Raw genomic sequence first — 57,671 nt, forward strand, 5'->3', positions numbered from 1 at the left:
CCCACACTTTTATTAAAGAGATAAGCTGGTCTGGATCAATGGGTTTAACGATGTAATCTGATGCCCCAACCTCCATGCACTTTTCCCTGTCTTCTTTCATGGCCTTTGCAGTTAAAGCGATGATAGGCAAATGATTGAGTTGAGGCTGTTCTCTAATTCTCCTGATGGCTTCATATCCATCCATCTCAGGCATCATGATATCCATCAAAACCAAATCAAACCCATCGTCTTTCTCTAATACTTCTAAGCCTTCTCTACCATTCTCTGCAAAGGTAATGTCGATTCCTTGAATCTCAAGAATACTCGATAAGGCATAGACATTTCGGACATCATCATCCACGAGTAGAATCCTTTTTCCTTCAAGACCAGATGCCTTCTTTACTTGTTCTTCAATTTGACCATATTTTTCTATCTCTTCATTACTTAGTTTTAAGTACATGTCCAGCTCATCTTTTAACCGTTCTGGTGATTGGGCATCTTTAATAATAATAGTGTGAGCATATCTATTTAATATGATTTCTTCTTTGGTGGTTAAGCTTCTGCCAGTGTAAATAAAGACCTTTAAATTCTCAAAATCACGCTGTAATTTAATTTTTTCAAGTAATTCAAACCCAGTCATATCCATTAATCCTAAATCCAGGACCATGCAATCATAGGGGTTAACTTTTATCTCTTCGATTGCTTCAGTGCCGGAAGAAACAGCTTTAATTATGACATTTTTTTCTCCAATCAATTCCATTAAACTATTGCGTTGTTTGATGTCATCGTCAACAATTATAAGCCTCTTAATGTAACTGTTTGGATGATCAATTGGGTACTCAGGCAGATTTGAAGGTGCGGATTGAATAACAGGATGCCCTTTAAATTCTTGTACATCACTTGAAGTGTCTTTGGTTACAGCTTTTTTTATTTGGCTCAAATCTCTTTCTTCATAGTTATGATTACCAACTTCAAAAGTAAACGTGCTTCCCCTGCCCTCTTCACTCTCTACTCGTACATTTCCGTCTAAAAGTGTTGCTATTTCGCGACAGATGGATAAGCCTAGACCCGTTCCTCCATATCTTCGACTCATGGTTCCATCTGCTTGTTGAAAGGCCTGAAAAATAAGGTCCTGCTTATCCTTAGCAATACCTATACCTGTGTCTATAACAGAAAATTGGTATCGATCATTAAACTCTATTTTTAAGGTCACGTCTCCGGCATGTGTAAACTTAAAAGCGTTTGATAAAAGATTCCTTAAGACCTGTTGCAACCTTTGGAAATCACTGATGATATATTTTGGGAGATTATCAGCTAACACAATATTAAGAGTAAGTCTTTTTTCATTCGCTACCGGCCTAAACGTACTTTCTACAAAGTCTACTAGATCTTTAATAAAAACTTTACTTGGATTGACATCCATCTTGCCAGACTCTATTTTGGCAAGGTCAAGGATATCGTTAATAAGAGTTAAGAGATCGATCCCAGATGAATATATCGTTTTGGTAAACTCAATCTGCCTGTCAGATAGATTTCCCTCTTGATTTTCTGAAAGTAGTTTAGAAAGAATTAATAAACTATTTAATGGCGTACGGAGTTCATGAGACATGTTAGCCAGGAATTCGGACTTATATTTAGAACTCAGCATAAGCTGTTTGGCCTTTTCTTCAAGTTCAGCACGGGCTTTCTCAACTTCGCGATTGGTTAATTCGAACTTCCGATTCTGTTCTTCTAATCCTACTGCTTTTTCTTTTAACTCAGCGTTGATTTGCTCTAATTCTTCCTGTTGAACCTGAAGTTTCTCTTCTGATTGCCTAAGGGCTTGTGTTTGCTCTTCCAGCTCTTCATTTGTAGCTCTTAGTTCCTCCTGCTGTGTTTGTAATTCTTCCGATTGTGCCTGTACTTCCTCCATTAAAGTTTGAGATTCCTCAAGTAATCTTGCTAATCGTATTCTGCCCATAGTACTTTCAAAGATGATGCCTAGACCATTGATTAATTCTTCTAAAAACGACTGCTGAGTAAAATTGAAAGGCTTAAATGTGGCGATTTCTAATACAGCTTTTACATCCTCTTCAAAACAAATCGGAAAAACATAAATAGTATGAGGCGAAGCTTCCCCTAAACCAGATCTAACCTGAATATAGTCCGATGGTACATTTGTTAATACGATCGGTTTTTTCTCAAGGGCTGCTTGTCCAATTAGACCTTCCCCAATTTGAAAGACATTCGTCTGTAGTTGACGATCTTTTAGAGCATAAGATGCTGAAAGTCTAAAGACTGGTTTGGTATCCCTATCATCCATCTCCTTCACATATAATACTGCATGAGAGGATTCTACTAGTGGAGCTATTTTGGATAGGACAGTTTTAGATAAGGATCCTAGATCGTGCTTTCCGTTTAATTCTGTTGTAATCTCTGCAATATTTGATTTGCTCCAAATGAGGTTTTGTTCCTTCTCCATCTGCTCTTCTAGTGATTGCACCATTTTATTAAACGAAATAGCCACTTGATCAATCTCATCATTGGAGGTAACGGCAACTCTAGTGTTTAGGCCAGTGCTACCATTTGCTACACCACTCATAGTTGTTGAAACTTTATTTATTCGGGTGAGAATGGACCATAGACTTTTAAAAATAAAGATAATAACAAAAAGAATAGCTGCAAAAGAAATAACACTGCCTATTGCAATTTGCATTTCAAAGTCATGTGAAAGGCGATCTAAGGACGTTGCCGTTTCATTATCTAGATAACTCGTAAGATTCGAGATAATTTGAAAATAGCTATTTTGAATAGAGCTGCTTTTGTTGTTGATTAATTGAATGGCCTCAGCCTTTTTACCCTTGCTAATTAGACTTAAGACTTGTGCTTTATAAGCGTTATATTTTACATTAGTTTCTTTAAGACTCTTTACCATTTTTTTTTGTTTAGTTGATTGAACGTTTGAATCTAGTAAAGCGATATTCTTATTAATAAGATCGGCTTCTTTTTTTATGTTTAATAATTCTTTATTTCGAGCATCTGCATTGGTTAATATCACGAGATTTCTTAAACTTACGGCTTCATTTTTTACCTCAATATAAGTTTTTTCAGCTAATAGAGAGGTTTGGTATTTATTTTGGATCATATCGCTTATTTTATTTAGATTCGCAGATTGTAACCATCCAATCCCAAGTAAAAGTAGTATAAGTACAGGTAACATACTCAGTACAAGTAAAAACCTTGTTTTAATTGTCATAGTTGGAACTCCTCGGGAGATATATATAGTTATAAGAACTTTAATACCTATTTAGGCTTTTTCCTGTTTCAATAATCGTCTGATAGACTTTGGCCATAGCCTGAAGGCGATCGTTAACAGTTAATTTCCGAAAAATGTTTGTAACATGATTTTTCACTGTATGCTCACTAATAAATAACTCATTAGCAATCTCTTTATTGTTTAATCCATTTACAATTAATTTAAAGACATCAATTTCTCTTGAAGAAATGGAATAGTCTCTTTGGATAAGGATTAATGCTTTATCTAAAACCTCTTTATTTTGCTCCAACCCTTCATTGTTTAAATTATTTTCAATTTTAGTAACTTTTTTTAGATAATTATTTCCATCCGCTAAACCATTAACTTTTGGTACATCTGATGTATCCTCTTGGTTGATTACTAAAAGAGCCTTAAAGTCATTAGGTGCTATAGGCGGGCTAAATAAGTAACCTTGAAATTCTTCACACTTATAATTTCGTAATATCGTCAATTGTTCTTCTTTTTCTACACCTTCTGCAATAACGGTCATTTCCAAACTATGAGCCAATGAAATAATGGTGGAAACCAAATTACAGTCAGAAACAGAATCAGACATGTTTTTAACAAATGATTTATCAATTTTAAGCGCATCCACTCGAAACCTGCTTAAGTAATTAAGTGAGGAGTAGCCGGTTCCAAAATCATCAATACTTATATGAACCCCTGTTCTTCTTATGTCATTTAAGGTTTTTATAACCGTCTTTTCATTCCCCATAATCACTGATTCAGTTATCTCGATTTCTAATAAGTGAGGTTTCACCTTCGCTTGAAGAAGAATACGCTGGATCTTATCGATAAGATCTTTTTGTAAAAACTGCTGTGCTGAGAAATTTACAGCCATTCGAACGGGCAATAAACCAGCTTCTTGCCAGCTCTTACTCTGTTTGAGTGCTGTCATAAGTACCCATTCCCCTATTGTACTAATCAGTCCAATTTCTTCTGCCAAAGGAATAAATTCAGATGGTAATATAAGCCCCCAGATTGGATGATGCCAACGTATCAATGCCTCTGCGCTTTTGACTTCTCCAGTTTTGATATCTATTCGCGGTTGATATACAAGCGAAAATTCTTCGTTGTCTATTGCCTTACGCAAATCATTCTTGATTACGAAAGTCTTATAAGATTGAATATTCATTCCTGAATGGTACACTTTGCAATTGTTTTTACCTTGCTCTTTTGCACGATACAAAGCTGCATCTGCATTCTTGATTAATGAAAGTGAATCCTCGCCATCATACGGAAAAATACTAATTCCTATACAAGTTGTAATAAACAATTCATAGCTATCAATATATATAGGTTCTTTAAATGCCTCGACAAGCCTCTCTGCAATCTCCAGTGCCTCTTCCCTGTCCGTATCAGGTAAGAGAATATTAAATTCATCTCCGCCTATTCGTGCCAAGAAATCACCATTACGCAAGCAGTCTTTTAACCTATTAGAAATTTTCTGAAGGAGATGATCGCCAACAATATGACCAAGAGAATCATTAACATATTTAAAATGATCTATATCTAAATACATCATAGCTAATAATTGATTAGAGTGTTTGGCTTGATTCAGTTTTGTAACCAATTGATCATTAAAAAATCGCCGATTAGGTAAATGGGTTAACCCATCGTGGTAGGCCATATGCGTGATTTTTTGTTCATAATCTTTCCTCTTTGTTATATCACGTATCGTACAAGCCATAATGCAGTCTTCCTGGACAAACCTCATTCCAATTTGGATCTCTGCCGGAAATGTCGTGCCATCCCTCCGAATAGCTGTCACTTCCTTTAAATTCTCATCACCCACCATTATTTCTAAGTTAGAAATGGCTTTTAAAACAGTCTTGATGTAAGCTAATGAATCTCCACTTTTAAATAATGCATTAATTGTTTTTCCGAGGATTGATTCATCTCTATATTGAAACATCTTCTGAACGGCAGGATTGACCTTTAGAATGACACCATCTTTATCAAATATGATCATAGAATCCATTGAAGTGTCACTAATAACGTTAGATAAGGCCTCTGAAATTTGTAGTTGGGAGGTGGTCTTGGATAACTCTATATTGGTTCTTTTTAATTCCTCAGTCTTTGCAGTCAGGCTTTCTGCTTGTTTAATCAGTCTTTGATTCATTTTATAGATGTCGATAAAACCTTCAACCTTAGACTTTAGAATAAAAGGATCAACTGGTTTAAGTATGTAATCAATAGCCCCAATGGCATATCCGGTAAATATATGTTCTGAATCCATGTTATTTGCTGTAATAAATATAATAGGGACATTCTTTGTTTTTTCACGGGCCTTAATTATTTTGGCAGTCCCAAAGCCGTCGATTCCTGGCATTTGAACATCTAATAAAATAGTAGCAAAATCATATTTAAGTAGATACTTTAGTCCCTCTTCTCCAGAATAAGCTTTTACAATATTGTAGTCCTCACAATCAATAATCGCTTCTAAAGCGAGAAGATTCTCGGGGCGATCATCTATCATTAATATATTTATTTTATCTTCATCTACATAAGAATTGTTCATTCGGTCCACCTCATCGTGTCGATTCTCAAAATTAGAAATTTGCAACGATCTATTAAAATACAGAGTGGATTACGTAAAACTTATATTTTTGTGTAAATTCAATCCATTACTCTGACCGTGATCAATAAAGTATAAAATGAAAGGAAGGCATAAAGCCTATCGGTTTAAAAGATTCTCTATTCGAGAACCTATTGTCAAAAAAGATCCTTATCCATTTTATCAATTAATTAAACTTGTGAGACTTACGCCATATTATATCATGGAGATTCTCATTACGAGAACTAAATTCGGCAAAAAATCGATTACTATAAGAGAAACGACTTAGTCTAAAGGACGACTGATGAAGGTGTCCCAAGGTCTAACTATTAAGGGCATCTGCTCTTATTCACTTGGGTTAAAGTGTTTTTGTATATAAAAAACGAATCTGCTCGCTGATCCCACAAAAGTCTCCCAGATTCCCTTTGGATTATTCGAGAGCTATTTAACAAAATCCCAAAATAAAAAATCGCTCCTTTGTGGTAAAATTAAGTCACACAACCTACCTGCCAAAGGATCGATTTTTGTATTATTTTGTTATAAAGCGTTGTAGACCAACGAAATAGGCCTGGTATTTTTTATATTAAAAGGAATGTTAATTCATATGCTATTTACATCGATTCTCCACGAATATGGAACTACTTGTCATTAGATTTGGGTTCTTTTTCGTTATTTTATTAATTTTTTATTTTGTCCATGGCGCTGCGCAGTATTCTCAAGCAATTCTCTTATGGACATAAGTTCTTCTTCACTTAGCGGTATCCCGTCCCAATGCAAATTAGTGCTATTTAGCATTTCTTTTACATTTCGAGTCATTGGATCGGATGACTCTTCCTTTTCCTCACTAGCCTTCAAACCTAATAAATAATCCAAAGACACGTTGTAATAATTGGCGAATAAGGTCAATTTTTCAAGTGAAGGCTGTCTAAATTCTGTTTCATATCCAGCATAAGTTGATTTAGCAACACCCACAATTTTGGCGGCTTGTTCCAATGTCATTTTCCTTTGAATACGTAAACATCTTAGTTTCTCACCATACCCTAACATATAAAACACCCTTACAACCTATTTTCATTCTTAAAAACACGAATCAATTGCTCTTTCTTTAATAGTAAATTTTCAACAATTAATTGATTACACATATTATATTGCACCAAATCTTTATCGGAAAAGTCACGCTTCATTTTTGAGAACATGGCGGTATGACCAATTACACTTCCATTACAGGACAGTGGGGCCGAGCAATAGGCATAAATACCATTTTTCATTAAGTCTTTTTTATGGTTTAAGGAAGTTAAATCCTCTGCTCGATCAACATCCGGTACAGCGAGGATGCTTTTCATTTGCTCAGGAACATGTTCTCCAATTTGAATGTCCTCTTCTACCGATGCACCATTTGAGTATTCATTATAACCTGTTGGGATATTCGGGACCGACGCATTCCATACTTTATTTGTCTTATGATCATAAAGATAAACACCATGCATCAAGCCATTAAATTTTTGCTCCATTAATAAACAAAAACGCTTTAATACTATCTTTGTTTCTAAGGCCAGATATTCCGATTCTCCTATTAAATCCTTGTCATAATACCCTCTTAATACGGCCGATAGATCGGTAGACTTGTTTGCAGGATCAATGGAAGAAATCATGTTTTTTATGTCATTAGTTAATTTAAATTCTCTTAAAGATGTGACAATCTTATCCATAATACCCTCCGGATGGGATGTCTAAAAAGAGTAGAACTATATTTAGTATACTCGATCATTTACTTAAAACAATGGAATCAGAATCCATTTATTAGTTTATCTTGTTTTAATTCAACCGATATCCTTGCCTATTGATAGAAATAAAATACCTCAAACATCAGCTACACTGCGAAAACCCGCATTACCAGATGTTCGTGCCGCTACTCGGTACCGATCGCAATACGACTTATGGCATAAATAGGATCCACCGCGTAGCAAATTTCCATTCTGCTTCAGAAGGTAATCGTTTCCCAGCCCACTCACAATAGGCCTGTGCATCATCCCATGAAACATGAACAACAGGATGATCTAGCCTTTCTTCAATATCAGATCCCTGTCCTTCAGGATGCTCCCAATAAGCACCTTCGACAAAGTCCCCATTTTTCCCTTCACCTCTTAGGTAACGCTTTAATTTCCAATTAGATAGATAACGATTTAGCCCCTTCTTGTGCTTAAAGACTAACCAGATACGGGTGGATGAGAAAATCTTTTAGTCAAGCATTCTGGAAACTCCGACTAACCATTTTTTTTCATTCTACCTTTTCTTATTATCGCATAGACTAATTAATAGTTTAGACCTTCAGGAGTGACTTGACTTGAATAATCTCCCTCTCATCTTCGAACATTTCTTTAAACGGTTATTTATAATGATATTAATCCTGGCGATCGGCATCGTTGGCCTCCCAACGATGGTAATCTTATCTCAACCGCAAAATTTTAAGAATGCGATGTACACCCTTTCTCACCCAAATGCACTTAAATCATCCGTTCATCTCTCTAATCAATCCATCAATCCGAAAACCCAGAACAAAGCTTCCTCTAATAAAACGTCTGACCAACTGCTTGCCATGGGTTGGTTGACAGGGGAAAACGCTCAACTCACGACCTATCAAGAGCTCAAAACCGTTTCTCCACTCTTTGCCACAATCGGTGCTGATACTCAAATTCATATGGACTTATCGGCTTCATCCATTAAAACACTTCATGATGAAGGTAAAAAAGTTTGGGGCAGAGTGACTTTATCCACACAGTCCGATGCAACCACGCAACACTTTTTAGAAAACACCGGCAAAATGACCCCCTTAATTCACGGACTCATAGCAAGAGCGCTTCAAACTAAACTCGATGGGATTAATTTAGATATTGAACAGATTCCAGCAGTCGATCGGAGCGCGTATAGTCAATTTGTCGAGAAGCTCTCCAAAGCAACCAAACAAACTCATCTGACTTTATCGATCGATTTGCAGCCGGAAGACTCGACGATCCCTCACCTAGCCACTTATAATCAGCAGCTTGGAAAAGACAGTGATTACATCATTTACATGGGTTATGATCAACATTGGTCGACAGATGCAAAGCCAGGACCCGTTACCTCGCTTGAGTGGCTTGAGGACAATATTAAACAATTCATAAACACGGGAATACCGCCGCAAAAATTAGTATTAGGGCTTCCCTCCTACTCGAGAATCTGGCAAGTTGATAAAAATGGGGAGACAATCAGCAGTTCCGCTCTTTCAAATGAATATATCAATACCTTAATGCAGGAAGAACACAATAAGGAAACCTGGAACCCTCAATTAGCGGATTACTATACGTCCTATAATAAAAATGGAAAGCATTATGAGGTGTGGCTATCAAATAATCGCTCTCTACTTGCCTACTTAGAGCTTATTAATAAGTACCATCTGGGCGGTGTTGGATTTTGGAATTTAAACATGATCTCATCGAATGACTGGAACCAGCTTATGAAACAATTTAACTCAACTCATAAATCGACCTTCTAACTAAAAAAGGAGAGGCACAATGCCTCTCCTTTTCTCGCGATCAATTACTTTTACTTGCTAATGCTTTTGTCGCCTCGTTTTTCACCTTTCGAATGGCTTTAAAAATAGAATAGCCCCCAACACCACCTACTATAAAAATAGTTAATAATAAGGCCAGATTAATGGAATCAAGATTGAAAATAGGCAGTCCTGTCGAAACACCCCAATCCGATATCTTTGGATCCGTCAATTCTAGAAATCCTAAAACCACAAACAAAATCCCCCCGTAAAGGAGCGTATTGGCAGATACAAATCGACCTATATAAGATTTCGCAAGGTGATCAAGGTTTTGCCGTTCAATCCATCTGCCAAACAAACCTCCAATTAACATCTGCATGATCATCGTTCCAATGCCATAGAAAAGACCTGGCAAAAAAGCCACCCATGCATTTGGCATATTGGGAGAAATGACCGTATAGATAATGGTTGCAAACGCACCTGTTCCCCATCCCGCAATAAACCCGTGGATCAAAGCCAGTTTAGCCGGGACGGGCTCTCCTTCTTTTTTCACAGCAGGCGCGAGTTTCTCAATCCAGGGAAAGAGATGCAGTGTTTTATGTCTGAACCTAATATAATAGCCGGATAAGAGCATCACTAATCCAACAATCATATAGACAATTTGTTCAGCTCCAGATTGTGTAAAAAATCGAACGAGTGCAAAATACGCAAGTTCTGAAGCGATCGCCCGTTGGAGGGTAAAAGCTAAGGAAAAATAAAGACCTGATCGGATCCCGCCTTTTGTACTGTAGCTGCCAATAGAATAACTAAACGTAATTGGCCATGTATGTTCATCGGGTGTTATGCCATGTACCATTCCCATTAAAAGAACGGTAAGCAAATCGATCGTCCAGTAGATATGGTGTGGATCGTACCAGAAATTCAATGGGACTCTCCCCCTTCGATTGAGTGCTGACAAGCCGAGCATTTACCGTAAAGATCTAACCGGTGATGCTCCACTCGGAAATCCTCTGGCACTTCAACTGTAGGACAGGATTGATGAGTTTCTAATACTTGATGACAGGAGAGGCAGACCAAATGATGATGGTGATTACAGCCACAAAATGTATAATAAATCACACCCTCTATAAGAAAGGGGGTGGCTAATTCTGTTTTAGTCAACACTTCAAGCAATCTATAAACGGTTGTAAGACCGATTTTTACCTGATGTTCTAACGCTAACTCATGAAGTTGAGCAGGCGTCAACATCCTGGATGATTCCGAAAATAACTTTAAAAGGAGATGCCGTTCGTTTGTTAACCGAAATTTTTGTTCATTAAGTAAAACTTTTATTTGAGATTCATTCTGCACGTCTAGTCCTTCTTCCGCTTTATAGAAAATCATTTTCCATAACAGACTTTACATTCTTATTGGCCTATCGTCAAGTCAACCCCCTCAATCACTCACGGCATCGCGTGTAATCGGAGCTAAATCTCAGCATGGCGGGCTCCCATTTCGCGTGATGAACCTCCAATATAAACATTAAACGAGGCTTTGACAAAACTAAACTAACAGACTTAAATTCCGAACACTAAATGCTTATAAGGACAGAAACAAATAGGAAGCACAGTCAAAATTCGGAGACTCCTGCGGGAACCGCACGTGTCTGAAGACCCCGCAAGCAAGCGTTTTCCTTGCTAAAGAGGCTTAGGCCGTGCCCGCGGAAAGCGACGTATTTTGAAGGAGCGTTTCATAAAGGACTTAACTTATAAATGAAAAACCGAACCCATCACGTTAAAATCTGTGAATAAGTTCGGTTTGTTTTATTCGTCAACTACTTCTGTGCCCGCCTCGTTCTAAATAATTGATTTATTTGCGCACAAGGGCAAGAATACCCGATATGATGATTAATAAACCACTTAGAATGCCGAAATAACTTACAAATACAATATTAAGGATTCCACAAATTAAGACAATGATGCCGAATAAGACACGTTTCTTATTTATGAGACAGCTAAATATAATAGCAATAACGGAAACAAGAATACACCAAAAGCCAAGGCTTCCCACTCCACCCCCGCTTCCAGTAAGAGCCTCACCAATGCCGCCAACGGCAAGCGCAATAATACCAGCTATAATTCCCAAGACACCGCCAATTATTCCGAGCACCATTTCAGGCACTCTTGATGTTGGCTTTTTGTAATCATCTGTTGCCATAAAAGATCCCCCCAAATAATGAATTTAAAAGGTGAAAAAACATTATTAGGATAACCATCCACCCCCTATTTTATTTTAAAATGTGTAAAAAAATCAACAATTTAAATTGTGTCAAAATAAAGCTAAGAACTCTCTGGCGGCTTTAGAAAGATAACTATTTTTCCTCCAAATCACGGCCGGTTCAGAGATTAACGCTTTATCTTGAAGTTCAATAATGCGGAGCCCTCCTAAAGAATGAAGGGATAATAACGAGAAAGGCAGAATGGTCGCACCAAACCCTGAAGAAACGAGCCCGAGCAGCATAATTAAATCCTGACATTCACATAAAATATTCGGTTCTAGTCCTAACCGCTGAAATTCATTAACGATTTGTCCATAGGCTCCCAATCCATAGTTCGGCCGCAAGAGGATTAAGGGGAGATCCACTATATTTTCTAATTTAGCCTGCTGTGAACCCTTCCACTCCCATTTCTCAGGCAAAACAAGGACGTAAGGATCGCTTTCTAATTTCATTTGCGACATATTTTTTTCAGAAATAGGACTATTGGATAGCGCAATCTCAATTTGTCGCCTCGAGAGCATTTTAATCAAATGAATGGTTTCCCCTTCCCATACCTTGAAGGTTAGTTCTGGGTTCTTTTCACGAATGGCAACCACTTTTGAAAGAATTAATGCCGCACAATAAAGATTGGAGCCAACCGATAAAGTCCCGCTTGCTCCTTTCCTTAATTCTTGAACCTCTACCATCGTTTCATCGAACTTATTCAAAATTTCTTTTGCCCGCAGAAGCAATTTCTCTCCTTCCAAGGTCAAATTGATACTTTTATTATCCCGGTCAAAAAGAACCACTCCTAACTCTTCCTCCATTTGTTTGAGTTGTTTACTAAGCGGGGGTTGAGCAATATTTAATTTCTTTGCAGCCGTCGTAATTTTTCCTTCTTCAGCGATCGTTACAAAGTATCTTAACTGTCGAATATCCAAGTAAAAGCCTCCATCATACCCAAAAGATATAGTAAATAGATTGAACAGATATTTTAAGTATCAATGAAGAAAGTATACACTAAGAGAGTGCTAACTTCATTCGATAAGCGACTAGGAGTGTGACTTTTTTTGTTGAAAAGAAATGTTGTTCAATTTCCGCGATTATTATCTGTTGGAAATGTATCCAATGGGTTCGTTGCCTGGCTTTTTGGTTCAGCTGGCCCATTATTGATCGTGTTACAAGCTGCCACCAAAGGGCATTTATCTGATTCGACGACGAGTTCTTGGATTTTTGCTATTTATGGGATCGGCGGCCTGCTCACCCTTCTCATGTCCCTCTATTACGGGCAGCCAATTGGTTATGCCTTTTCCATTCCAGGCGCGATTCTCGTCGGATCTGCTTTAACTCATTATGCGCTCAATCTAGTTGTCGGTGCCTACATTATAACGGGAATCATCATTTTCCTATTGGGTATTTCAGGGCTTGTGACGAAATTAATGAAAGTCTTGCCCATGCCGGTAATGATGGGGATGGTGTCAGGGGTGTTGCTGCCTTTTGGAACAGATATGGTTCATTCTGTCATGAAGAATCCCCTTCTTAACGGAATCCCTTTACTCGTCTTTCTTGCTCTGTCTTTTTTCTTAAGATTTTCGAAAAAATTCCCACCTATCTTAGGTGCCATCATCGCTGCTATTCTTTGTATTAAGTTTTTACCAGGAGTGACCGTTCAACCCATTCATGTCTCGATAGGCATTCCTCAATTTATAACACCTTCTTTTAGTTTTTCTGTTATAGGTGAGCTAGTGATCCCATTAATATTAACCGTCATCGCCATTCAAAATGCTCAAGGAATTGCGATGTTAGAGAGCAGCGGCTATCGTCCGCCAATTAACTCTATGACCAACTGGAGCGGAATCGGTTCCATTGTCAATGCTTTTTTCGGAGGCCATCCGGCTTGTATTGCGGGTCCTATGACTGCCTTATTAGCCAATAAGGATTCAGGAAAACACGAGCATCGATACGTCGCTGCCATTGTTTTAGGCATATTGTCTTGTTTACTTGCCTTATTTTCGCCAATGGCATCGGAAATTCCTCATGTCATTCCGGCTTCATTAATTCAATTATTAGGCGGTGTCGCCATGATTAGCGTGCTCGTCGATTCTTTAAAGATGAGTTTTTCCGGCCCGTTCAAATCAGGTGCCTTATTCTCCTTTTTAATTACCATCTCGGGTATTTCAATTTTTCATATTGGCGCTCCATTTTGGGGATTAATTGGCGGCACCTTGGCAACCCTTTTCTTAGATAAACAAGATTTGAAGAAGCCAGTTGCACCTTCTCAACCCATTCAAGAGACGGCTGCAGCCATTGAACTAAAGTAAAACATAAAGCCAGTCAAGCATTCTTAAAAGCTTAACCTTTTAAGGATGCTTTTTTTACGCTGAAATTAAGCTTCATCATTTAAAATCCATTTAAATAATTTAACCATAAAATAAACATATTTAATTTTATCTATTATCATTTTAAATATTTTTAATTTCATGGTTTATTTTTTTAAAATAATTGTTGTATATTGGATTTAAGAAAAGGAAAGGAGACAGTTATGGCATACCCTCTTATTTCAGATTGTCCTGTTTGTGGGCAGCAGTTGAAAATTACAAAGCTCGCCTGTACACACTGTCACACGGTCATTGAAAATGAATTTGAGCTCTCGAATTTTGCAAGTCTAGGCAAAGAACAGCTGGATTTTATCGAGATCTTCCTAAAATGCCGTGGAAATATTAAGGAAGTTGAGAAAGAACTCGGCATATCCTACCCTACTGTTCGCGGGAAATTAGATGATATCATCTCGTCCCTTGGCTATTCCACCAATAAGAAAACCGACATTGACCGAAACAAAGTGATCTCAATGCTGGAAAAAGACGAAATTACACCCGATGAAGCCATCAAACTATTAAATAAGGAGGAGTCTTAAAATGAATGAAGAAATTTCAAGAGTCTTAACAATGGTAGAGGAAGGAAAGCTTGACAAAGAGAAAGCCGTTGATTTAATCGATGCCCTTCAAGGAAAGAGCAAATCCATTGATCTAAATAAACGCGCCTCATCACCTTACTTAGAAAAGATACTGAAAGTTCGTGTAACATCAGTAGATGGCGACAATGTGAATGTTAATTTGCCAATTAAATTAGTTAAGGCTTTTTTAAAGGTTGGAACGAATGTAGCCGAAAAAATTCCGCAATCAGAAAAATACGTTAAGGATATCGACATTGATCTTTTAATCGAAGCCATCGAAAATGAATTAGATGGGCAGATTGTGGATATTACATCAGCCAAAGGTGATAAAGTATTGGTGGTCATTGAATAGACGATGATGAAGATTGGTATTAAGGCAAAAGGCAGAGCGTTCAGTATTCCCGTCCCGTATGCTTTGGTCAACCTATCGATTGGCATCTTAACTTCAAGAGGACTCAGGGCCATAGCTAATCGCGCTATTGAAAAACACGGAAAGACGACCTTTCAAATACCCAATATAAACAAGAAAGATTTTACACCAATCCTTAGCGAGCTCTCCAAACAAAAAGGCTTAGTTCTTGTTGAAACCAGCATGAAAAACGGCACAAAGGTTTCGATCAAACTATAAAGCACATTCCCCTGTCTAAGGAGTGTGCTTTTTTCTTTCGCTTAATTTCCGTTTTTTAATACGAGATCCTTTTCGCTTAGTTTCATGACCAGCCACAATTGAAGTCTTAATAATAGAAACAAAAAAGGATACGCGATCGCGGAATCATATAATTTCCACTTATTATGATAAAAAATGCCTAATTGACTGGCCAGCCACTCATAAGCCGTTGAAAATAAGGACCATCCTATCATATACAATATCTGTCTTTTCATCCCTTTTTTATAAGGGTAGAAATTCAAGAAGATCGGATCAATCGAAAAATAAATAGGAACTAGCCATAAGGTCTGCCATTCTGACCTCGGCACAGGGTTAAAATAGCCGTACCAATTCAATTCGATATGTAAAAAAACGTCTGTTAACAGTTGGAAATAGGTTGCCACTCCAGTTGTTGCATACAGGTAAAGTCTGGGTATTTTTTTTGGCATTAACCATACAATTCCAGGTAGCAAAAAGGCACTTATGACCAATAACCACATAAAAATCCCTTCTTAGATCGAGTTAGAGGAATGAAAAAGAAAGTCTTACAAGTAAGCTATAAGTCGAGGTGATTAGCAATCGCGGTTAATGGTCATTTATAATAAACAACAGCCGATTGGTTCACCTAAATCCTTTTATCTCATAAATTTGGTTGAGATAGTGACCTTGAGCCTTTTTGACACTATAACCTACTAAAATATCCCCAGAAGGCAGAATGACCATTCCTTCGCTTTCACCCGGTTCATTTATTTTTAAATGTCGCAGTATCTTTCCATCTGTTGACATAACCGTAATCCGATTATTTGTATACAGATAGATCCGATTATGACTAAAATCGAGGCCTTGCGGAACGCCTTGATTAGGTATCGTGAATTGCTCCAATACATGGCCATTGAAATCACAATAAGTGAAAGTCTGTCTGCCATGATCATTGGGTGAGGTTTCAATCCATAAGCGAGAATGGGCGACATCCACTGTCGATAGACCGGAATGTCCTAGTTTGCTGAGATTTAAGCGCTTTATTATCTGTTTTTGAGGAAACTGAACTTCATAAACTTGTGTCGGGTTCATTCCACCCCCATTCGTAATATAGAGATGATGGTTGGCAGAATCCGCTGATATAGAAGCACCGTGAATGATAGGCAGCGTCTGAGTGTGCCCCAACTCTTCTCCCTCTTCATCATACTTATAGACTATGATCTGATCATTTGGTGAATCAAAGCCCGCATAAAAGGCATGATTAAGATAGGCGATGCTTTGTAATTTCAAAGGAGTGGATAATTCAAAGCGCTTAGTGATGGTTGGACCGTCCGGATTTTTGTAAGCATTTGAATCGGAGAATAACTCGATTGTTGGAACAACGGTGTGGTTAGCCTCCGTGACTGGAACCAGCTCCTTTGGACTTCCCCCGCTAATCAAAAAGAACATGGACATGATTAAAAGTAGTTTCTTGTGCATCTTTTCAAAACAACTCCACTTAATTAACTTTCATTTCTTAGATGTCTTTTTAGAGGCAGCTAAGATGTTCAGGTACTAGTTAAATGATTGTTGTAATATTTCCGTTTTATCATGAAACTATGCAGCATTCTCTTAGAAGGCCTCGTCTTTTTTATGGAACCCGATTCCTTTTAAGCCGCAAAATACTCATTATATAATTAGTTTACACTTAAATACCTGATGAAAGGTAATGAATTGTTCAAAATCTCTTTCTTTTTTTCAAATCTCTAAAAATCAATGGGGACAGACCTCTTCACTCAGTTATTCATTCAGTAGAGGTCTGTCCCCCCATACACTCAGTTATTCTTTCAGTAGAGGTCTGTCCACCATAGTTAAAAGAGGATCGGACAGAAGTAGTTGACGAATAGAAAAAACCGAACTTATTCACGCCTTTTAACGTGATGGGTTCGGTTTTTCATTTATAAGTTAGATCAATTATGAAACGATCCGTCAAAATTCGTCGCTTTCCGCGGGCACCGCCTCAGCCTCCTTTTCTGAGTGTGAGTTAATCTTTTCCTTTTAGCTTCATTACAAGTGAGCATGCAGCTAATTCTCGGGAGAACTCAAGATCCTTTTCAAGTACTAGACTTGGTCTAATTTTGGCTCATTTGTTTCTGAATTTCGTTAACTAGTTGAGTGCCGTTCGGAGTCCCTAATCCTGTGCAAGCATCCCAGCCAGCTTTTGCAGGATAAGCCTTTCTTACGCGTACATTATCATTGGTTCCTTGAGTAATGTCATGAAAGGCGGTCGTTTGAATTTGTGTATTATAGATAGTTGGATTCAAATAGCCAACCGGTTTACCCAGTTTCTGATTCATGATCGCAATAAGACCTGCCCACAATGGCGCAACCGCACTCGTCCCGCCAACGGTGATGGTTTGACCGTCAACCAGAACATTATAACCGGTTGCGGGATCCGCATCACCTGCCACATCTGGTACTCCGCGGCCAATTTTACCGCCTTTATTGGCAGAAGGCGGCACATTAAACGACTTTTGCCAATCCGGAAGAGCAAATACCTCACTAATGCCTCCGCCTGTAGCACTCGTACTGCTCTCATCCCAAACGACTTCTTCTGTTATTCTATTATTTGAAGCCACTAGTTTCGTTCCACCGCAAGCTAAGACATGCGGGCTTGATGCTGGGAAATCGACATGAACGTTACCATCATTTGCCCCATCTGAAGATCCTTGGTCACCCGCTGCACAACAAATGGTGACGCCAAGTGTGGCAGCATCCTGAAAGGCTTGATCCATAGCTTTCATCGCTTGCTCTGTCCAATTAGCTTCAGCACTGCCCCAGCTGATTGAAAGAACAGACGGTTTATTCTCTGTATCGTGGATCGCTGTTTTGATCACATTTAAGAAACCGGCATCCGTGTTTGGAGCAAAATAAACGGCAATTTTGACTCCTGGGGCTACAGCACCTGCCACCTCAATATCTAACACGACTTCTCCGTCTGCACTATTTGGATTGCCTGATGGACTGTTCGTTGCCCCATCCACTGAAACCGAAGTGACAGTCGGTGCTTGAATACCGAGAGAGGAAAAATAGTCTTGTAAATCCTGTTCCTTATAGCCGCCACCTAATTCAATGATTCCGATACACACCTCATTAAGATTCGAGGCTTCTGGAAAATTATAAAGCGAGGCAACGGTATTCGGATTAAAGGATTGCCCTTGGGCATTAGCACGGGAAAGTCCATGCTCTTCCTTAAAAATTTGAAAATGCGGTTTAAGCTGTGGACGGTTGTCCAATCCAAAAACCGCCTCAACAATGTCCTCTAAATGTGTTGGTATGGTTATCGAAGTCTTATGGCTGCGAAATTTAAACTGAGGATGTTCAAAGTGTTCAAGTTGAATATTAAAAGCTTGATTCAGGTCAGTGGCTTTTCCTGAAAGTTTAATAGTCCCTGCCTCTGGTCGTACATCTTTTATGACTAAATGATTCGTGTTAGCAAACTCTTTTACAACATTCAAATCATCCTGATGAGTGCTATAGGAGGCTGCAAAGGCTTCTCTACTTAGCGGCGTTGAATCAAGGCTGCGAGGCGTGATGAATTTCTCAAATTCTTGTTTAATAGATGGACGGCGAATGAGAAGAGTCACCTCAATGTCTTCCTTGGGATCAACCGGACCCAAGTTTTTGGCTTGATTTAATAGCTCATACCTGCGGGCACCTAAAGTTTCAAAGCGACTTTGGTCTTTCCGTTGACTAGATGTGTCCATTCAAATCCTCCTTAAGTCCATATATTAGTTAATACCCCTCTATTTTCGCACAATTCAGCAAGTTGCACATCGTCCAAACGTCATATTTTTATAAAGAAGACAGAATATAGGTTTAGACCCAGTTAATCAACTCATACTTAGGTTAAAAAACTTGCCTCTTTCTTAAATACAAAATACAAAAAATCACTTATACTCATTTATAAAAGGATGGTTTTTGTTTTTACTGACGTGTGCCAGGAGATTGAACTGGTTTTAGTTCAATAAGATGGTGAACCGCATATAAAATGAGTGCCAATTGGGGGGAAAGATGGAACCTATTAATCGATTCAATAAAAAATCCTTGCTCTACTCAAAGTTTCGCCCAGACTATCCTGATCAATTAGTCATAGACCTAAAAAATGACAATCATTTGACTTCTCAGTCCTACATAGCGGACATTGGGTCAGGCACTGGCATTTTGACAAAGAAATTGTTAGATAGCGGCTTCAAGGTCTACGCTGTTGAGCCCAATGACGAAATGCGCCGCACTGCAGAAGTTGACCTGCAACACTATGAACAGTTCACTTCAGTTAATGGTTCTGCCGAGCACACAACATTGGCTGACAGAAGTGTTGATCTCATTACCGTTGCACAGGCCTTCCACTGGTTTGATCTAGAACAATTTCGTAAAGAAGCCCAAAGAATCATAAAGCCTAGCGGTAAAGTGGCGGTTATTTCAAATGAACGAATCATCCATACAGCCATTAATCAAGACATAGCCGCTGTTTACAAGCGTTACTGTCCCAATTTCATAGGATTTTCAAATGGATTACTTGGTGCTGAAGACATTTATGATTCATTCTTTGCTGAAGATTATTCGGTAATGTCTTATGAAAATCCGCTTATCTTTAACAAGGAACAGTTTATCGGCCGGCATTTATCCTCTTCTTTTGCTCTAACTGTAGAAGACGAATTTTACCCCATGCTGGTTGAAGCCTTAAACGCCTTATTTGACAAGTACAGTCAGAACGGGGAAATCAAAGTGCCAAATGTTGCGAGATGTCGAAACGGGTCGGTCAGAAACGATTGAACACTTATGAAGACTCCTTTATTTGACAGACACTCCGTCTTTTGGTAGCAATTAGACACGCCTTCGCCTAATCTTAACTTGAGATCGTTTAAAGCATTAGGAAATTGTCGGATATTGCGCTTGCCTGGGAAATGATTAAACATTTAAGCTTCCTCCCCTTTTCTTAATATCTAGGACTTTTTTTAAAAAATTTTTTTTGAAAATGATAACTCTATTGCTCTCCTGAAATCATGTTATAATAATCGCATTGATTTCTAAAAACAACAGAGAAGGTTAAGTCATGAATAAAACACATGTGCAGGTTCGGCATAAGACTGTTTTCTTTTTGGAGAAGTACTTTTCCGGTGAAACGATCGGATACAAGGAATTTTTTGCTATTATTCTTCCGATTTTTGTTGATCAATCCTTCCTTGTTATCATGAGCTTATTGAATACCGCCATGATCAGTTCGGCAGGAGTGGCAGCGGTTAGTGCTGTCAGTATGGTGGACTCCTTAAACATCTTTTTGATCAATGTGTTTATTGCCGTTGCAACAGGCGGAACGGTCATCGTTGCCCAGTATAAAGGAAGTGGGAATCGGACGATGGTTTCCAAAACCGCTAACCAGGCCATTAGCGCTGTAACAGTTATTTCGATTTTGCTTTGCGCCCTAATCATCTGCCTTCACTTGCCCACTTTAAATCTCCTGTTTGGTCATGCTGAGTCAGATGTTTTTCACAACGCTAAGATCTATCTCATTGGCAGTTGTTTGTCCTACCCGTTTATTGCTGTATTTGAAGCCGTTTGCGGGGCTCTGCGCGGGGTGGGCGAAACGAAGCCGTGTTTATTCCTATCATTATTAATGAACCTAACGAATACCATTCTTAATGTCCTTCTCATTACCGTTTTACATATGGGGATTATTGGGCTCGTTATTTCTGTCCTGCTTGCCAGGTTTTTAGGGATGGTCGCGTCCTTAATTTATATCATTAAAATAAACGAGACTTTAAGGCTTCGAATTAGAAGTGCCTTAAAAATAGAATGGTCTATTTTGAAAAAAATCCTGTACATTGGCATTCCGTTTGCGGCTGAACAAATGTTCTTTAATGGAGGAAAGCTGTTAACCCAGACCTTTATTGTCCAGTTAGGTACCCTTTCCATAACCGTCTATGCCATCACCAACTCCCTTGCATGGGTCTTTCAAATTGGTCCAAATGCCTTAGGGATTGCCACTGTTACGATTGTTGGACAGTGTATTGGGAGAAAAAATATAGGGGAAGCCAAGAAATTCGTAAAAGCCATCCTTGGTCTTGCAACTGCTGTCTTTATTGCAGCAGATGCGCTCATTATCCCTTTATATCCATTGCTTATTAAAATGTTTCACCCGCCGCATGCGATTATCCCAACCATTTTTACACTGCTTGTCATCTCTGCAGTTGCCCAGCCGCTTTTTTGGTCGATCAGCTTCATTTTACCATCCGCTTTGCGGGCGGCAGGTGACTCTACTTTTACATCCGTGACCTCTTTGCTCTCCATGTGGCTGTTAAGAGTGGTGCTCGGTTATATTCTTGGAATCACGTTGAAATATGGGATTACAGGGGTTTGGTTAGCCATGTGTATTGAATGGAGTGTACGAGGAGTTGTCTTTATATGGCGGTTTCGAGGAAAGAAGTGGTATGCGCATAAGCTGATTGATTAACCTGGACTTTTATCTTTATCATTTGCCTTTTATCTTCACTCATTTAAAGCGTTCGTGTGATAAATAAAACATGGGGAGGTTCGTAAAATGAATAAATTAGTCTTTGTAGGTGCGGGTTCAATGGCCGAGGCGATGATTTCAGGAGTCATAGAGAATCGGTTAATTGAGACTGAAAAGATATGGGTGACAAATAGAACCAATAAAGAAAAGCTTACTCAGCTGCAACAAAAATATGGTGTGACAGGGAGCTATGATCTCCCCCAATTGTTTGCGGGAGCGGAAGCAGTCATCTTAGCTATGAAGCCAAAAGATGCGGCTTCAGCTATTACTCAGATTGCCGGGTTTCTAACAGAGGATACGCTCATCATCTCCTTTCTTGCGGGCGTCTCTATTCAAACGATTGAAGTCTTATCCGGCAAATCTCTAGCAATTGCAAGAGCAATGCCTAATACATCTGCTGCCGTCGGAAAATCCGCAACCGCCATTGCAGTGAATGATTTGGTTAAGGCCCAGCAAATAGAAACGATAAAACAACTTTTTGAAACGATTGGTTTTGCAGCATTCGTGACCGAAGATAAGCTCGATGCTGTAACCGGATTATCCGGAAGCGGCCCTGCTTATATCTATTATTTGGTGGAAGCCATGGAAAAAGCCGCCTTTGCCATTGGGCTTGAAGAAGAGATGGCAAAAAAACTGATTATTAATACCTTTATAGGGGCTGCCGAAATGGTGAAATCTTCATCAAAGCCTTCTCAACAGCTGCGTAAAGAAGTGACAAGCCCTGGCGGAACAACAGAAGCAGGCATTAAAATCCTTGAAGAAAACCATGTCCAACAGGCTTTTATCGACTGTATCCAAGCCGCCGCTGCTCAATCAAAAAAATTAGGCGATGCACTTAGTAAAGAACTTCATGCCTTAAAGCACCAATGATTCAGTTCGCCTAATCAAAGAAAGAGGAAGACTTCATTTTCTGACGATGAAGCGCCCCTTACCTCTTTACCAAGAACCGTTCAAACTAGCCTGACCTAATTAAGAAGTTGATGACCAAGAAGCCCTGGCATGCTGCCGAGGGCTTCTAAATATAGCCTTCCACCCCATTTTTAAAAGCTTTTTGTCCAACACCCCTTTCCTCACTGACCTTGGTTTGCTTCGGTATACTTTACAATGTCCGTTAGAACTAAACATCCTAGCCATCGCGCCATTCTAAACCTTTCTCTCACCATGTGCTTTTATTAGATAATAAAAGGCGATCCAACTACTTTCAACCAACAAATAAATGATAAATGAGAAGAAAATGTGGTACCCATTTTGATAATGAAAGACCCCTAAAAGTGAACTGATTTTCTCTAGCCCGACGCTTATAATCGACCATACCAAAATATACACGAGTAAAAAACTTGGTTTAATATTTAAATAATCATATAGATAAAAGAATATGTAGGCAAATGCTGCGTACATTCCGTGGGTTAAAAAATCAGTCCATTCAAATTTCGAACTATCATTTAGATCATAATAGTTAACTGGAAGAACGCTTAACGTGTAATCGAACACAATACCAATAAAGACACCAATTAGCAAAAAAACCATCGATGTCTTGTTCGGAAACCTTTTAGGGAGAAGTAAGACGACAAAGATTCCAACGAAGAGTGAACTAATCACAAACCATTCATTCGCATTAAAATGATTGTCATAGTGTATAACTTTCAAGGCTGGTTGTATCCTCCTTAGTCTAGGCGAGTAAACCATCGGGCAATTAAAGTCATAACAGCCATAAACACTCCATACATAAGAAAAGAATATAAATAGCTCCACTGACGAAAGTCGATGAGGCCACACCTTTGCATGACCCAATCATCCAAAAGCAACAGAGCTAAGATGACCGCGCCTATCATCCATCTTAAGATGGCTCTTAAGGGTGAATTAAAGCTCCCCGCAGCCATAATGATAAGAAGCGGTATTATAATAAAACGACAAATGTCCAGATCTAAGGATTTTTCTAAATCTCTTGTAACGGGAACCCAATGTAAATTAACGTCAAGTATTGTAAATAAGGCGACAGACAGGATTCCAATGACAAAGTATAAAAAGAATGATTCCGTGATAGTCAACCATTTTGGCACAATGACGAATACAATCATTATGATCCATGCAATCAAGGTAAATAGCGCAAGGGACACCGCAATCATCCTTTAAAAATGTTCTAACGCATTTGTGTATAAGTTGCCCCATAATGACGCAAATATTCAAGCTAATTCCAAGCTGTAAGCGGGCTTTTAGAGCACCTTTAACAAAACTAGGTATAGAAAATGGGAGAAAGCTTCCTTTCTCCCATGAAAAAAATTTAACCAAACGCTATTTCATTCCATCCTTTAGACAGTCGATTCCTAACTCCTTTTTCAGGTTGATTGAGGTAAAACAACCCATCTACCCGAAGAACGCGTTTCTGAAAAAGCCGAGTCAATTTGCGTGAGTGCTAGTGTTCCTGCAATCAGTTCCTTTGGCTTCAGTTTCCCTTCTTCTGTTAGCGCAACGACGCGTTTAAGATCCTGAATGATGGAACCATAACTAAATTTGATGGTAATCCCACGCCGAACCTGCTTGGCAATCGGGATAACAGCTGATGCCTCACTCATCCCTATAACCGATACCGTTCCCCCTATTCTGACACTATCAAGCGCAAGCTTTAAAGTATCATCGGTTCCAACCGTATCCAATACACAGTCAAATCCCCGCGAGCCCCCCGAACGACGAATGTTTCGCGAAACAGCTCGAAGCCCTTCCTTCATCGAAAACGCAGCTTGTGCACCAAATTTTGAGGCCATGGCCATCCCTTCTTCACGTCGTGTAACAGAGCCTAACAACGAAACCTCCAACGCCTTAGCTAATTGAAGAGAGGCAAGCCCTAATCCCCCAGTTCCTATGACAAGAAGTGTTGAACCAGATGTAACTCCAGCATCCTGCAGAGCATGAAAAGGGGTCGCGTACGCATCGGTCAGTATAGCAGCCTCAACTGGATGCACCTTTTTCGTCCGTTGCACTAACTGCCGGTCTAGAACCACAACCTCTTCTGAATAACCGCCTGGCTGATGAAAACCGACACAACGCTGCCGAGAGCATAGATTGGAAAGACCATTAAGACAAGCGGAGCAAGACCCACAATTATTAAAGGGATGAACGATGACATCGTCCCCTATCTTCCAGTCCCCTACCGCTTCACCGATCTCACTCACAGTCCCTGCAATTTCATGGCCCATGACGAGAGGGAAATGAGCCCCATAAGGTAATGATTCACCATGAACCACTTGACGGTCACTTCCGCATACCCCGCAAGCCTCAACCTTTAAACGAACTTCATTTGGATCGAGTCCTCGCCCTTGCTCCTCTTTTATATAGAAGCCTTTACCTGGTTCAAAAAAAGCGGTTCTCATACCTTTCGCTCCCTTTTATGACTTAAATCGAGTATGTAAATAGGTCACAACACCAGAAACCGTTGCCAGTTGGCCAAAGTCCGATTCAGGAATCTCAAGATCAAATTCATCTTCAAAGGCAATGGCAAGCTCCGTCAAATCCAATGAATCCGCCCCTAGATCATCCACAAAGAGACTGTCCCCTTTAATTTTTTCTGAATCGACTTGAAGTTGTTCTCCTACAACTTTACGAACACGTTCTTCAATTTGTTCTTTCGTTAACACAGTTGGCATAGTCAATCCTCCAATAAGTTGGTTTAGATGCTTCATTTTTCACTAAGAGCATACATGAACTCTGCGACAGCACTTCTTTTTTAAATTATGGGACAAGCAGCGTTAGACCGCCGTCTAAACGCAAGGTTTGTCCTCGCATCATTTCAGCTTCCTTTGAACAGAGGAAAAGAGCTGTATTAGCAATATCATCGGCCGTGACCATTCGATGATAAGGCATTTTTTCTTTAAGAGTGGCCAGTGTTTGGTCCATCTCTGGGAAATGGTTAAGAGCATCCGTCTCAACCGCACCGGCTGAAATGGCATTCACATTTATATTTTTGGAAGCAAGTTCTATCGCAAAATAGCGAACCAAAGATTCCAAAGCGGCTTTACTTGGCCCAACAGTCGAATAATAAGGAAAGACTCGATCAGAACCAAATGAAGAAATGGCAAGCATCGCTCCTCCTTCAGGCATGAGCTTTGCCGCGTGCTGCCCTCCTAAAAGAAAGGCACGTGTATTAACATTAAGCGTCCAGTCCCAGCCCTTAGAATCGACCTCCATAATAGCGCGATTTCGGCCCGATGCGGCGTTATGAATAAAAACATCTAGACGGCCAAATTCAGATTCAATTTCATCAAATAAGGTGCTAATTTTTTCTTCTTGTGCTAAATTGGCACGAACGGTGATCGCCTTTTGACCAAGTTCTTCAATTTCCTTAGCCACTTCACGTGCGGCCTCGCCATTTCTTACATAATGAATAATAAGATCGGCACCTTCCTTAGCAAAACTCAAGGCTAATTGTCTGCCGATTCCACGAGAACTACCTGTTACACAAACCACTTTCCCTGCAAATCTCTTATTAGTTTGAGCAGTCAATGTCAGTCCCTCCAACTTCTCCATTTTTTCTTAACTACCTTAATAAATAGAAAAACTTGGCTTGCCGTCCTAGTTCCATCCAAAAGCTTTAGTTAAAAGGCCTTTCTAATACTTTCAGATCGTATAAAAAAACCTAATTCTTGCTTCTTGGCTAGTTTCTATTAAAATAGTCTATAAAATACAGTGTAATCCTTTTCTATTTTTTAAGACAATTATTTCGACTTATCTTTATTTAACAATTGAAAAAAAGGACAACTGAAGACGTCATTTTTTAAGAATCCTTTTACATTTAATGCTATACTCGAAAGACGGATAATGCACCTAACTAATTTTTCTAGAAAAGGAGTACAAGGTGAACGATTCGTTTTATAAACGAGAATAAATGTTTATTCTAAATAGTGTATTAACAACTAAGGAGTGTTCAACAATGGCAAACCAACCACGAATTGTTGTGACAGGTCTCGGAGCTGTTACACCTTTTGGAATCGGAGTCGAAACATTTTGGGAGAAAATCATTTCAGGACACTCCGCTGTCGGCAAAAATGCGGATGAAGCACTCTCGCAATGGGCGCCTGTGGTCGCGCAAGTACCAAATTTTGACCCATCTAAATATCTGGATTCCAAACTCGTTAAATTGACGGATCGATTTGCGCAAATGAGCCTGATCGCCGTTAAAGAAGCGTTAGAGGACGCGAATCTATCGGATGCTTCTGTCCTTAAAGACTATTATTCTACTGATAGAATTGGTGTCTCCATTGGCTCAGCCTATGGGGGAATCATTACATTAGAAGAAGCCAGCACACGTCTTGCAACAGGACAATCAAGAAAAGTCAGTCCCCGGCTTGTACCAAAATCGATTCCCAATGCGGCGGCCGCAACTATTGCAAAGGAATATGACTTGCATGGGCCCGTCATGACTTATTCCACTGCCTGCGCTTCATCCTCCAACGCGATTGGGGAAGCGAGTTATTGGCTGCAATTAGGGAAAGCTGATCTTGTATTAGTCGGCGGTGCTGAATCCTTATTTACTCCCGTTATACTAGCCGGTCTTAGATCTTCACAGGCACTCGCTACTAACGGACCGGATGATTTCAGCACATGGAGCCGCCCTTTTGATCAAAATCGCCAGGGCATGGTGATGGGAGAGGGTGCGGCTATTTTAGTGCTTGAAACTCTCGATCACGCAAAAGCACGCGGAGCTAAGATTTATGCGGAATTGGTTGGGTACGGGACAACCAATGATGCCTACCACGAGACTTCTCCAAATCCTTCGGGAAAAAGTGCCAGCCTTGCTATGCAAAACGCCCTTAAAAGCGCCCAGCTTTCAACAGAAGAGATCGGCTATATTAATGCACATGCCACAGCCACTCCTGCGGGAGATCGGGCAGAATCTGCTGCCCTAAAGGAAACATTCGGAGAGGCATTAGACCATATTCCAGTCAGTTCTATAAAAGGTGCCATTGGTCATCTATTAGGAAGTGCTGGTGCCATTGAAAGTCTAGCCTGTATTAAAGCGATGGAGACAAGCACTTTACCTCCTACCCTGCATTGTGAGAATAAGGAGGAATCAGCCCCCCATGATATTATTCCCGACGTGGGACGCGCACAAAAAGTGGAGACGTCTTTGAGCAATTCCTTTGGGTTTGGCGGGCAAAACAGTGTTCTTATTTGGAAGACCTTATAATTAATCCTTACTATAAATAACCACAAGGAAATGAACTTGCCGTTTCTTAGAAAGAGGGTCCCTTAGAGGCTATTGCCAATGGGACCCTTTTTTCTTTTCATGCCCGTAGTTTCTTTTGGTTGTCTGTTGAATGCCTTCCTATCAAGCCAAGAAAGGTAAGATTGAATGGAAGGTGATCAAAAAGATGAAACAAGAGAACCGTCCCCGCGATCCAAAAAAGCGGAACAAGAGAACCGTCCCCGCGTTTCAGTCTTTTAGTCCTTTGCCGTCGAGGATTTGTTGCGTATATTTTTCGATTCGGGATTGCCGGGTTTTGGTTTGTTTGGGTCCCGAAAAGTAGAGGATGTAGGCTCTTTGGCGTCCTGGGGTCAGTGCTTCAAAAGCCGTTTTCAAGCTCGGGATTTCATCAAATTTAGTTTGAAGTTCTTCAGGAATGATGTAGTCGTCATGCTTTTTTAAGGGGACTTCCAAACCTGCTTTTTCAACCTCGATCGCTTCTTGAATATAAGCTTTTATAGTAGGCTCTAATTCAACGATTTCTTGCACCACCCGGAATCGAAGTTGGCGTGCTGCTTGGACATTTTCTGTTTGTTGAATTAAAAGTTTATGAGAATCCTTTAACAGAGCTCCTTTGTGGAACAGGAGCGCACAGTAATCTTTAAATCCATGGATTAAAACAACATTTTTGTTCTCATACGTGTAACAAGGATGCATCCACTTAAATTCTTCGGTCAGCTCACAATCAAGAACAATCTGCCTCAGCTTGATATAGGCTTCCTTCCATTTTTTGGACTTACATAAAAAGTCATCCACTTTAGGATTCAAATCTCTTGTTGTCATCTCGGGAACACTCCTTTTCGATTGATCAGTTTTAGCTTCGCTTAACAGGAACTATTCTTTACTTGTCCTCATGATCCAGTACTTTTTAATTGAAAGATTATCGGTTCATTCGAATCGGATCTAAAAACTAATAAATGGCGTTCAGTCACACCAAATTATGTAGAAGTACATAACATGCCTATATGGCTTCATGACTACAAATGAGGTGAAAAAAACTTATGGTTTCCTATATAGATTACACGTCCCCATCCACTCAATTCACGTTTGACCTTAACAAAAGTCCCTTTTTCCAAAAAGATAGCAGAAACTACATTAACATACTAGGTATTGAACAGGTGAATACTCTAGAAAACATATCCCTGTTAGATATTTTCCTAAGTACGAACAATGTTATTGAACCGCATTATCACCAAAATGCCGCTGAACTTGTCTATTGTATATCGGGTTCTGCAACCGTCTCGATCTTCAATCCTTTTACAAAACAAATCCTTAATTTCACGATCACACCAGGGCAAGTGGCAAACATTCCTCAAGGATGGTGGCACTATGAAATCGCTTTAGTTGATCGCACTCATCTCTTAGCTATATTCGATGCCCCCACTCCAGAAGTGATTCTCGGCTCTGATATTTTGAAATTCACGCCTGCCAATATCATGGCTCATACGTATTGTATGGATGAAAATCAATGGAAGCAAGCGATTGAACCAGTTAAATCATCAACCTATATCGGCCCATCCAAAGACTATGAACGACTGATGAAACACACTTCTTACTCTAATATAAATCAACCTTATCAGGAAGGCCAAACAGTTCACTACTACCCGGCTGCTCCATACATGCAACCGTATCGGCCATCATAAGGGTAACGGAGATAGCCCGTATTCAGGGCAGAGCTAGTTTTATTTGTCTCATTGACTTTTTAAAAAGTTTTTTTGGCAGACTAAATGACTTTCAAGGATTGCGAATATAAAGAAGGTTCTTCCGCGAGAGGAATCTTTTTTTGTTGTTTAGAAATTATATAGTTCTCGACTTGTAGATGCCCCGCCATTAAAACACCGCTTTCAAGCAATGAAATGACCTCGCTTTCTCCGGGCACGGCTCCTACTTGGAAACCATCATGAACTCGCTACCAAGAGTTTACATCGTGCTGCTTGCGTAAAGTATCATAAATTATAAGAATTTTACGCAAAATCACTTGATACATCATCTTCAATAGCTTTAACTCCTATTCTAAAAAAAGAATAGTGAGTGGAATTCTCGATACGCCTGCGGAATAACGGGCGGCAGAGACCCCAAAATACCCAATACAAGTGAGGAGGCTCAGCCGTTCGTCCGCGGCAAGCGAGAGGATTTCCACATCGGTTAGACAATCGCTCATTTTTGTTTAAGGTTTAAACAATAAACAGGATCAGAAAATCATATGGGTTAAGTCTTTACTTGGGAAGATTTGATTCCTATCAAACTTTTGTAATTTGGTGTGACAGGACGAAATCCCTTCCTGTCTATTTTCAGCATCACTAGGCTGCTCTTCATTGAACACCCTCTTTGATGATCGATTTTGGAAGTGGGACTCTCACTGTGTAAGAATCGATCCACTTTTTATTAGTAAAATCGCGACCTGTTACAACAACTCGATCCTTGTACACTTTAACAAATAACCCTTCACTGTCACCAATTAACTCACCAAATGGCGTTACAGGGTTTCGGACAGAGGCATCGTTAAACATGGTAAAGTGATTTTGGTACATCGTGTAAGGTTCATTTTTCAAAGTGATGTGACTATGACCTGAAAAGAAAATCACTTGCGGAAAGTGACTGAGGATCGTGACCAGCTTTTCAGAATCGACAATAGTTCCTTGCTCACTTCCGGCCACTGTATGAGGGATGGGTTGATGCAAGAAAACAAAGGTCGGTTGATCCTTTGAAGTTTCTTTTAATTCATGGTCGAGCCACTGTAGTTGTGTATCAGAAAGAACAGCAGAATCAAGATTGTTCCAATTGGTGATCCGAGACTCTTCTGAACCTAAAACAATAAAATGATAGCCCTTAATCACTTTGTCATAATAGAGGCTTGGCATTCCTGTATTCCTTATGAAACGATTTATACAGGCCTGTTCAGTTACACCGTTTGGAAAGGTACTTTTGCTAAATTCTCCCGTAGGTAAGCGGTACGCGGAATAAAATTCATGATTCCCCATAGCAAACAGCGTATTCTGAGGATGAGGTGTTCCATATAAAATCTCTTTCAAAACATCATAATCCGTTTGCATTCCTGTATGAGTCAGATCGCCATTCATGATTAGCATATCCATTTCAGGGTTAATCGAATGGAGATCTTGAAGTGCCTGTTGAAGTTTGATTTCTGCTTGTTCATCATCAATTGGATTTCCGCTGTTATCTATCCTTGATTGCAAGTGAATGTCACTGATGATACCGAAACTCATGTTCGGCTTCTCATCAATGGCATAGGAAACGGTTGAAAACCCCATTATATATGACACAACCGCCACACTGATCACACTCAACCTTTTAATCCGTACGATTGCAACCCACCCCTATCCTTATCATCTTTGATTTTCAAAGTAACCCCCTAATTACCAAATAGGATGACCATTTTTTATCTAACTATCCTTCAATGGATGAGACTCTGATAACTTCAAAAACACACACACCAAACAGCAGCAAAAAGTGAGAGACTTTTAGTTAGTGAAACCCTGATTAAAGAGAATATCTCCTTTTTACTAGGAATAAACTGATTTTATAGTAGAAGGATTTAATATAAGGCTATGTTCCTTGATCTGTCTTTACTGTCTATGGGGGGAGTGGTTGACGATTAATATCGATAAATACATTTGGTTACTCTTTTTTCCGATCTTTTTATTTATAATAGGCACTTGTCTTTTAATAGAACGACAGATTCCCGTTTACCTGTACTTATGTATAGTCCCTATTCTTCTCATCTACTTGAGACTGGTTCAACAAAAATGAGCGCCTTGAATTTAGGCCGCTACCTTCTCGAAATAACATCATGCTGGTTTCAGAAAAAACTGGGAGGACAGACCTCCTAGAGCGGTTAGTCACTTTAGCAGTGTTCTGTCCCCCCCGATAGGCAAATTTACTTTTCGAAAAAATGGATGGTATTTGGATCTGGAAGTTTATAATGGTCAGGCAGGCAGAACGTGTTAAGGTATTTAAAGAATCGATTCGGTGTTCGGCTTCTCTTTTGCTTATCCTCTACGCGTTCTGTTAACTTACTTTCCCTGAGTTCATCACTATAGATCGTCATGATAGAATCCGTCATTCTATTAATAGACCAATGGTTTTCAGCCCATTGTTTGCTCATTTCAGATAGGGCCTGCTTTCGTTTCTCATCTTTCATGAGCTGCTCCAACGATTTGAACAGCGCCTGACTGTCTGAAGGTGAAATTAACAGACCTGTTTCCCCGTGTTTAATCATTTCTGGAATGCCTCCAACCTTCGTTGCAATAACGGGAAGCCCCATTGATTGTGCTTCCATAATTCCATAAGGGAGATTTTCGGTTAAACTTGGGAAAACACATAGATCCGATTCCGCTAATAAATAAGCAATATCCTTCTCATTATCTAGAATTTGGACATGGTCTTCTAAATTCTGTTTTTTTATAGCCTGTTCAATAGAAGCTTTTTCAGGGCCATTGCCGGCTAACAGGCAAAGCCAATCCTGTCTCACTTTCTTAAGCATGGCTAATGCTTCAATGAGAATAAAATGCCCTTTTTCTTGAACAAGGCGTGCTGGGTAGATGAGTTGCTGTTTCCCCTCTTTTTTGAATGGGTTCTGTTGCCGTTTAGCCCTGTTCCTCAAGTTAGTAATGTCGATCCCGCTGTGGAGGGTCACTACTTTTTCAGCTAAATCCTTTCTATTTTTAATCAATTCTTGTCGCAGCGCTTCTGAAGGGGCTAATGTGAGATCACTGACCTCCATGCTTCGTTGCTCCAGGAATTCAAAATACTGTTTATCTCTAGGATTTCGGCTTATTGTAAAGTCATTTTTAAAAGTGGAATGCAGAGTTGAAATTAAGGGGGTATTCGGATTTTTTATACGCGATAAAGCAAGCGTAGAGATCGCACATTGGGCGTGGATAACGTCATATTGGTTTAGATCAAACAGGGCTGCTGCTAACTCCATATTATATTTCATTTTTTCAATATTACGGATAAAGTGTGTGGTCATATGATTCTGTTTTTTGTAGTAGGTGGTTAGGATTTTATGTGAAAATTTATTAAGCATTGATAGATCCACGATACGATCCGTGTTCATCATGTAATACCCTTGTTGCGAAGGATGCAAGGCCATAATTTCAACCGTATGACCCTTGTCTCTTAGACCCTTACTGAGCTGATTAACATAGGTTGAAACGCCGCCAATATGAGGAAGTATAGAGTGAAAAGCCACTAATATTTTCAATAGATATCCCCGCTTTATTTGTCAAAGTCCGTTTAATCGGATCCTGTATCCCTCTTTGGATCTCAATCATTCATTCTCCTCATGTAAATGAATCGAGAAAATACTATTAAGGCCATGACTTTCTAAGGGCAGCTGCCATAACATTTTTTTATTTTTTAAATCATAACAAGCGAGTCGTGTCGGCATTGCCCCATATTCTCCTTTTCTCACTTGCTTACCCTTTTCGTCTACATATTGAGTAGGTCGAAGTCTTGAGAAACCGACAATGATTGTATGATCATTCAACACAAGAATTCCCCTGCACCATCCAATTGATTTAGGTGTCAAAGAGAATGATTTGAGGTCATATTGAGCTTTAATTTTTTGGTTCTTAATATCGGCAATGAACACGGTCCCATCTACTCTAGTAAAATAAATCGAATTACCCACCACAATTCCATCGTGTATGAGCCTTTCCCCTATTTCAATTCGTTTTGAGGGATTCGTCAAACAGATGGCATCCTTTTGGAGACATCGAGTCGCCCATACATCATCCCCCACTTGAAACACGTAATTAGGGTGGGACTGATGGGGCTTCGTTGTCAATACTTTACGATAATCAACTGACTTTGAAAATCTCTCCCAAGGATTCTTTTGTAAGACATTCCACACACCTAATATTTTTCCTGACAAATCGACATTGAGGACCATATCTAATCCTGTGTTTACCACTAATAAAGAGCCGTCTTTTGCCGGACAAACATGATGAACATCATTGAAAAGAGGTAACGAAACATAATGCAAGAGATTAAAATCAGGTACTGAATAAATCAAAACCTCTGTTTGAGTACACACATATAATTGGTTATCAATCAGAGTCCCTGCTTTAAATAAAATGGAGGAATCGGAATCAGGAGTCACTTCGGGAGGTGACTGATAATTTAAACAGGGTTTTATTTCGCGTGTCTCAAGATCGATCTTAAGAATCACGCCTTTTTGATACTGTTTCCACTCTTCTTGGATTCGTCCTTTTTGCTGACCCCCTACAACATACAAATATTTAGCCAATCTTAAACACCTCATTGTTAAAATATTGTCGATCAAACGAAAATGAATCGGATTTCCACTAAGATTTGGTATAAACTGAAATCGTATCATTAATCATTCGTTCTAAATCCCAAGCTTTCATGGCAAACTTTTGTGCATTTGATCCTAAAGTATCCCTTAATTCTTTATCGTCCAACAGCTTTTTTAAGTTAACATATAATCCATTACTATTTTGTCCCTTTGACAATAGTCCCGTTTTGTTGTGTGCAATCATTTCAGGAATCCCCCCCACATTAGTTGCGACAACGGGTTTACCGGCCAATTGACCTTCCATAACCGCATACGGTTGATTTTCCTGTAAACTAGCTAACACGACAATATCAGATTTCTTCAAGACGGCCGGGACATTACTCTGATAACCAAGAAAGACAACATGTTCATCTAAGTTAAGCTCTGCGACTTGTTTTCTCAACTCATTTTCTAAGTTCCCATCACCAATTAGCCAGCAAATCCAATCTTCCCTGTCCTTCTTCAGCTTTGCCAAAGCCTCAAATAGGTATTTATGGCCCTTAACCTCAGTTAGTCTTGCCGGGCAGGCAATCACGGTTTTATTAGACGAAGGAGGTAGGGTAACCTGTTCTTCCATCTTTTTATTAAAAAGATTTAAATCAATCCCATGATGGACAACCGACAGCTTTTGTTCAGGTACCGAATACGAATTGATAAGGAAGTGTTTCATCCATTCCGATGGAAGAATCCATTGATCGCTTGAGTTTGCAGCTTCTCTGTCATAGCTTTTTGAAAACTCCCATGACTTAGACTCATAAGACAACCCCTCATCCAGTAATTTATTATAGATAGGAGTTCCATGAACCGTCCCTATCAAAGGTGTTTTCTCAGGTTTTATGAATGATAACGCATAAGCGGATTGAAGGTCCTGTGCATGGATGACATCATACTTCTCTAATCCAAAATAGGAAGCCACTTCTCCATAAATATAACGGTCAATTTCAGCCTGTTTGAAGTAAGCATCAATTTCCCCTAAGTTTTCGATCCTTTTTTTGATATTTGGTTTTAGATTTTGATATAATTTTGTTATATCAAACTCATGATTTCTATTATTTAAATAAAATCGAAAAAAAGAGTCGGTTCTTGCAAGAAGGTCCACTTGATGACCTTTACTTTCAAGTCCTTGTTTCAATTGTGTAATATAGGCAGCAACCCCGCCGATATTAGGGTATTTGCCTCGATGTGCAATTAAAATCCTCATATAACTCCTCCCTTTTCAAAACCATGGTAACTATCCATCCACTCTCTCTATCTACAAGTGCTCATACAACTGTTTATTTTCTTTCAAAAACTTAATATGTTCAGCAATGTGTTCATGGAAATTCAAAGGTATATTGTGTAAAGACGAATATTTATCCTCAGGTTTCGCAAAAGTAAGATTCAGATGCTTCATGACACTTGGATAGATCGGTAATATATACCTCCTAAAATCTGTATGATGAACAACATTGGTTAACTCATCAGCAGGCAGCCCTAATTTTGCAAGAATTTTCTTTGATACATAACGAATAATAGGGAAATTAGGGTGGTTCACAGTAAAAAATAAATGGACGTTTTTATAATAGCGTTCGATAAAATCATCTAGAGTCACATCCAGATCATTTGAACGCTTCTTAAGCTCATTCAAACTCAATTGAACATTTTTTTGAAGTTCTTCAAATGTATAAAAGTTCTCATCGGATACAATGGAAATAATGTCTTCATCACACTTGCCTTGTCTTAGTAAATGAATGATATTTTTATCGGCATAGGGCTGAATCCCTTTGGCAAATTGAGGATGATAGCCTGTAAAATAGGACACGGGGATCGTCATGGTTTGACATTTATCAGGTAATTTTTCCAAAAGGTAATCTGTTGCAAGATAAGGTCCATACGTATCACTCACTTTTTGATAAATAAACAGATCACAATCGTTCAGCTCATTTAATTGAGCCTCAGTTAACCCCGTCTTACGATCGCAAAGATGAACGGGCGGGACCTCGATCATCTTATAAAGCTTTCTAAAAGATTTTGACGACATCAAATATTGTCTTATGGGACCAATCTGACAATTTCCATAAACGATACACTTCTTTTTCATTTCTTATCCCCCATCAACAATTAGAAGTTTTAACATTGTAAAAACGACAAGCTTCACCTTTAGCGTATTCATGACTAGTCAAGCTGACTTGTATTTCAACCTAGTAAAAGACAAAATAGTTATTCATCGCATAGGAGAGATTCAGAAATGATCGATTAGTTCGTAGAGATCCGCTTCTTTTATATTTTTGATCCATTGACTTCTTTTTTTAATTTGGAATTTCTTAGCGTCTGAGGTATGATGACCCGTTTCTTGATAACGGATATAAACATAGTTAGATTTGGATAAGGAGTACATTTTCATGTTTTGCTGAAAACAAGCCTGCTGAAAGAGACTATCCTCCCCTACATTGACATGAGGAAACCGAACTTTTTTAAGAATCGCTTTTTTAAAAACAAGACTTGCACCGCTCATAAAATAACGAGCCTGATAATCGGCATCATTCGCTGGAATCCATGCCAACTCTTGATGAGGGTTATATAAATAGAGTTCATCCTCATCTTTGAAATAAATATAAAAACTGCATTTACCGACAAGATCCGCTTTTAAGCTAGTGATCGCTTGATAAGCTTCCACTAAATAAGTTGGCCCATAATAATCATCGTCATCAAATTTGGATACCGTTTCGTAAGCAGCTGCCTGTATCCCATGATTTAAGCATTCTCCTAAACTCACTGTCTCTTTGAACTGAAACAGTTGATAGCGAATGTCATAAGAATCTACTAAGACTTTAACTTGTTCTAGATCCACCCGTGTCGTGTTTAGAATAAGAATGAGTTCCTTTTCCTCTAGCTCCTGCCTTGTAAAATTTAAAAGAATGTTGTTCAAAAAGGCCGGACGTTTCGTGCATGCCACAACTGATATCATCGATCGTCCTCCTTTCAATCACATAAAGGGTTAAGCTCGTTCTTACACCCTTATATCTTTTCTTCATTCTTTTCCACCTTCAATAGTTTTTTCTCCTCAAGCAGGTTCAGAATCTGATTGGTGCATGCCTCAAGGCTATCGGCTTCCGTATCTATAACCAACTCAGGTGCTGCAGGTGGTTCATAAGGGGCATCAATTCCGGTAAATTGCTTGATCTCACCTTGACGCGCCTTTTGATAGAGGCCTTTCGGATCTCGTTTTTCACATGTGTCCACTGAACATTTCACGTATATTTCGATAAATTCATCGGGATTAAGCAGCTCTCTTATAGCGTTTCGATCAGACTGATACGGGGAAATAAAGGCCGCCAACACAACAAGACCCGCATCAACAAATAATTTAGCAACTTCACCCATACGACGAATCGACTCTTTACGGTCAGAAGGAGAAAAACCTAAATTTTTATTAAGGCCATGACGACAATTATCCCCGTCTAAACGATAACAATGGATCCCCCTATCCACTAGTTGTTTTTCAACTTCAACTGAAAGTGTTGATTTCCCTGATCCAGATAATCCGGTAAACCAGAGCACATAGCTCTTATGTCCTTTTTGATGTTGCCTGACTTTTTTTGTAATATGCCCCTTATGCCAAGTGAGATGATTCGACTTCTCCATAGGTTATCCCTCCATTCTAGTGTTAGTTTAATAGAAGAGGGGTCATTAAAAAGGCAAGAAAAAATGAAGCAGAGTCCTCTGTAGACAGAGCTAGAAATCAATCATTCCTCATGGTTTCTTTTCAAGATCATACAAAAGGGATCGTCCCTCTTAACCCATTTGAAAGCCTCCTATGATCCACTGCCTCTGCCATGAAGCCTTCAAGCAAGTTATCCCCTCAGTAACAATAATTTCTAAATCAGTTAGCGAGAAAACCTCTAAAAGGGGAAACCCAAGAAGAGATCCTCTCTCTTTTTTGTGGTGACAGGACGAGTGATTAAGCGTTGGATAGTGTTAACCGACAAACGCAACACTTTCAACTTTTAGTGCATCGACATAAGTGACTTCACCTGTTGGAAGGGATGAGTTTGTGACTAATAAAATGACATAGGCATACCTTTCATTAAAATCAATGAGTCTTCCTTCAATAACATCACCAGAATCCGTCACGATACGAATTTCAGTACCCAAGCTCAGTTCTTCAAATAAAGAAACTAGACTAGAAGAGGCATCGAAGGCTTCTTCATCACAGTCGTCTTTTTTCTTGCAATCTTTTTTGTGATCATCGCAGTCGTCTTTTTTCTTGCAATCTTTTTTGTGATCGTCACAGTCGTCTTTTTTCTTGCAGTCTTTTTTGTGATCATCACAGTCGTCTTTTTTCTTGCAATCTTTTTTGTGATCGTCGCAGTCGTCTTTTTTCTTGCAATCTTTTTTGTGATCGTCGCAGTCGTCTTTTTTCTTGCAATCTTTTTTGTGATCGTCGCAGTCGTCTTTTTGATTGAGGACGCAGCACGCATCATTTAAATAAAAACGTTTGCTTAGAGAGTATTTTTTGACATCATCAAGAATAGAGATTAATAAGTTCCGAGTGTTTTCATTCATATTATGAACTCTCCTTTTTATGATTTATGGCATAGTTTTTACCAAATTATTCAATATACAGTTAAGTTCTTGTACTCCAACCTAGTATTTTAAAAATTGGTTTTATATCCAGCTTTTCCTATCACCACTAAAATTGAAAGGGCCCCAATTGTTTGGGACCCTTTGTATCTAGCGACTAGGATACAAAACTTAAGCTTTCAATTTTTGTGACATCAACAAAAACAACTTCTCCTTCTACAAAAGGCGACAAAGTTCCCGGCACGCTAATTTCAATATATGGATCCCCAACTAGTCTAATAAAAGTTCCTGTAATGATATCGCCAGAGTCCGTTACAACACGAATCGTCACACCAGGGCTAAGTCTTTTAAAGATTGGCAACAAACCAAAGAGATTTGTTGAATTATGATCGTGATGATGGTGATGATGGTGATCTTTATGAGAGTGTTTACCCAAAGTTAATCTCTCCTTTTAATTTATTTGGTCTTACAAAAATAAGCTATTCATCGTGATTCTTTTTATCTTGTACACTAACCTACTAAACTTAAAAAATAGTTATTTATCTCAATCGTTGAATTTTAATAAATATAAAGGGGAAATTTCCGCAACAGTTCTAATTGATGTAACTGTCAATAAAATTGGAAGTGAAAGGGAGTGTTATCGATGAAATTAATTGACATTCGATCTTACAAAGTGGATGAATTGGAACAGGAATTGCGAATTTGTTCGTCCAGACGAAATGATGATGGAGAATTAGATGTGGGAATTGATATTTGGAAGCGTGTGAATGGCACGTGGACCTATTTAGGAAGAAGGTATGGCTATGATAAAACACCGATCCAACAACCTGAAGAGTGGCAAGAAATTGTGAAAAAAATAAAGGAAAGCCACTCCAATTAAACGATGGCGATTCTCGACTAAAAAAGGTTTTCAAAGCATCCGTAGCCTTGAAAACCTTTTTTGATTATTTGTTAAGGCGTTTATCTAAGATCGTTATGTTCCAATGGTTCAAGACAAAAGGATGAGACGACCGCGACTTAATAGAGAGATAGTTCATTAAACGGATAATATCTTAAACTTACTTTGCCGACGACTTGACTCATGCTTACAAAACCAATCATCCTGCTATCTTCACTTACGCTCCTGTTATCCCCCATTACCCATAGCTTGCCTTTTGGAACCCTCATTACAAAGTTTGTACTTTTTTCTGTTTGCAGAGAGAAATTATTGGTGAAATAGTTACCTGGGTTCTCCTCTTCGAATTTTTGTTTATATTGATTTAAATACGGTTCTGAAATCTTTTTCCCATTTCTATATAGCTGATCATTTTTATATACAATGGTATCTCCAGGTAACCCAATCACTCTCTTCACATAATCCTCAGTGGGCGTGGCGTGGAAAATAATCACATCTCCATAATGAGGTGAACTAAAATCATAAACCATTTTGTTTACAATTAAGCGATTATTATTTTGGAAATTAGGCATCATCGAAATGCCATCTACCACATAATTCGTCAAGAAAAAATGCCTGACAATAATAGCGAGTAAAATGGCAATAAGGAGAGCTCTAACCCAACTCCAAAATTCTCTTTTTTTTGATACTTTCTCTTCCATGATCCTTATTTCCCCTCTTCTTCAGGCGCTTCCTAACTTTTCCATAATCATTATAGCATAAATAGATGAGCCATTTTTAAACGATTTATGAAAGGATCAGAACCCATTAGCACTTTTTAATTGATTTTGGCGTTCATCCCCTTGATGAACGCCATTCCGGCTGCCTCACTCCCTCTTTTTGGCGTTCATTCCCTCGATGAACGCCCTTCCGGCTGACTCATCCACTTATTTTGGCGTTCATACCTTTGATGAACGCCCTTACAGCTGCCTCACTCCCTCTTTTTGGCGTTCATTCCCTCAATGAACGCCTTTCTTGCCTGCTCTCAACCCTATTTTGGCGTTCATCCCCTCGATGAACGCCCTTCTTGCCTGCTCTCAACCCTATTTTGGCGTTCATCCCCTCAATGAACGCCATTCTTGCCTGCTCTCAACCCTATTTTGGCGTTCATCCCCTCTATGAACGCCATTCCGGCTGCCTCACTCCCTCTTTTTGGCGTTCATCCCCTCGATGAACGCCATTCTTGCCTGCTCTCAACCCTATTTTGGCGTTCATCCCCTCAATGAACGCCATTACAGCTGCCTCACTCCCTCTTTTTGGCGTTCATCCCCTTGATGAACGCCATTCCGGCTGCCTCACTCCCTCTTTTTGGCGTTCATCCCCTCAATGAACGCCATTCCGGCTGCCTCACTCCCTCCTTTTGGCGTTCATCCCCTTGATGAACGCCATTCCGGCTGCCTCACTCCCTCTTTTTGGCGTTCATCCCCTCAATGAACGCCCTTACAGCTGCCTCACTCCCTCTTTTTGGCGTTCATCCCGTCGATGAACGCCCTTACAGCTGCCTCACTCCCTCTTTTTGGCGTTCATCCCCTCAATGAACGCCCTTACAGCTGCCTCACTCCCTCTTTTTGGCGTTCATCCCCTCAATGAACGCCATTACAGGTGCCTCCCCCCCTCTTTTTGGCGTTCATCCCCTCGATGAACGCCCTTACAGCTGCCTCACTCCCTCTTTTTGGCGTTCATCCCCCCGATGAACGCCATTCTTAACAGCTCTCAACTCTATTTTGGCGTTCATCCCCTCAATGAACGCCATTCTTGCCTGCTCTCAACCCTATTTTGGCGTTCATCCTCTCGATGAACGCCATTCTTGCCTGCTCTCAACCCTATTTTGGCGTTCATCCTCTCAATGAACGCCCTTCTTGCCTACTCTCAACCCTATTTTGGCGTTCATCCTCTCGATGAACGCCCTTCTTGCCTGCTCTCAACCCTATTTTGGCGTTCATCCCCTCAATGAACGCCATTCCGGCTGCCTCCCCCCCTCTTTTTGGCGTTCATCCCCTTGATGAACGCCATTCCGGCTGCCTCACTCCCTCTTTTTGGCGTTCATTCCCTCAATGAACGCCCTTCTCAACTGCCTCACAACCCTATTTTGGCGAATTTCCACAACAAGCAAAATGACACGGCCATGTTAGCGTGTCATTTAACTAGGCTTATTCAGTTATGAAAAGGCTCCTATCCCTTTTAAAAGCTTTACCTCTTAACGATTAATGTGCTGCCATTCGACCCCTCTTTTTAAAATCCGAGGCAGTTTTCCTGTTAACTCCACGCCGCTAACCATTCCAAAGCCATCCTTCTTGCCTAATGTTCCTAATACCCCTTTATTTTTGATTGGCTTAATACGAATGGGCTTTTTTCGGTTTATGAGATGATGTAAAATGATCGCGACTTGCGAACCTTGTTGCTGGGCGATTTGAGCACTTGGGGGAAAGGGGGTTGATGAACAGTCCCCAATCGCAAAGATGTTGGGATAATTTTGGACACGGTTTAATGAATCAATTTTGAGGCGTCCCATTTGATCCTTCTCCTCCATCAACCCTCTGACCACAGCATTAGATTGAATGCCTGCTGCCCACAAAATCAAATCAGCTTCCTCTCTTAACCCATTCCGATATACGTTGTGCTTTCCAATAAACTCAATATTAGAATGGGTCAGGACCTCAATATCGTGTCTCTTTAACCAATCACTAGCATAGTTTTGTATTTTCTTAGGAAGTGTCTTTAACACCTGATTCCCTTTCTCATAAATATGGATGTTTAAATCCTCCCGGGACTCTCTTAATTCACTGGCAAGCTCGACACCGGTCAATCCTCCTCCGACAATTTTGACAGTCCCATAAGGTTTTGTATTCAATAAGGCAACCGATGTTCTTCTCGTTTCCTCTATCGTTTGGATACTTCTTGCATAATCGCGGGCTCCTTTGACTAGGTCAAAGCGGTCTTCAGAACCCAATGCAATCACTAAATAATCAAATGAAATGCGTTGATTAGAGGTTTCTACCCATTGTTGTTTCAGGTTGATTTGTTTAACCTCATCATAAATTAGATCTAATAGTGGATGTTTAGGGAAAGAGACACGGGTCTGGTAATCAGCAAGAGTCCCTGCTGCCAGAGCATAATTTTCCGTTTTAATCGTATGAAAAGGCTGTCGATCAATGAGCGTCATACAAAAAGGCGCTTTAGATTTCTTAGTCAAGAGCCTCTTTACTACCTCCAGTCCACCATATCCCCCACCTAAAACGACAATGTGAATCACATAAAATCCTCCTTGATGCCTAATACGTGAGGTGCAGCCCTTATGTCCATAAACTCATCGTATCCATCCACACCCAGTCGTTTATCTTTTAGGACAATTGAAGACATACAGATCCCTTTCACCCTATGACTTTAATATATATTTCTTAGAATGGTGGTTTATGACTGATACCGCTCGCAGTATAAAGGCATTAGAGTTTGTCGTTAGTTGAAAGAGACTCCATCCTATTTAAAAGAGATTAGGGGAGTCTATCAACGTGATTTAACACGTTGACACGGTTCAGCTAAAAGCTCTCTGGACTCTTTTAAGGACAATATTTTGTTTTTCGTTAAAACCAACTATACGAACAGTTGTTTGGTTGTTTTTCCAAATATAAGTACTTCATTCTTCAACCTCTCGCACACTTTTCTAAAATTTTTGTACAATAGAAGAGAGGCTAAATCTGCAGAACGACAATAGTCCGTATTCGTTTCATATTTTTTATCAAATTAAAGTAGGTGCTTAACTGATGCCTTCGTTTTATTTTAATCCAATCAAAATTGACTCTATAGGCTCTGGCGCTCAAGTTAACTTTGGAGATGTCTTGAATATTTCACCTAAAGCAATGTCCAAATCCATCTCGGGATCGGGAGCATTTGAAACGGGAGATTTCCAGGTTCATTATGAATGGTTCAGTCTAACAAATACGATTGATTCAGATGGCTCAGATCAAACCATTGCAGCCAATAATTGACATTTTCCATGATACAACTGAAATCAATATAAGGTGCCCACGACGACCAAATAGATGGGGAAAAACGGTTTGCTGAAGAGGAAATTCCATCCTCTAACGCGGTTCTTTACTATTAAACCTGCCACTTTTTCCAACCAGTTACATTCAACGAACAAGCCGCTAACTTATCCTTCTTCCTTATGACAAAAATCCTAAATTCTATCTCGACTTTTTTTAAAAGTAATCGTGTTTCCTCTTCAGCAAACCGCTAGTATCCAGACAAGACAATTAAGAGGCTGGGGCAAAACGAAACTAACTGACTTAAATTCCGAACACTAAATGTTTATAAGGACAGAAACCAATAGGAAGTGCAGTCAAAATACGGAGACTCCTACGGGAACAGCACGTGTCCGAAGACCCCGCAAGCAAGTGTTTTCCTTGCTGAAGAGGCTTGGGTCGTGCCCGCAGAAAGCGACGTATTTTGACTAGCGTTTCATAAATGACTTAACTTATAAATGAAAAACCGAACTTATCACATTAAAAGGTGTGAATAGGTTCGGTTTTTTCTATTCGTCATCTACTTCTGCCCCAGTCTCTTGATTTTTGGAGATTTTAACCTTTTAACCGTTCGATCGTATCCTTTAAGGCTTCAATAACCCGATCGCACCAGGCATCAAATTCTGGATCCTCAACCTGATACTCAGGGTGTTCCAAACAATAGCGAATCGTTTCTTTGACGCCTTGGTCAAACCGCGTCGTGGCTGTAAAACCAGGCACCAATCTTTTGAGTTTGTCATTTTCAAAGACAACGGTGTTTGCTTTATCGCCAATTAAACTACCTTTAAAATCATAGTGACTGCAGGCATTTAAAAATTCAGAAGCCACATGGACAGCGTTTAATTCAACGCCTAAGGCATCGGCAATCGTTTGATAAACTTGGTTCCAAGTTAGTGATTCATCAGAAGTGATTTGAACGGCTTCTCCGATCGCATGACTGTTACCCATTAGACCAATAAACCCTTTGGCAAAGTCGCGATTATGTGTCATCGTCCAAAGAGACGTCCCATCACCGTGAATAATGACGGGCTTGTGCTCCATCATGCGCTTAACGACTTGCCATGATCCCTTGTTCCCATGCACCCCTAGGGGAACTGACCGTTCATCATATGTATGACTTGGTCTTACAATCGTAATTGGAAACCCGTTGTCACGATACTGCTTCAATAAGTAATCTTCACAGGCAATTTTATTCCTTGAATACGCCCAATAAGGATTAGCTAATGGCGTTCCTTCTGTTATCCGGTAATCGGATAAAGGCTTTTGATAAGCGGATGCCGAGCTAATAAAAATAAATTGTTTGGTTTTACCATTAAATAAACGGAAATCGCGTTCTAAATGGGCCGGCTCAAAGGCTATAAAATCAGCCACAACATCAAACTCATGCGATTCGATTAAGTTTGCAACACGTGCTTCATCGTGAATATCCGCTTCCAAAATGGTCGCCCCTTCAGGCAATTGACTGTTCCGATTTCCACGATTGATCAAATACAACTCACAATCCTGCTCGAGTAACTGCTTCGTGATCGCCGTGCTAATAATGCCTGTCCCTCCAATAAATAGCGCTTTCATTTTTTTTACGCACCTCCTATTCTGAATTTTACCACAAGCCTGACCGTAACACGCAACTAATAAGTTAGTAACTTAAAAGAACGCAAAGCAGCTCTTTCTTCATCCTACTCTACGTTCCTTTGGTTGATTCAAATTTTCTTAAATAGAACGGCAATGCCATGGATAATGACTAGAAGCGCAAAAACAATAACGGCTAATACTCCGATAATGTTTAAGATAGGATCGAGCCCTGCAAGAAAAGTCCCTGAAGCCGATACACGAATGAGTCCAAAACCGGCAAGCATACATGCGAAGTACAAGAGCCACGGTTCTCTGAACATACTATCCCCTCCATTATAGTAATTACTAGTAGTCTATGAAGGGGCTTGGCAGATCGTGTCCATCTTTTTTAAAAATAAGTATACTGTCCTTTGAACTGGACCAGAGAGTTACTTGACTGCTTGCATTCATCAACAACTCAAGCGCTTTAATGGGTCAGAATGGAAGTGTCGTAAAGAAATCCAATGACACGCTCAGGGATAGCCGTTAATCACTCCCTTCTCTTTGACATACAATTAACTAACAAGGGAGTGACCTTCATGGTGAAATGGATCAATGTGTCGACGCTGCGACATGAATTGAAACTTTTCGATGGGAATCGGTTGATTAAAACTTACCCCGTTGCGATTGGCAAAATGGTAAGTCCGAGCCCTTATGGATCTTATACCATCATTAACAAACAACCCAACCCAGGAGGTCCATTTGGTGTTCTTTGGATGGGACTTTCCAAACCGCATTACGGAATACACGGAACCAATGATCCTTCTTCTATTGGTAAAAATGTTTCGCACGGCTGTATTCGAATGTACAACGAGGATGTTCTCGATCTCTCCTCAAGAGTTTCCATAGGAACTGAAGTTGTGATTCATCATTAGCGCGTGAAACGAAAAAAAAGACAGCTGAATGCTTTGGCAAACAGGCTGTCCTTTTGTGACAAGGATTGAAACACTCGGCTTTCCCTAGTAATACACACTGATGAGACTTATAGAAAGCCACACAGAGGCAGTCGCCAAGCGTTCTTATCTTTCACTGTCATCACTTCATTTTAAGCTAGGCGTTTCTAGAAATTCTTTAAATCTTCTTCTTGAAACAGGGTCCTCCGAATGAATCGCCTTTTTGGCAAGCTGGATCGCTTCTTCATAATTATCCGCATGATAGATTCCTGTACCAATAACGACGCCGTCAGCACCTGCTTCTGTATAAATGGAAGCATTATTCGGCTTCATCCCACCATCAATCACGATGGCAAGATTCGGATTCACCTGGTTTGCCCGCTCTCTTAATGCCTTAATCCGGTCGATGGTTTCTGGTGACGGTTTCTGCCCCCCAAACCCAATCGTTATGGACATTAATGTGATCGCATCAATCGCTTCAAGAACCTCGTCCGATAATTGGCTGAGGTCTGTTTCCTTTAATATCGCAACTCCCGACAGCAATCCTCGAGATTTTATGTAGTTGATCAGAGATAGCGGATCCTTTGTGGCTTCCAAGTGAAACACAACTTGGTCTGCTCCAGCATCACAATATTTTTCTACATGATCCTCAGGACGACTGACCATTAAATGAACTTCAATGGGTAATTTCGTTATATTTCTTATTTGTGACACGGTTTCAGGACTGAATGTTGTTCTTTCAACAAAATCCCCGTCCATAATATCAATACTAAAAGCATCAACCCCTGCTTGGTCGACGTCTTGAATTTCCTTTGGTAAGTGATCCCAATCCGCATCAAGGATAGACGCGAGAACTAATGCCATACAAAAAACCTCCTAAAAATAATCAATCAAGTAAAAAAGAGTCATCACGGCCACGTCCATTCTAAAATGCCCCGCTATAGAACGAGGGCCTAAAGCGACAGCCTTCATTTCTTCTACTTAAAAATGTGTGAGTGGCCTGTTAAACTTTTATAAGGTATAAAAAAACACCAAATTTAATTTTACGCTACTCCTTATAGGTAGTCAATCAAACTAATGGTCAACGAGAAAACTTGCTCATTAATAGGATCTCTTCTTTCGTTTATTTTAAACAAGTCTATTAGTATCAAGACACTCGACTTCATAATTTTTAAAATCGTTAGCCAAGGTCTTAAAACTTTTAAGGCGCCTTCCCAAATGGAAAGACGCCTAATGATCATCACTTATTCCTCATATTTTTTTAGAACGATAACAGCATTGTGACCACCGAAACCAAACGAATTGGACAATCCGATCGACACGTCAGCTTGGCGGGCAACATTCGGTACATAATCTAGATCACATAACGGGTCACTTTGCTCTTGGTTAATCGTTGGCGGAATAACCCCTTCCTGAAGCATCTTGGCTAAAGCAATCGCTTCGGCACCGCCTGCTGCTCCGAACATATGTCCTGTAACAGATTTATTAGCGGTAATAGGAATCTGGTAGGCCTGCGCGCCAAACACTTCTTTGATCGCCTTGGTCTCAAGCTGATCCCCTAATTCTGTACTGGTTGCATGGGCGCTGATGACATCAATTTGTTCAGGACTTAATTCTGAATTTCCTAGCGCTCTTTGCATAGCAAGAATGGCACCTTTCCCCTCTGGATGCGGGGCTACCATATGGTGGGCATCCGAGCTCGAACCATACCCAATAATTTCTCCATAGATAGTCGCATTTCTGCGCTTCGCATGTGTTAAGGATTCAAGGATTAAAACCCCGGCCCCTTCCCCCATTACGAAACCGTCTCGATTGCCATCAAATGGGCGGCTTGCTTTGTCTGGTTCTTCATTTCGGGTGGATAAGGCTTTTGCATTACTAAAACTTGCTAGAGAAATATCGGTTATGGCAGCTTCGGCACCGCCGGCAAACATAAGATCAGCTTCACCGTAACGGATCACCTTAAAGGCCTCACCAATAGCCGTATTTCCAATTGCACAAGCAGAAACTGGTGATAAGGACGGTCCCATTGCGCCCCACTTAATACTAATTTGGGCAGAGGCGGCATTGGCAATCATGGCTGGAACGAGTGTCGGACTCACCCGACTCGGTCCTTTTTTCCGAATAATATCGACATTATTAATAAGTGTTTCTATACCGCCAATACCGGATCCTACGTAGACACCAAGCCGTTCTAAGTCGATCTCTTCGTTATTAAGCCCCGCATCTTCCCATGCCTGTCCGGCAGCCGCCATAGCAAATTGGCAAAAACGGTCTAAACGCTTGGCCTCTTTACGACCTAGAAGCTCTTCTGCGTTAAAATCTTTCACAAGCCCGGCAATTTTAGTTTTATGATTCGAAACATCAAATGTATGTATATCAGAAATACCCGGACGACCTTCCACAAGATTCTTCCAAAAGGTTTCGACATCGTTTCCTATTGGTGAAACAATTCCCATTCCAGTGATTACGACTCTTTCCACACTGGTCCCTCCTAACAAATATAGTTACTAATTATTTTTACACGAGCATTATCCTATTACAAGTTGTTAGTTATCCTAGTATAATTACTACTAGGATGTTCGTATGATGATAGGAGAATGAAAGAGTTGAATAATCAAATGCGGTTAGAGGCACTGTCTGCCTTTTTAAAAACAAAACGAGATAATACGAATCCACAGGCTGTTGGACTTCCAACGGGAGCGCGAAGGCGTACACCCGGACTAAGAAGAGAGGAAGTCGCTCAACTCGCTGGAGTCAGTACAACTTGGTACACCTGGCTTGAACAAGGCAGAGACATTAAAGTGTCAGCTTCTGTCCTAGAATCCATTGCCAAAGCCTTGCAGCTAAATAATGATGAAAGAACTTATTTGTTTGATTTAGCAGCAGAAGTCAATCCCAAGGTCATGGAGCCTGAACATAAGCCGATCCAAATCCCCCCTGCTTTAAATAAAATTCTTTCTGAATTAACCACTTGTCCGACTTGCATCACGGACAAACATTTTCAGATTGTAGGCTGGAATACAGCCGCTGCCCATGTTTTTTTAGATTTTAAAGAAATCCCTTGGGAGCAGCGAAACCTGATTCGATTATTGTTCACACGAAAAGAATTAAGATCTCTAGCCGTCAATTGGGAGCATTTTGTCAAAGGCTTTCTCGCTATTTTTCGCGTTTATTACGGACATTATGTAGGAGATGAATGGTACAATCGGTTTCTTGATGAAATGACGACGCTGCACCCCGAGTTTCAAGCCTTATGGCAAGAAAGCCAAGTCAGTATCGCCCCAGAAGTTCAAATTGAATTCCGGCACGCTAAAGCTGGAAAAATGCTTTTCAATATGACCTCTCTCCAAATACAAGGTGACAGGGATTTAAGATGCAGTGTCTTCACCCCTTGCGAAGACTCCGCAACAGAAACCAAACTAAAACGACTAATGAAAAAGAACGACCAGTAAGTGGAACGCGGCGGTTGGAACGCGGGGACGGTTCTCTCGTTTCAAAAACATGAGCCCCGTCTCCCCTTTCGTTGAAGGGATTCTGTTACAAGTATGAGCTCATTATTAGTATACTTATTTTAATGATGATTTTCGGACGAGACGACCATTCGAATGAACCCCGAGTGAACGCGTTCGTTATTTAGGAGGATTTTTCCTGTGAAATATATTGATAATCTAGATCATATGGATGCCACGCTTAACTTGGCTCTTGAAGAATATATCTTAACACAGCTCGATATTAACGAGACGTATTTGCTTTTTTATAGCATGAGCCCAACGGTCATCGTCGGTAAAAACCAAAACACTTTTGAAGAGATCAATATGGATTTTATTAAAGAAAACAATATTGCGGTGACAAGAAGGCTATCTGGTGGAGGCGCCGTCTATAACGATGAAGGGGATTTAAGCTTTAGCTTTATCACAAAGGATGATGGTGACAGCTTTCATAATTACCGAAAATTTACGGAGCCAGTGATACGCGCCTTGCATCAAATGGGGGTCCAAGCGGAACTTCAAGGCCGCAATGACTTGGCTGTTGGTGATAAGAAGATTAGCGGAAATGCCCAGTTTTCGACCCGTGGACGCATGTTCAGCCATGGTACCCTGCTCTTTGATGTCAATCTAGAAAATGTCGCTCGTGCCCTTAATCCAGATGCGGAAAAATACTTGTCAAAAGGCATTAAATCCGTACGAGCACGCGTCACGAACATTCGTGAACACTTGAATAAAGAAATGACGATTAAAGAATTTAAGCAAACACTGCTCCGCTATATTTTTGAAGGTGAAGAAGAAATCCCTGAATACAAGTTGACTGAAGAAGATTGGCAGCATGTTCGGGAAATTCGGGATCAGCGCTATCGTAATTGGGATTGGGTCTACGGAAAATCACCGACATTTAACGTGAAACAGAAGCACCGTTTTCCATCAGGCACTGTCGATGTCCGTTTAAAGGTTACCAAAGGCATGATTGAAGAGGCCAAAATTTACGGTGATTTTTTTGGCGTCGGCGACATTGAAGACATCGAGAAGCGCCTCATCGGTGTTCGCTATGATCGTGAAAGGATTGCCGAGAGACTCAGTACCATCGATGTCGAGTATTACCTTGGTAAAATTTCAAAGCACGATCTATTGGGTATGATGTTTTAACTAAGAGTGAAACAAAGGGACGGTTCTCCTGTTTCAGAACTACGAGAAATGCCTCTTTATTTCGTTCCAGAATAAAGGGGTTCTTGAAGATGCAAGATTTAAAGAAAGTTAAGAAGCAAGGCTGGAATTCTAGATATGGATGGCCGGCTACCTTGTTAGGTGTCATTACTATAGGCTTTGTTCTAATTGTTAGTGCTGGCTGCAGCCGAAATCAAAGTCACTCTAATTCATCGAATTCAAACGCAATAAATAAAAATTTGATAGAACGCTTTGAAGCAGATATACAATCCGGCAAATCAGCAGATCTGAAAGCCATCCTAATACCTGAGAATTCAAATATGACGATCACCGATCAAACCATTCAGGATCTAATCCAATACGTAAAGAAGCATCCCGATTATTTAAGACAACAAGTTTCAATTTTGAAAGAACAAGAAAAAGTGGGTCATGCCATCGATTTAAGATTGGCTAAAGCGTCCTCTACCAAAAAGCAGCCTTCTAAAAAGAATAATCATGAAGAAAAACTAGACTTAAGCGTTCTAAGTAAGGGTGACTTTTCTTATACCCATTATAAGGGAAAACCCTATCATATTTATATGAGGCCCCATCAACTCCATCTTAATTTTAACAAACAAGGTATTAAACTTTGGATCAATGGGAAATCGTACCCTCTTCAAGCGAAGGCTCAAAGTTTTTCCCTGGACAACCTGCCCGCTGATCAATACACGATTAAAGTACAGAAAAAATACGACTATACGACTCTTACATCGGAGAAAATAGTTAATTTATTTAATAACAATAACCAAACTGCCCCTTCGTCAATTGATATTAATTTAACAGGTGCCGATTTCCATATCATTTCCCAACAAAAGAATGTTAACATTCTGATGAATGGTAAAGATTTAGGCTTGAAAGCCGATTATGCAGATCCAACAAGTATTGAGCCCGGACCTTTTTTCGGACCTTTCCCAGTTGATCAGAACATTCATATTCAAGGAGAAAAGACTTATCCATGGGGAATCAACAAAAGTAAGACCTATGTAATCACAAAAGATACCCTTGTCATGGATCTTGAACCCAGTCCTTTTTACAGTGACACTACTAAAAAACAAATTGTAAACACCATTAATACCTTTGCCAAACAGCGGTGGCAAGCTTTAACGAAACAGACTCCTTCTTTGTTAACGGTAGCGACTAGTTCGGCCAAACAAACGATCGAAACCGCGATTCAGAAGGACGAGGCACAAGGCGACTCCGTTATCGGCCAGCTCCTTGGTACAAAAATTGATTTTGACATGGCTGAACTCAACCAAGTAAGCTCGAATCAATATACTTACAGGATACTTGTTCAAATTCACACTAAAGAGGCAAAAATAAAAGGGAATAAACCTTCAGCGCAGTTAAACAATCAAAAGGAAGGCGTTTTCCTTACACTCTGCTATGACACAAAATTAAAAGCTTGGATCATCACCAAAATCGAGTCTGCCAATTATACAGATCGAACAAGTCCTTTTATAGTTAGTACAGACTTCAAATAGTTAGAATAGAAAACCTAGCGAACATATTAAATGTGGCAAAAACTTGTGCTAAAAAACGTTTTGATCTAGATTGTTTCATAAACTAACCGCCTTGGAGCTAACAGGCGGTTTTGTTTTTAGCTAATTCTCCAAGACACCTCTTCCAAAAGGTCCAATCCAACATTCTTCTTAAATGTGATCATCTTCCCCACATATATGACAACCAAAAACATCAACCTCCTATCAATCAAGGACGTTTATCGCCTCGCCTCGTTCCAATAAGAAATGATGTTATATTTTTTCGTAATTTAACGATCTTTAATATAATTTAAAGTTAATTGTATAAAAATATAGTTGTTATGATGGTTTGGACTAAAGGAGATTAAAGGAATGGAGCCTGAAAAACGTTTAAAATATTTAATAATGTACCATAGAAACCTATGTGAACATTTAAAAACAGTCGAAATTTATAATGCTAAAAGTAAAAACGAGCTAGTTGATAAATTATGGAATGTGCAGGCGGAAATTGAATCACTTTTGGAAATGGTAAAACCACTAGAGAATTCGACACAGTTTTTTGAACACCAACCAGACTATTTTAAGCCGAGTGAAAAATAAGTTCCAGGTTTAGAGGTCAGGCGGATAGCACTCCATTTGGAAAAAGAGAGCAGGAGTCACAAACTAACAGTCATTCCACCCGCATTCTTAGGCTATTGCATAACCTGAGATACCTCAACAAAGTCATACTATTAAAAAATGAGCGAAAGCCATCACTCATGTCAGTGATGGCTTTCTACTAGTTGACATACCCCTACACCAAGGCCTTTCTTTGTTTCACTAAATGAAACGCGAGAACCGTCCCCACGTTTCCCGCGTTTCATTTAAACATTCCCCACAAGAGGCCTGCGCAGCCGATTAAAAAGCAGGCGATCCAAAGGATATTTTTTTTCATTGTTCTCAACTCCAACCTATTGAAACATTCCTTTAATATTGTACTTCTTCACTTAGTCGATGACAACTATCTGTTGCTTTAACAAGGTGATTGAAAGAGTTCGTTCAAAAATAGGCCGTTGATTTCCATTTAAATACAGGGTCGTTCTAAATGTAATCACGACTTATTTTTCAGAGTTTCGCGCGTGGTCAAAATGATGGAAGAGCCGTTGGTAGATTGCAGCGTTCGCGAGTTGCAGCCCTGCAGTAATAAGAAACGGAAGTGTTAAAAGGTGCACATCATATAAATAACCGCTGATGGAGGGGCCGATCGATGACGGTAATCGCATGGATAAAGCATTGACACTCGTTGCAAATCCCCGTCGTTTATCACGAGTCAAGCTAGCGCTTAACGCTACCCGATTTCCATTTGTTCCCCGGTTAACAGCGCCGCGTATGACGAACAGGACCGAGGCTAAAGCGAATGTTGGCATAAAGGGTAAAGCCACCATCATCACACAGCCGATCACTCTCATCCACGTAACCGATTTGACCATACCCATTTTTCTAGCCAGGAATCCATTAAATATAGATGAAAAGCCGGTTAGAACAAAACCAATGGCAAGCGTCGTTCCGATAGTGGCTGAATCAACACCGTATTTTAGATGAAACCAATAGGCCATCAAGGGGCCTGCCATGCCTGCACCCAAACCGTTAAGAACATTAACGAAAGCCAATTTGAGAAGCGATCTATTTTCCTGTTTGGTTATAGACCGTTCCAACATGGCCTCATTTCTTGCTTTCTCCTCTTCATGTAACTTATCTTCATTTTCAGAGGTCAGTCCTTTTTCAGCACTTTGACTTTCTCCTGTGCCTGAAATAATCACAACGCAAATTAATGATAGAACAGCAACCACTATGAAAATAGGTCGATAGTTAACAATGGGACTTGTTGAATCGATCCAAGCAGGAACTCCTCCTAAAATCGAGCCAATAGCCATTCCCATAAAGCCAATGGCGTTATTTAAACTGAATACCGGACCACGGTTAACCTGTTCGATGTTCCGCGCAAGCCAAGCCTGCTCTGCGGGACCAAAAGGCCCAGCTCCCCCATTCTGCCCGCGCCCAAACCCGGCAATCACAATCGCTAATACCAAAAAAATCGCCATAGACGTGAAACAAGCGCAAATCGCGCAAAACATGGTCATTGCTTCATAGATTAGGAGAAAAGGCTTAGAACCAAACTTGTCACTTAGTATACCAACGAGAAAAATAAGGGCAGAACCCACAAAGCCCGCACCCGTTGTCACACCGCCAATCGCGGCACCGCTCCAGTGTAAAGCGCTCAAATATAAAGTCAAATCGACAACCATTGCGCCCTGTCCCGTACTGCGCAATCCCCTAATAATCAATAACCGTTTGATTGTAGGATGAAGTTTTTCAACACCCAGTAAACGTTGAATAGTTAGCGTTTTACCTTTAGTCATGAATACTATCACTTTCTTCCAATGCTTTTTTTGATTGATTTTCCTAATCTGACACATCCTTATAATGGTTGTTCAAAGTCAAACAGTTCGTCTCTTGTTTGTTTCAAAGAAAACAGGCAAGAAGTTGATTAACCCATTATTTTGGTGGTGTCTATACTTTATTTAGTTTACTAAACTATTTTTTAAAGTTCAAGGTAAGCGTAATTAATGGATTCCCCCATTTTAAGTCAAACGACGGCCGCAGTCGAGGGTTGGTATCATGAAGGAAGCGATTCCCAAGGCCAACTTGTTATTAGAAGAAGACGGTTCTCGTGTTCCAATTGAAATGGAACATGAGAACCGTCCCCGCGTTTCCCCGCATTTCAGTCGAGGTTGAGTTCTTCTTGTAGTTTTTGGACGGAGGTTTGGTTGCCTGTGACGATGAGGTGGTCTCCTATCAGTAATTGGGTATTGCCATGGGGGACGATGGATTCTTGCTTTCTTATGATTCGGACGATGATGGCATCACCTAAAAAGGGAAGTGCCCGGAGTGATTTTTGGTGGTATTTGCGATTATTGAATTCAATTTGAAACAAGCCCTTCTCTTCTGTTGTAAATAACGTCGCCACATCTGGAGATTCGATCATGACACGCATCATCGCTTTTGTAGAGAAGAAGGAGGACACCACGTGGATCTCTCTTTCTCTTAAATATTCACTGTATTTTGGTGTTTCAACTCGTGCCACGATATGTGGAACATCTTGGTTCTTAGCAATTTCAGCAAGTCTGACATTATCATTTTCATCGGCGGTTGCCGCTACGAGTATATCGGCTGTAAAAAGATCTTCATCAATCATTTCCTCTAACATATAAGACGAAATGGGCTTTAATGTAAAATTCGCCTGCCGTTCAACCTGGATGTTTTCCCCCTTTTTATGATACACACTTACCTCATACCGATTCGAATCCATCTCATTTGCTAGAGGCAGCGTAAGCGAATTGGCACCAATCAACACCAATCGTCTCTTTGCGCTTGATACTTGATGAAACGGAAAGATCCGCTTATAAAGAGCGGGTGTAAGAATACAGGTGACAATAGCTAATAAAATGAGGGCAGAGGCTGTTTGAGACGTTATAATTTTGATCTGTTCTCCTACCTTTGCTGCGGCAACGACTAACGATAAAGTCGAGGTAATGAGAAAGCCTGAGCCGAGCACGGTTGGCCAGTCATACCAACGTTTTAAAATTAAAGCAGGAATGAGTTTAGATAATAGTAAGCTTAACAGTAATAATGGAATTAAAATCAAAATGCTTGGGTTTGTGAGAAGCGGCCATATATTTAGATCAACTCCCACCATAACAAAGAAGATAGGAATTAGAAAACCATAACCGAAAGAATCCAATTGCTTAACAAGCTCTTTATTTGGTGATAATAAGGAAACTAAGACCCCTGCAATAAAAGCGCCTAATATCGTTTCGACTCCAATTTTTTGTGAGAGTCCCACTAAAAAAATGATTAAGGCAAAGACACTCCGAGTCCCAATTTGAATCGTCCCGGTTGTTAAGCTCTCAAAGAACGTTCGATGTCTAAAGAAACGCCCAATTAAATACAAGACAAGGCCTGCCAAAAACAGGATGATGATTAACCACAGATTCCCCTCCCCTTGTTTTAACGAGACAAAGACCGCCAACAAGATCATCGTCACGAGGTCGGCTATAACGGTGATTAAAAGGATCGTCTGACCGATTCCCGTTTTAACTATTTTTGATTCCTTTAAAGTCGGCATCACAACCCCTAAAGAAATCGTTGAAATCACAAGCGTCATGAAAAAGACATCAGTCGTAAATCCACCAAGGTAAAGTCCCCATGACAATAAATAAGAAACAGCAAAGATGAAGACAAATACCAAACTTGAAATGAGAACTCGATTGGGTTCTAATCGTCCGTTTGGCAGTTTATTTCTTTTTGTATTCGTAAAGACAGAGAAATCAATTTCAACACCGCTAAGAAACATAAGAAAAATAAGCCCTAAACTTGATAAAGCGGAAATCAAGGAACCTGCATGAATCCAATTAAACCCGCTTTTCCCAATCACAAGCCCGATTAAGATTTCAGCAACAACGACAGGAATCGCTTTAAGACGAAGTTTTGTAAGAATAATGGGAGTGATCAAAGCTGATACGATCACAATAACAAGTGAACCAAATGACACATTATCCGTCATGCAATGCCTCCTACGTTTCCTTCAAGATGAAGTTCTGAACCTACAAACATATTATGTCTATGGACGGACAAATAGATGCAAAAGTCTAACAGGCGTTGCCTGTCTAACCATTCGCTCATGATGAGTAAAAGATGCAAATCATTTTTCAAAATAGAAAGACACCAGGCCCCCAACATCTTAAACCAAAAAAGGACAGGCGTACCGTTTTGCCTGTATGAACTGCCCTTTTTTATTTTTAGCAAGATTAAGTTTAAGAATGTGAAAAGCTTGTCTGAAATTAAGATGAGGCCAAGCGACTTAGCTTGCTGAGCGAATGGTGAGCGTTTCTAAATTAGGATTAAGCTCTAACGAAAGCTGATTATCGACGAAGAAACGCAGCCCGAAAAGTCCCGGTTCCTGAAATTCCGGATCCACGATACATGGTACATTCGAATACGTTTCATTACCTATCTGAATGGTACAAACCGATTGATAAGCCTGAACAGTCCCGCCAACTCCGCCTATTTGTATCGCACCAAGATTAGGAAGTCTAAGGGCACTCGCTACCTGTTCATTAAAAGTTAATTCAAAAGCCCCTGTA

General features: G+C 40.0%; 54 protein-coding genes and 1 pseudogene (2 of these 55 running past the window's edge). 17 read left to right on the forward strand and 38 right to left on the reverse strand.

Annotated features, from left to right (window positions below; all coding sequences use genetic code 11):
• The 5 genes and pseudogenes from PU629_RS12345 to PU629_RS22610 form a co-directional block, all read right to left on the reverse strand.
• Positions 1 to 3,214 carry the 5' portion of a response regulator gene (locus PU629_RS12345; RefSeq protein ID WP_275280373.1) on the reverse strand. 11 nt of this gene lie to the left of the window's left edge, so only the first 3,214 of its 3,225 coding nucleotides appear in the window; its start codon is at positions 3,212 to 3,214; the stop codon falls past the left edge of the window.
• A 40-nt stretch (positions 3,215 to 3,254) separates the two neighbouring features.
• Positions 3,255 to 5,795 (reverse strand): EAL domain-containing protein, encoded by a 2,541-nt coding sequence (locus PU629_RS12350; RefSeq protein WP_275280374.1) that lies wholly within the window; start codon positions 5,793 to 5,795, stop codon positions 3,255 to 3,257.
• 705 nt (positions 5,796 to 6,500) lie between these two features.
• Positions 6,501 to 6,878 (reverse strand): helix-turn-helix domain-containing protein, encoded by a 378-nt coding sequence (locus tag PU629_RS12355; protein ID WP_275280375.1) that lies wholly within the window; start codon positions 6,876 to 6,878, stop codon positions 6,501 to 6,503.
• 11 nt (positions 6,879 to 6,889) lie between these two features.
• Positions 6,890 to 7,540 carry a GAF domain-containing protein gene (locus PU629_RS12360; RefSeq protein ID WP_275280376.1) on the reverse strand — a complete coding sequence of 217 codons (651 nt, stop codon included), beginning with the start codon at positions 7,538 to 7,540 and terminating at the stop codon, positions 6,890 to 6,892.
• A 247-nt stretch (positions 7,541 to 7,787) separates the two neighbouring features.
• A pseudogene (locus PU629_RS22610) lies at positions 7,788 to 7,949 on the reverse strand (SUMF1/EgtB/PvdO family nonheme iron enzyme); the annotation flags it as partial.
• 226 nt (positions 7,950 to 8,175) lie between these two features.
• Here PU629_RS22610 and PU629_RS12370 point away from each other — a divergent pair.
• Positions 8,176 to 9,363 (forward strand): glycosyl hydrolase family 18 protein, encoded by a 1,188-nt coding sequence (locus PU629_RS12370; RefSeq protein ID WP_275280377.1) that lies wholly within the window; start codon positions 8,176 to 8,178, stop codon positions 9,361 to 9,363.
• A gap of 40 nt (positions 9,364 to 9,403) precedes the next feature.
• Here the strand turns inward: PU629_RS12370 and PU629_RS12375 are convergent, their stop codons facing one another.
• From PU629_RS12375 to PU629_RS12390, 4 genes are all read right to left on the reverse strand, one after another.
• Positions 9,404 to 10,285, reverse strand: a complete 882-nt coding sequence (locus PU629_RS12375; RefSeq protein ID WP_275280378.1) for a hypothetical protein — start codon at positions 10,283 to 10,285, stop codon at positions 9,404 to 9,406.
• Positions 10,282 to 10,710, reverse strand: coding sequence for a Fur family transcriptional regulator (locus tag PU629_RS12380; RefSeq protein ID WP_275280379.1), 429 nt, complete (start codon positions 10,708 to 10,710; stop codon positions 10,282 to 10,284). The genes PU629_RS12375 and PU629_RS12380 overlap by 4 nt, the downstream gene beginning before the upstream one ends.
• A gap of 498 nt (positions 10,711 to 11,208) precedes the next feature.
• Positions 11,209 to 11,556: a DUF4064 domain-containing protein gene (locus PU629_RS12385; RefSeq protein ID WP_275280380.1), complete on the reverse strand. Its 348-nt coding sequence runs from the start codon at positions 11,554 to 11,556 to the stop codon at positions 11,209 to 11,211.
• Positions 11,557 to 11,667: 111 nt separating this feature from the next.
• Positions 11,668 to 12,537, reverse strand: a complete 870-nt coding sequence (locus PU629_RS12390) for a LysR family transcriptional regulator (RefSeq protein ID WP_275280381.1) — start codon at positions 12,535 to 12,537, stop codon at positions 11,668 to 11,670.
• Positions 12,538 to 12,666: 129 nt separating this feature from the next.
• Between PU629_RS12390 and PU629_RS12395 the strand changes: the two genes are divergently transcribed.
• The 4 genes from PU629_RS12395 to PU629_RS12410 all read left to right on the forward strand — a co-directional run bounded on the left by PU629_RS12395 (position 12,667) and on the right by PU629_RS12410 (position 15,177).
• A complete protein-coding gene (locus PU629_RS12395) occupies positions 12,667 to 13,917 on the forward strand; it encodes a benzoate/H(+) symporter BenE family transporter (protein ID WP_275280382.1) in 1,251 nt (416 codons plus the stop codon).
• 221 nt (positions 13,918 to 14,138) lie between these two features.
• Entirely contained in the window at positions 14,139 to 14,510 is a 372-nt protein-coding gene (locus tag PU629_RS12400; protein WP_275280383.1) for a DUF2089 domain-containing protein, read from the forward strand.
• A 1-nt stretch (position 14,511) separates the two neighbouring features.
• A complete protein-coding gene (locus tag PU629_RS12405) occupies positions 14,512 to 14,901 on the forward strand; it encodes an SHOCT-like domain-containing protein (RefSeq protein WP_275280384.1) in 390 nt (129 codons plus the stop codon).
• Positions 14,902 to 14,904: 3 nt separating this feature from the next.
• On the forward strand, positions 14,905 to 15,177 hold the full coding sequence (locus PU629_RS12410) for a hypothetical protein (protein WP_275280385.1): 273 nt from the start codon (positions 14,905 to 14,907) through the stop codon (positions 15,175 to 15,177).
• A 41-nt stretch (positions 15,178 to 15,218) separates the two neighbouring features.
• Here PU629_RS12410 and PU629_RS12415 read toward each other — a convergent pair whose 3' ends face one another.
• From PU629_RS12415 to PU629_RS12425, 3 genes are all read right to left on the reverse strand, one after another.
• Positions 15,219 to 15,695, reverse strand: a complete 477-nt coding sequence (locus tag PU629_RS12415) for a hypothetical protein (RefSeq protein ID WP_275280386.1) — start codon at positions 15,693 to 15,695, stop codon at positions 15,219 to 15,221.
• 121 nt (positions 15,696 to 15,816) lie between these two features.
• Positions 15,817 to 16,653 carry a hypothetical protein gene (locus tag PU629_RS12420; RefSeq protein ID WP_275280387.1) on the reverse strand — a complete coding sequence of 279 codons (837 nt, stop codon included), beginning with the start codon at positions 16,651 to 16,653 and terminating at the stop codon, positions 15,817 to 15,819.
• A gap of 632 nt (positions 16,654 to 17,285) precedes the next feature.
• The gene (locus PU629_RS12425; protein WP_275280388.1) at positions 17,286 to 18,920 is read right to left on the reverse strand and encodes a S53 family peptidase; all 1,635 of its coding nucleotides are present in this window, start codon (positions 18,918 to 18,920) and stop codon (positions 17,286 to 17,288) included.
• Between the two features lie 307 nt (positions 18,921 to 19,227).
• On the opposite strand from PU629_RS12425, the gene PU629_RS12430 reads away from it, so the two are divergent.
• The 3 genes from PU629_RS12430 to proC all read left to right on the forward strand — a co-directional run bounded on the left by PU629_RS12430 (position 19,228) and on the right by proC (position 22,597).
• Positions 19,228 to 19,989, forward strand: coding sequence for a class I SAM-dependent methyltransferase (locus PU629_RS12430; RefSeq protein ID WP_275280389.1), 762 nt, complete (start codon positions 19,228 to 19,230; stop codon positions 19,987 to 19,989).
• A 280-nt stretch (positions 19,990 to 20,269) separates the two neighbouring features.
• Positions 20,270 to 21,667, forward strand: coding sequence for an MATE family efflux transporter (locus PU629_RS12435; RefSeq protein WP_275280390.1), 1,398 nt, complete (start codon positions 20,270 to 20,272; stop codon positions 21,665 to 21,667).
• Between the two features lie 87 nt (positions 21,668 to 21,754).
• Complete coding sequence (gene proC / locus PU629_RS12440; RefSeq protein ID WP_275280391.1) at positions 21,755 to 22,597, forward strand: pyrroline-5-carboxylate reductase; 843 nt, start codon at positions 21,755 to 21,757, stop codon at positions 22,595 to 22,597.
• 273 nt (positions 22,598 to 22,870) lie between these two features.
• On the opposite strand, the gene PU629_RS12445 is transcribed toward proC, so the two are convergent.
• The 5 genes from PU629_RS12445 to fabL form a co-directional block, all read right to left on the reverse strand.
• Complete coding sequence (locus PU629_RS12445; protein ID WP_275280392.1) at positions 22,871 to 23,374, reverse strand: hypothetical protein; 504 nt, start codon at positions 23,372 to 23,374, stop codon at positions 22,871 to 22,873.
• A 17-nt stretch (positions 23,375 to 23,391) separates the two neighbouring features.
• On the reverse strand, positions 23,392 to 23,844 hold the full coding sequence (locus PU629_RS12450) for a hypothetical protein (protein WP_275280393.1): 453 nt from the start codon (positions 23,842 to 23,844) through the stop codon (positions 23,392 to 23,394).
• A gap of 219 nt (positions 23,845 to 24,063) precedes the next feature.
• Positions 24,064 to 25,095 (reverse strand): alcohol dehydrogenase catalytic domain-containing protein, encoded by a 1,032-nt coding sequence (locus PU629_RS12455; protein WP_275280394.1) that lies wholly within the window; start codon positions 25,093 to 25,095, stop codon positions 24,064 to 24,066.
• A 15-nt stretch (positions 25,096 to 25,110) separates the two neighbouring features.
• Positions 25,111 to 25,368: an acyl carrier protein gene (acpP, locus tag PU629_RS12460; protein ID WP_275280395.1), complete on the reverse strand. Its 258-nt coding sequence runs from the start codon at positions 25,366 to 25,368 to the stop codon at positions 25,111 to 25,113.
• 85 nt (positions 25,369 to 25,453) lie between these two features.
• Positions 25,454 to 26,224, reverse strand: coding sequence for an enoyl-[acyl-carrier-protein] reductase FabL (gene fabL / locus PU629_RS12465; protein ID WP_275280396.1), 771 nt, complete (start codon positions 26,222 to 26,224; stop codon positions 25,454 to 25,456).
• Positions 26,225 to 26,651: 427 nt separating this feature from the next.
• On the opposite strand from fabL, the gene PU629_RS12470 reads away from it, so the two are divergent.
• Complete coding sequence (locus PU629_RS12470; protein WP_275280397.1) at positions 26,652 to 27,908, forward strand: beta-ketoacyl-[acyl-carrier-protein] synthase family protein; 1,257 nt, start codon at positions 26,652 to 26,654, stop codon at positions 27,906 to 27,908.
• 246 nt (positions 27,909 to 28,154) lie between these two features.
• Here PU629_RS12470 and PU629_RS12475 read toward each other — a convergent pair whose 3' ends face one another.
• Positions 28,155 to 28,748, reverse strand: a complete 594-nt coding sequence (locus tag PU629_RS12475; RefSeq protein ID WP_275280398.1) for a YdeI/OmpD-associated family protein — start codon at positions 28,746 to 28,748, stop codon at positions 28,155 to 28,157.
• 218 nt (positions 28,749 to 28,966) lie between these two features.
• On the opposite strand from PU629_RS12475, the gene PU629_RS12480 reads away from it, so the two are divergent.
• Complete coding sequence (locus PU629_RS12480) at positions 28,967 to 29,608, forward strand: cupin domain-containing protein (protein ID WP_275280399.1); 642 nt, start codon at positions 28,967 to 28,969, stop codon at positions 29,606 to 29,608.
• A gap of 669 nt (positions 29,609 to 30,277) precedes the next feature.
• Here the strand turns inward: PU629_RS12480 and PU629_RS12485 are convergent.
• The 9 genes from PU629_RS12485 to PU629_RS12525 all read right to left on the reverse strand — a co-directional run bounded on the left by PU629_RS12485 (position 30,278) and on the right by PU629_RS12525 (position 39,286).
• Positions 30,278 to 31,258, reverse strand: coding sequence for a metallophosphoesterase family protein (locus PU629_RS12485; RefSeq protein WP_275280400.1), 981 nt, complete (start codon positions 31,256 to 31,258; stop codon positions 30,278 to 30,280).
• 605 nt (positions 31,259 to 31,863) lie between these two features.
• Positions 31,864 to 33,192: a glycosyltransferase family 4 protein gene (locus PU629_RS12490; protein WP_275280401.1), complete on the reverse strand. Its 1,329-nt coding sequence runs from the start codon at positions 33,190 to 33,192 to the stop codon at positions 31,864 to 31,866.
• A gap of 66 nt (positions 33,193 to 33,258) precedes the next feature.
• A complete protein-coding gene (locus PU629_RS12495; protein WP_275280402.1) occupies positions 33,259 to 34,239 on the reverse strand; it encodes a hypothetical protein in 981 nt (326 codons plus the stop codon).
• A gap of 58 nt (positions 34,240 to 34,297) precedes the next feature.
• Complete coding sequence (locus PU629_RS12500) at positions 34,298 to 35,488, reverse strand: glycosyltransferase family 4 protein (RefSeq protein WP_275280403.1); 1,191 nt, start codon at positions 35,486 to 35,488, stop codon at positions 34,298 to 34,300.
• A 51-nt stretch (positions 35,489 to 35,539) separates the two neighbouring features.
• Positions 35,540 to 36,367 carry a WcbI family polysaccharide biosynthesis putative acetyltransferase gene (locus tag PU629_RS12505; RefSeq protein WP_275280404.1) on the reverse strand — a complete coding sequence of 276 codons (828 nt, stop codon included), beginning with the start codon at positions 36,365 to 36,367 and terminating at the stop codon, positions 35,540 to 35,542.
• A gap of 141 nt (positions 36,368 to 36,508) precedes the next feature.
• Positions 36,509 to 37,234 carry a glycosyltransferase gene (locus PU629_RS12510; protein ID WP_275280405.1) on the reverse strand — a complete coding sequence of 242 codons (726 nt, stop codon included), beginning with the start codon at positions 37,232 to 37,234 and terminating at the stop codon, positions 36,509 to 36,511.
• A gap of 50 nt (positions 37,235 to 37,284) precedes the next feature.
• Positions 37,285 to 37,911: an adenylyl-sulfate kinase gene (gene cysC, locus PU629_RS12515; RefSeq protein ID WP_275280406.1), complete on the reverse strand. Its 627-nt coding sequence runs from the start codon at positions 37,909 to 37,911 to the stop codon at positions 37,285 to 37,287.
• Positions 37,912 to 38,244: 333 nt separating this feature from the next.
• Positions 38,245 to 38,832, reverse strand: coding sequence for a hypothetical protein (locus PU629_RS12520; protein ID WP_275280407.1), 588 nt, complete (start codon positions 38,830 to 38,832; stop codon positions 38,245 to 38,247).
• Positions 38,833 to 39,007: 175 nt separating this feature from the next.
• Complete coding sequence (locus PU629_RS12525; protein ID WP_275280408.1) at positions 39,008 to 39,286, reverse strand: hypothetical protein; 279 nt, start codon at positions 39,284 to 39,286, stop codon at positions 39,008 to 39,010.
• A gap of 207 nt (positions 39,287 to 39,493) precedes the next feature.
• Here PU629_RS12525 and PU629_RS12530 point away from each other — a divergent pair, with 207 nt between their 5' ends.
• Positions 39,494 to 39,730, forward strand: coding sequence for a hypothetical protein (locus tag PU629_RS12530; protein ID WP_275280409.1), 237 nt, complete (start codon positions 39,494 to 39,496; stop codon positions 39,728 to 39,730).
• Between the two features lie 137 nt (positions 39,731 to 39,867).
• On the opposite strand, the gene lepB is transcribed toward PU629_RS12530, so the two are convergent.
• From lepB to PU629_RS12550, 4 genes are all read right to left on the reverse strand, one after another.
• Positions 39,868 to 40,446: a signal peptidase I gene (lepB, locus tag PU629_RS12535; protein WP_275280410.1), complete on the reverse strand. Its 579-nt coding sequence runs from the start codon at positions 40,444 to 40,446 to the stop codon at positions 39,868 to 39,870.
• A 289-nt stretch (positions 40,447 to 40,735) separates the two neighbouring features.
• The gene (locus PU629_RS12540; protein ID WP_275280411.1) at positions 40,736 to 40,861 is read right to left on the reverse strand and encodes a hypothetical protein; all 126 of its coding nucleotides are present in this window, start codon (positions 40,859 to 40,861) and stop codon (positions 40,736 to 40,738) included.
• A gap of 758 nt (positions 40,862 to 41,619) precedes the next feature.
• Complete coding sequence (locus tag PU629_RS12545; protein WP_275280412.1) at positions 41,620 to 41,745, reverse strand: hypothetical protein; 126 nt, start codon at positions 41,743 to 41,745, stop codon at positions 41,620 to 41,622.
• A gap of 236 nt (positions 41,746 to 41,981) precedes the next feature.
• Positions 41,982 to 43,037, reverse strand: coding sequence for an NAD(P)/FAD-dependent oxidoreductase (locus PU629_RS12550; RefSeq protein ID WP_275280413.1), 1,056 nt, complete (start codon positions 43,035 to 43,037; stop codon positions 41,982 to 41,984).
• A gap of 508 nt (positions 43,038 to 43,545) precedes the next feature.
• Between PU629_RS12550 and PU629_RS12555 the strand changes: the two genes are divergently transcribed.
• Positions 43,546 to 43,770: a spore germination protein gene (locus tag PU629_RS12555; RefSeq protein ID WP_275280414.1), complete on the forward strand. Its 225-nt coding sequence runs from the start codon at positions 43,546 to 43,548 to the stop codon at positions 43,768 to 43,770.
• 591 nt (positions 43,771 to 44,361) lie between these two features.
• Here the strand turns inward: PU629_RS12555 and PU629_RS12560 are convergent.
• A complete protein-coding gene (locus PU629_RS12560; RefSeq protein WP_275280415.1) occupies positions 44,362 to 45,378 on the reverse strand; it encodes an SDR family oxidoreductase in 1,017 nt (338 codons plus the stop codon).
• Between the two features lie 128 nt (positions 45,379 to 45,506).
• Complete coding sequence (locus PU629_RS12565; RefSeq protein ID WP_275280416.1) at positions 45,507 to 45,698, reverse strand: hypothetical protein; 192 nt, start codon at positions 45,696 to 45,698, stop codon at positions 45,507 to 45,509.
• 258 nt (positions 45,699 to 45,956) lie between these two features.
• On the opposite strand from PU629_RS12565, the gene PU629_RS12570 reads away from it, so the two are divergent.
• Positions 45,957 to 46,292, forward strand: a complete 336-nt coding sequence (locus PU629_RS12570; protein ID WP_275280417.1) for a L,D-transpeptidase — start codon at positions 45,957 to 45,959, stop codon at positions 46,290 to 46,292.
• A gap of 165 nt (positions 46,293 to 46,457) precedes the next feature.
• Here the strand turns inward: PU629_RS12570 and PU629_RS12575 are convergent, their stop codons facing one another.
• Together PU629_RS12575 and fabF are read right to left on the reverse strand one after the other, a co-directional pair.
• Positions 46,458 to 47,174 (reverse strand): ribulose-phosphate 3-epimerase, encoded by a 717-nt coding sequence (locus PU629_RS12575; RefSeq protein ID WP_275280418.1) that lies wholly within the window; start codon positions 47,172 to 47,174, stop codon positions 46,458 to 46,460.
• Between the two features lie 380 nt (positions 47,175 to 47,554).
• Entirely contained in the window at positions 47,555 to 48,793 is a 1,239-nt protein-coding gene (fabF, locus tag PU629_RS12580; RefSeq protein WP_275280419.1) for a beta-ketoacyl-ACP synthase II, read from the reverse strand.
• Positions 48,794 to 48,919: 126 nt separating this feature from the next.
• On the opposite strand from fabF, the gene PU629_RS12585 reads away from it, so the two are divergent.
• The 4 genes from PU629_RS12585 to PU629_RS12600 all read left to right on the forward strand — a co-directional run bounded on the left by PU629_RS12585 (position 48,920) and on the right by PU629_RS12600 (position 53,088).
• Positions 48,920 to 49,765 carry a helix-turn-helix transcriptional regulator gene (locus tag PU629_RS12585; protein WP_275280420.1) on the forward strand — a complete coding sequence of 282 codons (846 nt, stop codon included), beginning with the start codon at positions 48,920 to 48,922 and terminating at the stop codon, positions 49,763 to 49,765.
• Between the two features lie 198 nt (positions 49,766 to 49,963).
• Positions 49,964 to 50,953: a lipoate--protein ligase gene (gene lplA, locus PU629_RS12590; protein WP_275280421.1), complete on the forward strand. Its 990-nt coding sequence runs from the start codon at positions 49,964 to 49,966 to the stop codon at positions 50,951 to 50,953.
• Positions 50,954 to 51,042: 89 nt separating this feature from the next.
• On the forward strand, positions 51,043 to 52,491 hold the full coding sequence (locus PU629_RS12595) for a TcaA 3rd/4th domain-containing protein (protein WP_275280422.1): 1,449 nt from the start codon (positions 51,043 to 51,045) through the stop codon (positions 52,489 to 52,491).
• A gap of 369 nt (positions 52,492 to 52,860) precedes the next feature.
• Positions 52,861 to 53,088: a hypothetical protein gene (locus tag PU629_RS12600; RefSeq protein WP_275280423.1), complete on the forward strand. Its 228-nt coding sequence runs from the start codon at positions 52,861 to 52,863 to the stop codon at positions 53,086 to 53,088.
• A 497-nt stretch (positions 53,089 to 53,585) separates the two neighbouring features.
• Here the strand turns inward: PU629_RS12600 and PU629_RS12605 are convergent, their stop codons facing one another.
• From PU629_RS12605 to PU629_RS12615, 3 genes are all read right to left on the reverse strand, one after another.
• Complete coding sequence (locus PU629_RS12605; RefSeq protein WP_275280424.1) at positions 53,586 to 54,887, reverse strand: MFS transporter; 1,302 nt, start codon at positions 54,885 to 54,887, stop codon at positions 53,586 to 53,588.
• 362 nt (positions 54,888 to 55,249) lie between these two features.
• Positions 55,250 to 57,091: a monovalent cation:proton antiporter family protein gene (locus tag PU629_RS12610; RefSeq protein WP_275280425.1), complete on the reverse strand. Its 1,842-nt coding sequence runs from the start codon at positions 57,089 to 57,091 to the stop codon at positions 55,250 to 55,252.
• A 297-nt stretch (positions 57,092 to 57,388) separates the two neighbouring features.
• Positions 57,389 to 57,671: the 3' portion of a retropepsin-like aspartic protease gene (locus tag PU629_RS12615; protein ID WP_275280426.1), read on the reverse strand. The gene runs 101 nt beyond the window's last position; the window shows 283 of its 384 coding nt (coding positions 102-384); its start codon lies off the right edge, out of view; it ends in the stop codon at positions 57,389 to 57,391.

Origin of the sequence: Pullulanibacillus sp. KACC 23026, from assembly GCF_029094525.1 — a bacterium.
Classification (GTDB): Bacteria; Bacillota; Bacilli; order Bacillales; family Sporolactobacillaceae; genus KACC-23026.

What these genes read in the sequence shown, in the direction of transcription:
- PU629_RS12435 (WP_275280390.1), top strand. Translation starts at nt 20,270, where the DNA reads ATGAATAAAACACATGTGCAGGTTCGGCATAAGACTGTTTTCTTTTTG.
- PU629_RS12560 (WP_275280415.1), bottom strand. Translation starts at nt 45,378, where the DNA reads ATGAAAGCGCTATTTATTGGAGGGACAGGCATTATTAGCACGGCGATC.
- PU629_RS12575 (WP_275280418.1), bottom strand. Translation starts at nt 47,174, where the DNA reads ATGGCATTAGTTCTCGCGTCTATCCTTGATGCGGATTGGGATCACTTA.
- PU629_RS12350 (WP_275280374.1), bottom strand. Translation starts at nt 5,795, where the DNA reads ATGAACAATTCTTATGTAGATGAAGATAAAATAAATATATTAATGATA.
- PU629_RS12605 (WP_275280424.1), bottom strand. Translation starts at nt 54,887, where the DNA reads ATGACTAAAGGTAAAACGCTAACTATTCAACGTTTACTGGGTGTTGAA.
- PU629_RS12430 (WP_275280389.1), top strand. Translation starts at nt 19,228, where the DNA reads ATGGAACCTATTAATCGATTCAATAAAAAATCCTTGCTCTACTCAAAG.
- PU629_RS12565 (WP_275280416.1), bottom strand. Translation starts at nt 45,698, where the DNA reads ATGTTCAGAGAACCGTGGCTCTTGTACTTCGCATGTATGCTTGCCGGT.
- PU629_RS12520 (WP_275280407.1), bottom strand. Translation starts at nt 38,832, where the DNA reads ATGAATGAAAACACTCGGAACTTATTAATCTCTATTCTTGATGATGTC.
- PU629_RS12410 (WP_275280385.1), top strand. Translation starts at nt 14,905, where the DNA reads ATGATGAAGATTGGTATTAAGGCAAAAGGCAGAGCGTTCAGTATTCCC.
- cysC (WP_275280406.1), bottom strand. Translation starts at nt 37,911, where the DNA reads ATGGAGAAGTCGAATCATCTCACTTGGCATAAGGGGCATATTACAAAA.
- PU629_RS12360 (WP_275280376.1), bottom strand. Translation starts at nt 7,540, where the DNA reads ATGGATAAGATTGTCACATCTTTAAGAGAATTTAAATTAACTAATGAC.
- PU629_RS12480 (WP_275280399.1), top strand. Translation starts at nt 28,967, where the DNA reads ATGGTTTCCTATATAGATTACACGTCCCCATCCACTCAATTCACGTTT.
- proC (WP_275280391.1), top strand. Translation starts at nt 21,755, where the DNA reads ATGAATAAATTAGTCTTTGTAGGTGCGGGTTCAATGGCCGAGGCGATG.
- PU629_RS12475 (WP_275280398.1), bottom strand. Translation starts at nt 28,748, where the DNA reads ATGACAACAAGAGATTTGAATCCTAAAGTGGATGACTTTTTATGTAAG.
- PU629_RS12530 (WP_275280409.1), top strand. Translation starts at nt 39,494, where the DNA reads ATGAAATTAATTGACATTCGATCTTACAAAGTGGATGAATTGGAACAG.
- PU629_RS12610 (WP_275280425.1), bottom strand. Translation starts at nt 57,091, where the DNA reads ATGACGGATAATGTGTCATTTGGTTCACTTGTTATTGTGATCGTATCA.
- PU629_RS12555 (WP_275280414.1), top strand. Translation starts at nt 43,546, where the DNA reads ATGCCTTCGTTTTATTTTAATCCAATCAAAATTGACTCTATAGGCTCT.
- PU629_RS12415 (WP_275280386.1), bottom strand. Translation starts at nt 15,695, where the DNA reads ATGTGGTTATTGGTCATAAGTGCCTTTTTGCTACCTGGAATTGTATGG.
- lepB (WP_275280410.1), bottom strand. Translation starts at nt 40,446, where the DNA reads ATGGAAGAGAAAGTATCAAAAAAAAGAGAATTTTGGAGTTGGGTTAGA.
- PU629_RS12600 (WP_275280423.1), top strand. Translation starts at nt 52,861, where the DNA reads ATGGAGCCTGAAAAACGTTTAAAATATTTAATAATGTACCATAGAAAC.
- PU629_RS12420 (WP_275280387.1), bottom strand. Translation starts at nt 16,653, where the DNA reads ATGCACAAGAAACTACTTTTAATCATGTCCATGTTCTTTTTGATTAGC.
- PU629_RS12570 (WP_275280417.1), top strand. Translation starts at nt 45,957, where the DNA reads ATGGTGAAATGGATCAATGTGTCGACGCTGCGACATGAATTGAAACTT.
- PU629_RS12385 (WP_275280380.1), bottom strand. Translation starts at nt 11,556, where the DNA reads ATGGCAACAGATGATTACAAAAAGCCAACATCAAGAGTGCCTGAAATG.
- acpP (WP_275280395.1), bottom strand. Translation starts at nt 25,368, where the DNA reads ATGCCAACTGTGTTAACGAAAGAACAAATTGAAGAACGTGTTCGTAAA.
- PU629_RS12595 (WP_275280422.1), top strand. Translation starts at nt 51,043, where the DNA reads ATGCAAGATTTAAAGAAAGTTAAGAAGCAAGGCTGGAATTCTAGATAT.
- PU629_RS12505 (WP_275280404.1), bottom strand. Translation starts at nt 36,367, where the DNA reads ATGAAAAAGAAGTGTATCGTTTATGGAAATTGTCAGATTGGTCCCATA.
- PU629_RS12425 (WP_275280388.1), bottom strand. Translation starts at nt 18,920, where the DNA reads ATGGACACATCTAGTCAACGGAAAGACCAAAGTCGCTTTGAAACTTTA.
- PU629_RS12540 (WP_275280411.1), bottom strand. Translation starts at nt 40,861, where the DNA reads ATGGCGTTCATTGAGGGGATGAACGCCAAAATAGGGTTGAGAGCAGGC.
- PU629_RS12455 (WP_275280394.1), bottom strand. Translation starts at nt 25,095, where the DNA reads ATGAGAACCGCTTTTTTTGAACCAGGTAAAGGCTTCTATATAAAAGAG.
- PU629_RS12545 (WP_275280412.1), bottom strand. Translation starts at nt 41,745, where the DNA reads ATGGCGTTCATTGAGGGGATGAACGCCAAAATAGGGTTGAGAGCAGGC.
- PU629_RS12500 (WP_275280403.1), bottom strand. Translation starts at nt 35,488, where the DNA reads ATGAGGATTTTAATTGCACATCGAGGCAAATACCCTAATATCGGCGGG.
- PU629_RS12400 (WP_275280383.1), top strand. Translation starts at nt 14,139, where the DNA reads ATGGCATACCCTCTTATTTCAGATTGTCCTGTTTGTGGGCAGCAGTTG.
- PU629_RS12355 (WP_275280375.1), bottom strand. Translation starts at nt 6,878, where the DNA reads ATGTTAGGGTATGGTGAGAAACTAAGATGTTTACGTATTCAAAGGAAA.
- PU629_RS12470 (WP_275280397.1), top strand. Translation starts at nt 26,652, where the DNA reads ATGGCAAACCAACCACGAATTGTTGTGACAGGTCTCGGAGCTGTTACA.
- PU629_RS12405 (WP_275280384.1), top strand. Translation starts at nt 14,512, where the DNA reads ATGAATGAAGAAATTTCAAGAGTCTTAACAATGGTAGAGGAAGGAAAG.
- PU629_RS12510 (WP_275280405.1), bottom strand. Translation starts at nt 37,234, where the DNA reads ATGATATCAGTTGTGGCATGCACGAAACGTCCGGCCTTTTTGAACAAC.